Origin of the sequence: Pseudomonas sp. MUP55, from assembly GCF_034043515.1 — a bacterium.
GTDB lineage: Bacteria > Pseudomonadota > Gammaproteobacteria > Pseudomonadales > Pseudomonadaceae > Aquipseudomonas.
In genome coordinates, this window is record NZ_CP138214.1 from 4,967,501 (window position 1) to 5,025,171 (window position 57,671).

The window sequence follows — 57,671 nt, forward strand, 5'->3', positions numbered from 1 at the left end:
ATCGCCACGAACGGCACACGCCCCTTGAGGTCGAGCTCCTTGAAGCTGTTGTACTTGATGTTGCTGACCATCAGCATGCCGGCTGCCGCAACCATCAATGCCACCAGGAACGACATCTTCGAACCCTGGATGCCGTAGTCACTGAACGCCCAGACGATACCCGCCACCACGCCAGCCGCCGCCGGGCTGGCCAGGCCAATGAAGTAACGCTTGTCGGCAGTGCCGACTTGAGTGTTGAAGCGCGCAAGACGCAACGCTGCGCCCGCCACATAAATGAAGGCCACCATCCAGCCGACCTTACCCATATCACCCAGCGCCCAGGCGAACGCCAGTAACGCAGGGGCGACACCGAAGGCAACCATGTCCGACAACGAGTCGTACTCGGCACCGAAAGCGCTCTGGGTGTTGGTCATGCGTGCGACACGTCCATCCAGACCATCAAGCACCATGGCGACGAAGATAGCGATGGCGGCGAAACCAAAGTACTTGCTTGCGCTCGCAGCATCCCCCGCCGCCAATGCGCTCTGGGCACTCATGGAGTTGATGATGGAATAGAAGCCGGCAAACAGGTTCGCCGTGGTGAACAGGTTGGGCAGAAGATAGATGCCACGATGCCGGACCTTGCGGCCTTCCGCATCGTGCCCTTCTTCGACATGTTCATCGATCGGTAGCAGGCTTTCGGCGTCAGAAGCCTGGTTTGGCTCTTCGGGACGTTCGCTCATGGACTTTACCTTGCAACGGTGTGAAAAAAATTCGACAGATACTTGCCGCGAGTGTTCGCCGGCAAACGATGCAGCTTTATACCAGAACCGGCTTGCCCAAACGAAAAAACGCGGCCGAAGCCGCGTTTTCACTTGATACGTACGACTTAGTTTTTGGCTTTGTCGACGATCTTGTTGGCACCGATCCACGGCATCATGGAGCGCAGTTGCTCGCCGATGACTTCGATACCGTGAGCGGCGTTGTTACGACGCTTGGCGGTCATCGAAGGGTAGCCGGTTGCGCCTTCGCTGATGAACATCTTGGCGTATTCGCCGTCCTGAATACGTTTCAGAGCGTTGCGCATAGCCTGACGGGACTCGGCGTTGATCACTTCCGGGCCAGTCACGTACTCACCGTACTCGGCGTTGTTGGAGATCGAGTAGTTCATGTTGGCGATACCGCCTTCGTACATGAGGTCAACGATCAACTTCAGTTCGTGCAGGCACTCGAAGTAGGCCATTTCTGGCGCGTAGCCGGCTTCAACCAGGGTTTCGAAACCGGCTTTTACCAGTTCAACAGTACCGCCGCACAGTACGGCTTGTTCGCCGAACAGGTCGGTTTCAGTCTCGTCCTTGAAGGTGGTTTCGATGATACCGGTACGACCGCCGCCAACACCGGCAGCGTAGGACAGCGCAACGTTCTTGGCATTGCCCGAGGCGTCCTGATAGATCGCGATCAGGTCAGGGATACCGCCGCCCTTGACGAACTCGGAGCGCACAGTGTGACCCGGAGCCTTCGGCGCGATCATGATCACGTCGAGGTCAGCGCGTGGCACAACCTGGTTGTAGTGGATCGCGAAGCCGTGGGAGAAGGCCAGGGTGGCGCCCTTCTTGATGTTCGGCTCGATTTCGTTTTTGTACAGCGCGGACTGGAACTCGTCCGGGGTCAGGATCATGACCAGGTCGGCAGCCGCAACAGCGGAAGCAACGTCAGTCACTTTCAGGCCATGGGCTTCTGCCTTGGCAACGGTAGCCGAGCCTTTGCGCAGGCCAACGGTAACGTCAACGCCGGAATCTTTCAGGTTGCACGCTTGAGCGTGGCCCTGGGAACCGTAACCGATGATGGCGACTTTCTTGCCCTGGATGATCGACAGGTCACAATCTTTATCGTAATAAACTTTCATGAGGTTCCTCTATATATCCAGGCCGTAAGGCCATTCGCTAATTGGGTTAGATGCTGAGTACTTTGTCGCCACGGGCAATCCCGGTGACACCACTGCGTACGGTTTCCAGAATCGAGGCCGTCCCGATCGACTGGATGAAGCTGTCCAGCTTGTCGCTCGTACCGGTCAGTTGAACGGTATAAACGCTGGCGCTCACATCGACGATCTGCCCGCGATAAATATCGGTGGTGCGCTTGATCTCGGCACGCTGGGCGCCTGTGGCCTTGACCTTGACCAGCATCAGCTCGCGCTCGATGTGGGCACTTTCCGACAGGTCGACCAGCTTGACCACTTCGATCAGCTTGTTGAGGTTCTTGGTGATCTGCTCGATCACCTCATCGTGGCCCACGGTGGTCAACGTCAGGCGCGACAGGGTCGGGTCTTCGGTCGGGGCCACGGTCAGGCTTTCGATGTTGTAGTTGCGTTGCGAAAACAGGCCGACAACACGAGACAGAGCGCCGGGTTCGTTCTCCAGAAGCAGGGAGATAATGTGCCGCATGATTAAGTACGCTCCGTCTTGTTCAGCCACATGTCGCGCATAGAGCCGTCTTTGATCTGCATCGGATAGACGTGCTCGCTGGTATCGACCTGAATATCGATGAACACCAGGCGGTCCTTCATGGCGAACGCCTCTTCCATCTTCGGCTTCAGATCTTTCAAATCGGTGATGCGCATGCCGACGTGGCCATAGGCTTCAACCAACTTGACGAAATCCGGCAACGATTCCATGTAGGAATGGGAGTGACGGCTACCGTAGCTCATGTCCTGCCACTGACGAACCATGCCCAGCACGCCGTTGTTCAGGCAGACGATCTTCACGGGAAGGCCGTACTGCAGGCACGTCGACAGCTCCTGGATGTTCATCTGGATGCTGCCTTCACCGGTGACACAGGCAACGTCGGCATCCGGAAAGCTCAGTTTTACGCCCATGGCCGCCGGGAAACCAAAGCCCATCGTGCCCAGTCCACCGGAGTTGATCCAACGGTTAGGCTTGTCGAACTTGTAGTACTGCGCGGCGAACATCTGGTGCTGGCCCACGTCGGAGGTCACAAAGGCGTCGCCCTTGGTCACTTCGCACAGGGTCTCGATCACGGTTTGTGGCTTGATGATGCTGCCGTCGCCCTTGTCGTAAGGGAACAGGCCGCGATCACCGCGCCATTCGTCGATCTGCTTCCACCAGCTGGCAACGGATTCCTTGTTCGGCGTTTCGCCGATGTCCTTGAGCGCTGCGACCATTTCGGTCAGCACGCTTTCCACCGGACCTACAATCGGCACGTCGGCCTTGATGGTCTTGGAAATGGACGCCGGGTCGATGTCGATATGGATGATCTTGGCATTCGGGCAGAACTTGCTCGCACCGTTGATCACGCGGTCATCGAACCGTGCGCCAACCGCCAGGATCACGTCGGCGTGGTGCATGGCCAGGTTGGCGGTGTAGCTGCCGTGCATGCCGAGCATACCGACGAACTGACGGTCCGAGCCCGGGTAGGCACCGAGGCCCATCAAGGTATTGGTCACCGGCAGGTTGAGCAGCTTGGCCAATTCGGTCAGCGGTGCGGAACCGCCCCCCAGAATGACGCCACCGCCGGAGTACAGCACCGGGCGCTTGGCCGCCAGGAGCATTTCTGCGGCCTTGCGGATCTGCCCCGAGTGCCCACGCACGGCCGGGCTGTAGGAGCGCAGCTTGGCTTTCTTCGGAAAAATGTATTCGAATTTCTCGGCCGGGTTGGTCATGTCCTTGGGGATATCCACCACGACAGGACCCGGGCGACCGGATTGTGCGAGGTAGAACGCCTTCTTCATGACTTCCGGAATTTCCGACGCGTGCTTGATCATGAAGCTGTGCTTCACGATCGGCCGGGAGATACCGATCATGTCGGTTTCCTGGAACGCATCGGTACCCACCATGGTGCTGGCGACCTGGCCGGAAATGATCACCATCGGAATGGAGTCCATATAGGCAGTCGCGATGCCGGTGATGGCATTGGTTGCGCCTGGGCCGGATGTGACCAGTACCACGCCGGCTTTACCGGTGGCACGGGCGTAACCGTCAGCCATATGGGTTGCGGCCTGTTCGTGGCGAACCAGGATGTGGGTAACAGCCGGTTCCTTGAACAGTGCGTCGTAGACATGCAGCAGAGCACCACCTGGGTACCCGTAGATATAGTCGACGCCTTCGTCACGCAAAAAGCGGACGAGCATCTCACCACCAGATAAAAGCTCCACGTTGTTCACCTCTAAAACGCCAGAATACCGTCCGTTAAAAACCGACGGGTCTTAATAGGTTTACTTCTCAACAGAGCATGAGCGACGGTGGTCGCCGACTACGTCAGCACTGACTGAGCAAGTATTGGGATCGTCCCAAGTGTTGCGGGCTTTTCCCACCCAGCGCGAGGTAACGCGTTGCGGGTGTTACAGGTCGGCGCGGATGTGCGCCTCATGATCTGCTGAGCGGGCCTGCTTCTGGCAGTCCCGATACAGCGGACTTTGGATTCTTCTGTTTCAGGCCCTTCAAGTCAAGCAATAATTGCGCTTTTTTCCAACTAAGCGCATGAGAACGTAGAAGAAAGGCCTGTGAGGAGGGATAAAACTCGCCTGAATGTCGTCAGGCGGTAGAAATATGCGCAAGACTGCCGGAAAAGCCGACAGTCAGGCAATTAACGAGCGTCGACGATCAATTGGTCGAACTTTTTCAGCGCATTGCGCAAACCAAGGCTCTCGCGCGGACGGTCGGCATAGACCATCTCGGCCATTTCCAGAATTCCGGAGGCATTGGGCAGAGGCAGGTCCTGCTCGAGGATCTGCTTCATGCGCACCAGGAAAATCCATTGCAGCCACTGGTGGAAATCCAGGGTATCGACTGAAAACGGCTCGACGCTGCTGAGCGTTTCAGCGCTGGGGGACACCTCATCCCACCAGCCCTGCACGCGCAGCTCTCGCTCGATCAATAACAACTGTTCGGCAATCGCCGGGAACCGCGCATCCATCAGAGGCTGACCTTGGCTTTTGCCCGAGCCTGGGCAGCGCCGGCGGCGTCGCCTTGGGCGGCACGTGCATCGCCAATCAAGGCCCACAGACTGGCTTGCAGGTCCGGACGACCATTGGCCATGGTCAAACCACGGCGCGCGAACTGCTCGGCCTGCGGCGCATCACCCTGGGCCATGCGTACCTGGGCCAGGCGATATAACACTTGTGGTTCGCGCGGGGCAACGCGCTGGGCGCGCTCGAGGCTCGACGAAGCGCCATTGAGATCGCCACCGGCCTGCTGTTGCTGGGCGGTGGTGAGCAGCGCCAATACCGGGCCATCCAGTTGTTCGTCCGCCGACAGGCCGCCAGCATTGGACGACGAAGGGATGCCGCTTGGCGTCGACGGCATGGTGTAGGTGCCCTGATTGATCGGCGCCGCTTGCATTGGCGTCGAATCGATCGGCCCCGACGTGCTCGGCCCAGGGGTCCAGGGTTCGGCACTGATCGGCGCTGTGGTTGCAGCACCACTGCCCGGCACCATCACCACCACGCCCGAATCCTGCGGCATCGCCTGAGGCTTGGCCTGTGCCGGACGGTTCGTCACGGTTTGACGAAACCCGCCAGTGGCCGAAATACGGTCGTTACTGGAAACGTTCGTACTCGAATCCACAACCGGGATCGAGCCGCGCTGCACGCTGGAGCAACCGCCGAGCAGAGCCAGAACGGTAATCGCTGGAATCCACAACTTGTTCACTTGAAACCCTCTTTGCTTAATTCATCCAGCCCTTGACCCAATCCATCACCGAGTCCGCGTCAGCAGGGGCGCTACCCCCGCATGCGGCACCGGGTGGTGGCTCGCTGCCACGAATATACGGCATCTGCACCGCGCCCGGGCAGTTGGCATCTGAACCCTGGCCGGTGTGCGGATCAATCCAGGCCTGCACGATGTTGTCGGGCTGCGGCATGTTGAGCGGCAACGGGTCAGCCTTGCGCATGAAGCTGGTCCAGACCTGCAGCGCGCCGGTCGCACCGGTGAATGGCGTCTTGCCATTATCGTCACGGCCCAGCCACACCACGGCCAGTACGTCCTGGCCAAAACCTGCGAACCAACTGTCGCGCGAGTCGTTACTGGTGCCGGTCTTGCCCGCCAGCGTCAGGTTCGACGGCAGCACGCTGTAGACCGAACGCCCGGTACCCTCACGCATCACGCGCTGCATGGCGTTCTGGATCAGGTAGATGGAGCCCGCATCGAAACGCTGCTGGATCTGGAACGGGTATCGCTTGAGCGGTTCGCCCTCGGCCGTCAGCACGCTGCGAATGCCGCGCATCGGCGTATTGAAACCGCCGTTGGCCAAGGTCTGGTACATGGTGGCCACTTCCATCGGGCTCATCGCCGCAGCGCCCAGGAGCATCGACGGGAACGCCGGGAATTCTCGTTCGATCCCCAATCGTGCCAGCGTCTTCAGAACAGTCGGCACACCGACTTCGAGCCCCAGGCGCGACGTCGAGATGTTGTAGGAATGCGCCAGCCCCTGATACAGGAACACGGTGCCGTGGGAGCGACGGTCGAAGTTCTTCGGCGTCCACACCTGGCCATCGGCACCTTTGATCGACAGCGGGTCATCCGACAGCCAACTGGTCAGCGTGTACTTGCTCGGTTTTTCCAGGGCGGTCAGGTAAACCGCCGGCTTGACCAGCGAGCCGATCGGGCGAACGGCATCCAGGGCGCGGTTGAACCCGGCAAAACTGGCCTGACGGCTGCCGATCATGGCCTGCACCTCACCGGTTTCCGGGTTGGTCACGACCATGGCGGCTTCTACTTCATCGGAGCCTTTACGGCCCGTCAGGCGCTTGAAGGTGTCATTGACGGACGCTTCTGCCTTCATCTGCAGAATCGGGTCAAAGCTGGTGAAGATGCGCAGGCCCTCTTCGGTCAAGTCTTCGTCCCGGTAGTCTTCACGCAGTTGACGCTTGACCAGGTCGATAAAGCCCGGGAATGAGCTGTCCGCCAGCTTGCCGCGGGTGGTGACGCCGAGCGGCATTTTCTTCGCGGCGGCGACCTGTTCGGCCGTGGCAACGCCTTGCTGCTCGAGTACATCGAGCACCAGGTTGCGGCGTTCCAGCGCACGTTCAGGGTTGCGACGCGGGTTGTAGTAGGACGGCCCCTTGACCATGCCCACCAGCAACGCGACCTGGTGCAACTTCAATTCGGACAACGGCTGGCCGAAGAAGAACTGGCTGGCCAGGCCGAAACCGTGCACCGCGCGCTGACCATCCTGGCCAACGAACACTTCATTGAGGTAGGCCTCGAGGATTTCCTGCTTGCTGTAATGCAGCTCCAGCAGCATCGCCATCATGGCTTCGGTGAGCTTGCGGGTCAGGCTGCGCTCATTGGTCAGGTAAAAGTTTTTTACCAACTGCTGGGTAAGCGTACTGCCGCCCTGGGTCATCTTGCCGCCGGAGGTGTTGACCCAGACCGCACGGGCAATCGACTTCGGCGAGACGCCCCAGTGGCTGTAGAAGTCGCGGTCTTCCACCGCAACCAGGGTTTCCAGCAGGTATGGAGGCGCTTGATCGAGCTTGATCAGAATCCGGTCTTCAAGGTTCTTCGGGTAGATACCGCCAATCATCAACGGCTCGAGGCGCACCACCGGCAGCTTGGCGCCGTTGAGCGACGACAGCTCGGCCACGTAGTCGCCGGAAAAACGCACGCGTACCGGCTGGGCTTTTTCCAGGCCTTCATAGAACTGGAAGCCGCGGGTATTCAGGTCGACCGTATTGCCGCTGACGGCCGCCGCGCCCGGGCCGTTGCTGACGGGTTCGCGTCGATAGCCCAGCGCATCGAGCTCGGTGAGGAAGTCTTCCTTGCTCAGTTTCTGGCCGGCGAACAGTTCCAGCGGGCGTGCATACACCTTGGCCGGAATGGTCCAGCGCTTGCCGGAGAACTTCTCCTGGACCACGGCGTCGAGATACACCGCGACGCCGGCGAGCGCTACAAGGCCCACCAGGCCGAGCTTGAGCGCCCAGCCCAGCCAAGGGCGCAGGCTGCGCGAAGGAGGTTTTTTACGGGAACGGGGAGATCGGGTTCGAGTCATGGCGGCGGATTATACGCACTTTATTGATGATCAACATGAGCCGGACAGCGGTTTGCACGACCGCCCGTAGCGGCCATAATGCCCGTCATGATTTCTCCCAGACTTTGAAGGATCGCCCGTGAGCCAGTCCCTGATTGCCGCCCTGCAAAACCCGGCTTTGTACCCGCATCCGGTGCAAGCGTTTCAAGTCATCGAAACCCATATTTCCTGGGTGATTCTGACCGGTTCCTATGCCTATAAACTGAAGAAACCGATGAACTTCGGGTTCCTGGACTTCACCGATCTGGAAAAGCGCGGCCACTTCTGCAACGAAGAGCTGCGCCTGAACCAGCGTCTCACCGAAGATTTGTATCTCGAAGTGTTGCCAATTACCGGCACGGCCGACGCACCGCAATTGGCGGGTGACGGTCCGGTGATCGAATATGCGCTGAAAATGCGTCAATTCCCGCAAAGCCAAATGTTGAGCACCTTGCAAGCCAACGGTGAGCTCACCAGCGCGCACATTGATGAAATGGCCAGCCAGATCGCGCACTTTCACCTCAACGCCCCCAAGGTTGCGCAAGAGCACCCGGCCGGTACCCCGGAAGAAGTGATGGCACCGGTACGCCAGAACTTCGATCAGATCCGCCCGTTCCTCAGTGACAAGGCTGACCTCACTCAATTGGAAGCCCTGCAAGCCTGGGCCGAAAGTAGCTTCGAACGCCTCAAGCCGCTGCTGGAACAACGCAAGCTCCATGGTTTCACGCGCGAGTGCCACGGTGATATCCACCTGGGTAACGCCACCCTGATCGATGGTCACGTAGTGATCTTCGACTGCATCGAATTCAACGAGCCGTTCCGCTTCACCGACGTCTACGCCGATACCGCGTTCCTGGCGATGGATCTGGAAGACCGTGGCCTCAAATGCCTGGCGCGCCGCTTTATCAGCCAGTACCTGGAACTGACCGGCGACTATCAGGGCCTGGAGCTGTTGAATTTCTACAAGGCTTATCGCGCACTGGTGCGGGCGAAAGTGGCCCTGTTCAGCATGCCGAGCGAAGCCGACCCCGTGCAGCGGGCCACGACCCTGCGCCAGTACCGCAACTATGCCAACCTGGCTGAAAGCTACAGCACGATTCCGTCGCGTTTCCTGGCGATTACCCATGGTGTTTCGGCCGTGGGCAAAAGCCATGTCGCCATGCGCCTGGTCGAAGCCCTGGGCGCTGTTCGCCTGCGTTCGGACGTGGAGCGCAAGCGCCTGTTTGGCGAGCAGCAGGTGGAAAACACCCCGCAAGCCGGCATCTACAGCCATGACGCCAGTGCTGCGACATACACGCGCCTGAACGAAATTGCCGACACCGTGCTCCGCGCCGGTTTCCCGGTGGTACTGGACGCCACCTTCCTCAAACGCGAACAACGTGACGCGGCGGCCCGGGTTGCCGAAGCCACCGGCGCCCCGTTCCTGATCCTGGATTGCAATGCGCCCCAGGCCGTTATCGCCAGTTGGCTGGCACAACGTCAGGCAGATAAAAACGATCCGTCTGACGCAACGCTGGTCGTGATCGAAGAACAACAGGCCAGTCGTGACCCGCTGACAGCGCAGGAGTTGCTCCTGAGCAAGCGCGTCGAGACCAATGAAAGCGGGACCCTCGATGCGTTGGTTGCGCATATTCGTCAACGCTTGCCCGGCCTGTAAGAAATATTTCTTGGTCGTGTCGTCCACTTTGGCGCACGACCCTGCAATAGCGGCACTATAATGGCATTACAATACCAGCCGGAGTCGCCGTCATGAGTCAGCCCAAGCTTCTTGATACTCCGCTCTACGCACTCCTGCACAAGGACGACGTACGCGGCTTCAACCAACAGCGCCCCGACGACAGCATCATCGATATGCGCGGCGGCGACTTTCGAGGGCTGGATCTGCGCGAACTGAATGCTGCCGGCATCGACTTCACCGACGCGTACTTTCGCTCCGCCGACCTGCGCGGACTGGATTTACGCGATTGCTCACTGGAAGGCGCCAGCCTCGCCCATGCGCAGATTTCCGGTACTTACTTCCCACCCGACCTCACGGCTGACGAAATTCTGATGTCCGTGAATTTCGGCACCCGCCTGCGCTACCGCACCAAATAACCTCAAAGCTTCAGCCCCCCGGCGGCGTAACACGTGCCGGGCGCGCGCGCCTGCCTGACCATAGCGCCATTCTTATAAGCTTTTGAGTCGTTACCGACCAAAGAATCACGCTTTTCCTACTGAGCGCTACACTCATTTTCAGGCTTGCTGGTCACGATACCCACCGCACCATTCGGCCGTCGCAAGGAGGCTTGATGAACGATGAGCTGCAACACCTGAAGAATCTCGGCAAGACGTCGGCGCAGTGGCTGCATGCGGCGGGCATCCACAGCGCGTCCGACCTACGCCGGCTGGGGGCGGTCGATGCTTACCGCGCCGTGCGCACACGCGGATTCAGAGCGTCAAAAGTGCTGCTGTATGCGATTGAAGGCGCATTGATGGACGTGCATTGGAACGACATCCCCGCGGAGCGCAAGGAGGCGTTGAATCGTCAGTTGGATGCGCTCTCGACGCGCCAGAAGATCTAGCCCTGAAGATCAGCCAAAGACTCGTGGCGAAAAATCCGAAAACAGCGGTTGACTCTCAAATGAGAATCGTTATGATTATCACAGCTGGTCGCGAGATCAGCCGATAACTGAAAGACCATTGGTTCGGACTCTCAGATTATCTCCTCATCAGGCTAATCACGGTTATTTGACCCGGCTCTTGCCGGGTCTTTTTTTGGCCCGAGAAAACTGAACTCAGCGTGCGATGATCAACGGATGACCACGCTCCGGGTGCGAGTGCACCAACACATCCAGCCCAAACACCGCCTTGAGCGGCTCGGGCTGCAGCACCTGCGCCGGCGTGTCCAGAGCATGAGGGCGTCCGTTTTCCAGCAACAGGATACGATCACAGTAACGTGCGGCCAGATTGAGGTCATGCAGGATCACCAGCACCGCAGCGCCACGATCAGCAAAGCTGCGGATTGCCTGCAAGGTCGTATGCTGATGCAACGGATCGAGCATTGACGTCGGTTCATCCAGCAACAACGTCTGCCCCGCCTCGCCCGGCCATAATTGTGCCAGGACACGGGCCAGGTGCACCCTCTGACGCTCTCCGCCCGACAAGGCCAGGTAACTGCGACCACTCAGGTGCCCGACATCCGCCGCTCGAAGCGCCGCGTGGATGATTTCCTCATCGCGTACTCGCCCGGTCTGATGCGGCAGACGTCCCATGCCTACAACTTCCTCGACACGGAAAGCGAAATCCAGGGTTGAGCTCTGAGGCAGTACCGCCAGGCGCCGGGCTCGTTGCGCTCCGCTCAGATGCTTGAGCTCTTGCTGGTCGAGCCAGACCTTGCCCTGATCAGGGGTCAGCTCGCCGCACAGCGCACTCAGCAAGGTACTTTTTCCTGCACCATTGGGCCCCAGTACGCCCAGCACTTCGCCCGGCAGCAGTTCCAGGCCGATATCCGCCAATACGGTTTTGCCCCCGCGGCGGATCTGCAACGCTTCCACCCGCAGCATCAGGCGCGCCCTCGCAGCAACAGATACAGAAAAAACGGCGCGCCGATAAACGCGGTGACGATACCGATGGGCAGTTCCGCCGGCGCCAGCGCCAAGCGCGCCACGAGGTCCGCAAACAGCAGCAAGCTCGCGCCCGCCAGCACCGAAGCAGGCAACAGCACACGGTGATCCGGCCCTGCGAGCAACCGCACCAAGTGCGGCACCACCAACCCGACAAAGCCGATCATGCCCGCCGCAGCCACCGCCGCGCCAACGCCCAGTGCCGTACAGAACACCAGCTCACGCTTGAGCCTTTCAACATCAATGCCCAGATGGTTGGCCTCGGACTCGCCCAGCAACAGTGCATTCAAGGCCTTCGCTCGGCGCGGCAACCACAACGCCACACCCGCACTCACCAGCAGTAGCGGCCATAATCGCGAATAGCTGGCGCCATTGAGGCTGCCCAGGTTCCAGAATGTCAGCGTGCGCAAGGTGGCGTCGTCCGCCAGGTAGGTAAACAGCCCCACCGCAGAACCGGCGAGGGCTGTCAGCGCAATGCCGGCGAGTAACATCGTCGCGACGTTGGTCTGGCCATTGCGCAGTCCCAATCGATACACCAACGCCGTGACGCCCAGCCCTCCCAGAAACGCACAAATCGACAATAGATAGGGCCCGAATGCATCCGGCAGCCCGCCAAAAAACGAGCCCCCGACGATCGCCACCGCAGCGCCCAATGCCGCGCCACTGGACACGCCCACCAAGCCAGGGTCGGCCAGCGGGTTGCGAAACAACCCCTGCATCGCCACGCCCGACAACGCGAGCACACCACCGACGGCCAGGCCCAGCAGCGTGCGCGGTAAACGGATCTGCCCCAGGATCAGTTCGGCCTGCTCGAGCCCCTGGGGCTCAATCGGCGCGCCCATTAATCGTAACGCCGCCCTGAGTGTGTCGAACAGCGGCAGGCTGACCGGCCCCAAGGCCAATGAAAGCCAGATCGCCACCAGACATAACAGCGCCAGCCCGATAAACAGGGTTTTCGGTTTAACCAGCGTCGTCATGGGGCGGGTTCAGCCTGGGCTGGATAAAACACCGCGGATAACTGCGCCAGGCTTTGCGGCAAGCGAGGTCCGAGCCCGCCCACCAGCAGCGTCGGGTCCAATTCGATCACCCGCCCGTGTTTGGCCGCTGGGGTGGAAGCAAGGATTGGGTTTTCCTTGAACAGTGCCGCACGGGCCGCTTCACCGCTCAGCGCTCGATCAGCAAATACCAGCACTTGAGGACTCAACCCGGCCAGCGACTCCACCGAGAACGGCTTGTAACCCGTGTGGGTCGCCAGGTTCTGCCCGCCGGCCTGCTGCACTATCCAATCGGCGGCGGTGTCTCTGCCGGCGATCAGCGGCTTGCCCCCCGCGTGCCCGAGCAACAGCAACACACCGGGCGCCTTTTGCGTCAACCGGGCCTTGGCCACCGTGGCTTTCTGCTGATTCAGCGCCTGCTCATACTCGCTAAACAGTTCGCTGGCCCTGGCTTCGCTGCCCAGCAGCTTGCCCAGGCGCAACAGATTGGTTTTCAGGCTGGGTAAATCCGGCTGCGCCGAGAACATCTCCACCTGCACCCCGGCGCCGCGGATTTGCGCCAGCACCGGCGGTGGGCCCATCTCTTCGGTACCCACCAGCACCTGCGGGCGCAGGCTGAGAATGCCTTCGGCCGACAACTGGCGCTGATAACCGATACTGGGCAATGCCTTGAGTGACGCCGGATGCTGGCTGGTGGTGTCCACGCCGACCAGCTTCGACTCCCCTCCCAATGCCGTCACCCATTCCGATAACGCCCCACCGGCGCTGGCCCAGCGTTGCGGCAGTTCCAGGGCTTGGGCCGCGTGGTTCACCAGCAGTCCGGCAACAAGCGCAATAACGCTGGCACTCAGGCGCATAACAGGGTTTCCTTCCAGGGCAGTGCCGCTCAAGTACTCATTAATGTGACAGATAAATCTTACCTGGCATCGTATAGAGCACCCGTTCAGCTGACGGGCGAAGCAGGCATTTGATAATTGTTTGCATTTGCACGTCAAGGCACTTAAGGACTGATATGAAGTTTCTCTGCCCCTCCGCGGCCCTTGCGCCCGACAGCAGCCTCGGTTTTGATATCGACGGCTGCAAACTGTTGGCTGTGCGGCGCGCTGGCGTTGCCTACTTCTACATCAACCGCTGCCCCCATCGCGGCATTGCGCTGGAATGGCAACCGGACAGCTTCCTCGACTCCAGCGCCAGCCTGATTCAATGCGCCACCCATGGCGCGCTGTTCCTGATCGAAAGCGGCGAATGCATCGCCGGCCCCTGCGCAGGCCAAAGCCTCACCGCCCTGCCCGGCCGCGAAGACGAACAAGGCCTCTGGGTCGAACTCTAGTTGCCCAACAGCACCTTCAAGGCACGCTCGACGTAGATTTCTTCAGGCGTGACCCGCACACCGTACGCCAACACCTCGACACCCGCCGCCTTGGCCTCGCGTAAGGCAGCGGCATAACCCGCGTCGATCTCCACCGCCGGACGCACCGCATCGATCCCCGACAAGTTGACGCAATACAACTGCACCGCCCGAACGCCTTCACGTACCAGGTGTGCCAACTCCCGCAGGTGCTTGGCGCCACGCTGGGTCACTGCATCGGGAAACGCCGCCACAGAGGTGCCGTCAAAGCCCAAGGTGACACTTTTGACTTCGACGTACGCCGCGCCGTGCGGGTAATCCAGGCGGAAGTCGATCCGACTGTTTTCCTGGCCGTATGGCACTTCGCGTTTCAGCGCGGTAAAGCCGTTGAGCTCAGTGATCACCCCGGCGCGCAATGCCTCCTCGACCAATTGGTTGGCGCGTGCCGTGTTGACGCACGCCAGCCGACCCTGGGGCGTTTCGGCAATTTCCCAGGTGCCCGGCAATTTACGCTTGGGGTCGGTGGAGCGGCTGAACCACACCTGTCCACCCTCCACCATGCAATTGAGCATCGAACCGGTGTTCGGGCAGTGAATGGTGAGCAACTCGCCGGTAACGGTTTCGATATCGGTGAGAAAGCGCTTGTAGCGGCGGATTAGCCGACCTTCTTCAAGGGGAGGATGAAAACGCATCAGCCTTGCCAGCTCCGCAAGCCACGGGCAATTCGTTCCACCGCTTCTTGTAGCCGATCAAGGTTTTGCGTGTAGGCAAAACGTACGTGATGACCCGCCTGATGACGTCCGAAATCCAGCCCCGGGGTAAAGGCTACATGCTCGGTTTCCAGGAAATGGCGGCAGAATGCGAAGGCATCACCGCCAAATGCGCTGATATCCGCATAAAGATAGAACGCCCCTTCAGGCTCCACGGCGATGCCAAACCCCAATTCACGCAGAGCTGGCAGCAGGAAGTCACGGCGCCGGCCAAATTCGGCGCGGCGCTCTTCCAGAATGCTCAGGGTTTGCGGGGCAAAACAGGCCAAAGCGGCGTATTGGGCCATGCTCGGCGCGCTGATGTAGAGGTTTTGCGCCAGCTTCTCCAAATCACCGACCGCTGCAAGGGGCGCCACCAGCCAGCCCAGGCGCCAGCCGGTCATGCCGAAATACTTCGAAAAACTATTCAGAACAAATGCATCGTCGTCGACCTCCAGCACGCTGGCGGCGTCGGTGCCGTAGGTCAACCCGTGATAGATCTCGTCAACCACCAGGTGACCATCGCGCGCCTTGATGGCATTCGACAGCCCGCCCAATTCGTCCCGGGTGAGGATCGTCCCGGTAGGGTTGGCCGGGGACGCAACCAGCGCGCCGACGCTGTCTTGATTCCAGTGTTGAGCCACCAGGTCGGCGGTCAATTGGTAGCGCTGCTGCGGGCCAACCGGCACCAACTGCGCCGCGCCCTCGACCAAACGCAGGAAATGCCGGTTGCAGGGGTAGCCTGGATCCGCCAGCAGCCAGTGCTTGCCCGGATCCACCAGCAGGCTACTGGTCAACAGCAACGCGCCGGAGCCACCGGGCGTGACCAGAATGCGCTGCGGATCGACGTTCAACCCGTAGCGTTGCTGGTAGAAACCGCTGATCGCTTCGCGCAATTCGGGCAGCCCGCGGGCGGCGGTGTAGCGGGTCTTGCCGTTGGCCAACGCGGCCTGGCCAGCCTGGATAATCGGTTCGGCGGTGGTGAAATCCGGCTCGCCGATTTCCAGATGGATCACGTCGTGCCCCGCTGACTGCAGCTCATTGGCCCGCGCCAGCAACGCCATGACATGAAAAGGTTCGATGGCGCGACTGCGCGCACTGTAGGGCTGAGCCATTAGCCTTCCTTAGACGGTGAGGACAAACCTGGATTCTACCGAACCCTCGCATTAAAACATGCTCTATTGCCTATCCGGCCCACTTTACGGGCCGGGCAAGCGCCGGCAAAACGACTAAAATCAACATTCGAGACACCACATAGCCAGCCGCGACGGGGCCCTGCAGTTTGCAACCCCGGCGCGACAGGCTCGACAACCGGGAGTGGCGCACCCCGAATCTATCTGGTAAGTTCGCCCGCTTGCAGCCGCAGGGCCGGCAGGTGTCGGTGACGTTGCAATCCTGCGCAATGGATTAGAAGAGTGAGAGGCGGTCTATTCATGTCCACCCAAGCAAAGCAACAGCAGACTCAAGGCCTCGGCGGCTTCGAACCCTATGTGGAAAAAAAGGGCGAGGAGTACATGGGCGAGCCCATGCGCGAGCACTTCACCAAAATCCTGAACAAGTGGAAACAGGATTTGATGCAGGAGGTCGACCGCACGGTTGACCATATGAAGGACGAAGCAGCCAACTTCCCTGACCCGGCCGACCGTGCCAGCCAGGAAGAAGAGTTTGCCCTCGAACTGCGCGCCCGCGACCGCGAGCGCAAGTTGATCAAGAAGATCGACAAGACCCTGCAACTGATCAAAGACGAAGAATACGGCTGGTGCGAATCCTGCGGTGTCGAGATCGGTATTCGTCGCCTGGAAGCCCGCCCCACCGCGGACCTCTGTGTAGACTGCAAGACCTTGGCTGAAATCAAGGAAAAACAGGTCGGCAAGTAATAGCCGCCGAGCTGAACGAATGGGGCGTGCGAACGCCCCATTTTTGTTGCTGGCGTTTACCGATTTTCCAGTAGTATCCGGCCCATGACTGCCTCTACCTATATCGGGCGCTTCGCCCCCACGCCCAGCGGCCATCTGCACTTCGGCTCCCTGGTCGCCGCCCTCGCTTCCTACCTCGACGCCCGCGCCAATCAAGGCCGCTGGCTGATGCGCATGGAAGACCTCGACCCCCCCCGTGAAGAACCCGGCGCCCAGGCGGCAATCCTGCATGCCCTGGAAAGCTACGGGTTTGAATGGGATGGCGAACTGGTTCGCCAGAGCGAGCGACACGACGCCTACGCCAAGGTATTGAACGACCTGTTCAACCACGGCCTGGCCTACGCCTGCACCTGCTCGCGCAAACAGCTGGAACCCTACAACGGGATTTACCCCGGGCTGTGTCGCAATGCCGGTCACGAGCAGCAGGATGCCGCCATCCGTCTGCGCGTGCCCGAGCTTGAATACCATTTTACCGACCGTGTTCAGGGCCAATTCAGACAGCACCTGGGGCGCGATTCAGGCGACTTCATCATCCGCCGCCGCGATGGCCTGTACGCCTATCAATTGGCCGTGGTCGTGGATGACGCCTGGCAAGGCGTTACCGACATCGTGCGCGGCGCCGACCTGCTCGACTCCACGCCCCGCCAGCTCTACCTGCAGGAATTACTCGGCCTGCGCCAGCCGCGCTACCTGCATGTGCCGCTGATCGTCCAGCCGGACGGTCACAAACTGGGCAAGTCGTACCGTTCGCCACCGCTGACGGCGGACCAGGCCACACCGTTATTGCTCAGAGCGCTGCGCGCCCTCGGCCAGCCCGCCGGGGACGAGCTGCTTTACGCAAGCCCCAGGGAACTGCTGGATTGGGGCATCCAGCAGTGGGATGCCACACTGATCCCTCGCACACTCACGCTGGCCGAAGCGCAATTGAACTGAAGGCGCTTGCAGCTTGCCAGCCATCCGTTACCATCGCCGCAATTCTTCAATCAGAGGCCAACATGTACATCTATCGATTGGTCCTGCTGCTGGTCGTCGGGATCTACCTGTTTTCCCCCGCCATCATGGATTGGTGGATCGATGCCACAGGCGCCTGGTACCGCCCTTACCTGCTCTGGCTGATCCTGATCGTCGTGACTTTCATCCTGCAGAGCCAAAAAGATGCCGATGAGCTTTAGCCTCACCCAGATGCTGCTGATCAGCGCCGCCTACCTGGCTGCGCTGTTCGGCGTCGCCTGGATCAGTGAGCGCGGAATGATTCCGCGGGCGATCATTCGCCATCCCTTGACCTACACCTTGTCCCTGGGCGTGTACGCCAGCGCCTGGGCGTTCTACGGAACGGTGGGCCTGGCCTATCAATACGGTTATGGTTTCCTGTCCAGCTACCTGGGGGTATCCGGCGCGTTCCTGCTGGCGCCGGTGTTGCTGTACCCGATTCTGAAAATCACCCGTACCTATCAGTTGTCGTCGCTGGCGGACCTGTTTGCCTTCCGCTTTCGCAGTACCTGGGCCGGCGCGCTCACCACGATTTTCATGTTGATCGGCGTGCTGCCGCTGCTGGCCCTGCAGATTCAGGCAGTGGCCGACTCCATCAGCATCCTCACCCGCGAGCCCGTGCAGCATCGCGTCGCCCTGGCCTTCTGCGCCTTGATCAGCCTGTTCACCATTTTCTTTGGCTCGCGCCATATCGCCACCCGGGAAAAACACCAGGGCCTGGTATTTGCGATTGCCTTTGAATCGGTCATCAAGCTGATTGCCATCGGCGGCGTCGGCCTCTACGCGCTCTACGGCGTGTTCGACGGCCCGCAGCAGTTGGAATTGTGGCTGCTGCAAAACCAGACCGCCCTCGCCGCCTTGCACACGCCACTGCAGGAAGGCCCCTGGCGTACGCTGCTGCTGGTGTTCTTCGCCTCGGCGATCGTGATGCCGCACATGTACCACATGACCTTCACCGAAAACCTCAACCCACGCTCCCTGGTCAGCGCCAGCTGGGGCCTGCCATTGTTCCTGCTGTTGATGAGCCTGGCAGTGCCGCTGATTCTCTGGGCCGGACTGAAACTGGGGGCAACCACCAACCCCGAGTACTTCACCCTCGGCATCGGCATCGCCGCCAACAGCCCGGCCCTGGCGTTGCTGGCCTATGTCGGCGGGTTGTCGGCGGCCAGTGGCTTGATCATTGTCACCACGCTGGCACTGTCCGGGATGGCGCTTAACCACCTGGTGCTGCCGCTGTACCAACCGCCCGCCGAAGGCAACATCTACCGCTGGCTGAAATGGACACGCCGCGCGCTGATCGTCGCGATCATCATGGCCGGCTACGCCTTTTATCTGCTGCTGGGTCCCGGCCAGGACCTGGCCAACCTCGGCATCGTGGCATTTGTCGCCACCCTGCAGTTCCTGCCGGGCGTGTTGTCGGTGCTGTACTGGCCGACCGCCAACCGTCGGGGCTTTATCGCCGGCTTGCTGGCGGGCGTCCTCGTGTGGCTGGTGACCATGCTGCTACCGCTGGTCGGCAACCTGCAGGGGTTCTACATACCGCTGCTGAACATGATCTACGTGCTGGACGACACCAGCTGGCACATGGCCGCAATCGCCTCGCTGGCCGCCAACGTGCTGATGTTCACCCTGATCTCGCTGTTCACCAACGCCAGCCCTGAAGAAACCAGCGCCGCCGAGGCCTGTGCGGTGGACAATGTGCGCCGCCCGCAACGCCGCGAGCTGCATGCGGCCTCGCCTCAGGAATTCGCCACGCAGCTGGCCAAGCCGCTCGGCGCCAAGGCCGCGCAAAAGGAAGTGGAACAGGCCCTGCGCGATCTGTACCTGCCGTTCGACGAGCGCCGCCCCTATGCCCTGCGCCGCCTGCGTGACCGTATCGAAGCCAACCTGTCCGGGTTGATGGGCCCCAGCGTGTCCCAGGACATGGTGGAAACCTTCCTGCCCTACAAGGCCGGCGGCGAAAATTACGTGACCGAAGACATCCACTTCATCGAGAGCCGGCTGGAGGATTACCACTCACGCCTCACCGGCCTTGCCGCCGAGCTCGACGCCCTGCGCCGCTACCACCGCCAGACCCTGCAGGAGCTGCCGATGGGCGTGTGTTCCCTGGCCAAGGACCAGGAAATCCTGATGTGGAACAAGGCCATGGAAGAGCTGACCGGGATCGCCGCGCAACGCGTGGTGGGCTCTCGCCTCAATACCCTGGGCGAGCCCTGGAAAGAACTGCTGCAAGGCTTTATCAACCTGCCCGACGAGCATTTGCACAAGCAGCACCTGGCCCTCGACGGCCAGACCCGCTGGCTCAACCTGCACAAGGCCGCGATTGACGAGCCCCTGGCCCCTGGCAACAGCGGCCTGGTGTTACTGGTGGAGGACCTGACCGACACCCAGATGCTCGAAGACAAGCTGGTGCACTCCGAGCGCCTGGCCAGCATCGGTCGCCTGGCCGCCGGGGTGGCTCACGAGATCGGCAACCCGATCACCGGTATCGCCTGCCTGGCGCAGAACCTGCGCGAAGAGCGCGAGGAAGACGGCGAAATCACCGAGATCAGCGGGCAAATCCTCGAGCAGACCAAACGCGTGTCACGCATCGTGCAGTCGCTGATGAGCTTTGCCCACTCCGGCGCCCATCAGAATCAGGACGAAGCGGTATGCCTGGCCGAAGTGGCGCAGGATGCCATTGGGCTGCTGGCCTTGAACAGGCGCAATTTCGAAGTACAGTTCTTTAATCTGTGCGATCCGGACCATTGGGTCGACGGCGACTCACAACGCCTGGCGCAGGTGCTGATCAACCTGCTGTCCAACGCCCGTGACGCGTCCCCGCCGCACAGTGCGGTACGCGTCAAGAGCGAGGCTTTCGAGCACACGGTCGACCTGATCGTGGAAGACGAAGGCAGCGGCATTCCACAGAACATCATGGATCGATTGTTCGAACCTTTCTTCACCACCAAGGACCCAGGTGAAGGTACCGGTCTGGGCCTTGCACTGGTCTATTCCATCGTTGAAGAGCATTATGGACAAATCACCATCGACAGCCCGGCTGACACCGAAAGCCAACGCGGCACCCGTATTCGGGTGACCTTGCCGCGTCATGTCGAAGCGACGTCCGCTGTGAACTGAGACCGTCGAGAGAATTGAATCAATGCCGCACATTTTGATCGTCGAAGACGAAACCATTATCCGCTCTGCCTTGCGTCGCCTGCTTGAACGTAATCAGTACCAGGTCAGCGAAGCCGGCTCGGTGCAGGAAGCCCAGGAGCGGTTCAGCATTCCCACGTTCGACCTGATCGTCAGCGACCTGCGGTTGCCGGGCGCACCGGGTACCGAACTGATCAAGCTGGGCCAGGGCACTCCGGTGCTGATCATGACCAGCTACGCCAGCCTGCGCTCGGCGGTGGACTCGATGAAGATGGGCGCGGTGGACTACATCGCCAAGCCTTTCGACCATGACGAGATGCTTCAAGCCGTGGCCCGTATCCTGCGTGACCGCCAGTCGGCCAGCAGTGCGCCAGCCGAACCGCGTCCGGCAGGAAAAGCTGCCGACAAGCCGGGCGTCGACAACAGCAACGGCGAGATCGGCATCATTGGCTCCTGCCCGCCCATGCAGGACCTTTACAGCAAGATCCGCAAAGTGGCACCCACCGACTCCAATGTGTTGATCCAGGGTGAGTCGGGCACCGGCAAGGAGCTGGTGGCCCGTGCCCTGCACAACCTGTCCAGGCGCGCCAAGGCACCGATGATCTCGGTGAACTGCGCGGCGATTCCCGAATCCCTGATCGAGTCCGAACTGTTTGGTCACGAAAAAGGCGCATTCACCGGTGCCAGCGCCGGGCGTGCGGGCCTGGTCGAAGCCGCCGATGGCGGCACGCTGTTCCTCGACGAGATCGGCGAGTTGCCCCTGGAAGCACAGGCGCGCTTGCTGCGGGTGCTGCAGGAAGGCGAAATTCGCCGGGTCGGTTCGGTGCAATCGCAAAAAGTCGATGTGCGCCTGATCGCAGCGACGCACCGCGACCTCAAGAGCCTGGCCAAGATCGGCCAGTTCCGCGAAGACTTGTATTACCGCTTGCACGTGATTGCGCTCAAGCTGCCAGCACTGCGTGAGCGTGGCGCCGACGTCAACGAGATTGCCAATGCGTTCCTGCTGCGCCAGAGCGCGCGCATCAACCGAACCGACCTGAAGTTCGCGCCGGACGCCGAGCAGGCAATCCGGCATTACTCGTGGCCGGGTAACGTGCGGGAATTGGAGAACGCCGTTGAGCGTGCGGTCATTCTTTCGGAAAGCCCGGAAATTTCCGCCGAGCTGCTGGGCATCGATATCGAGCTCAGCGACCTGGACGACGACGACTTCATCGGCCTGGCGCCGCAACAGGGCACAGGCAGCAATACCAGCCATGAGCCGACGGAGGACTTGTCCCTGGAGGACTACTTCCAGCACTTCGTCCTCGAACACCAGGACCATATGACCGAGACCGAACTGGCGCGCAAGCTGGGCGTAAGCCGCAAATGCCTGTGGGAACGCCGCCAGCGCCTGGGTATTCCACGGCGTAAGACCGGTGTCGCCAGCGAGAGTTGAGGGCCCGCACCACAGGTAACACCTGCTAATGTGAAAAAACTGTTACCGCGGATATTGCGCGTAACAAAAGCCGGGGCTTACGGTAACGAAGCCCCGGCTTTTTTTCGTCCGCAAAAACCCGGGAATCGCCTCGAACCCCTGATTTTGCTGGGCGGCGCAAAAGTTGGCACGCACCCTGCTATATGCTTAGTACAAAAACAATAACAAGCTTTGTACAAGACAATAAAAATAAGACGAATCGACTCACGCATAACAAAAACAACACGGCGGAGGCGCAGCTAACTGATTCTTTTGGAGAGGCGTTGCATTGGGGCTTGCCCCGCAACCAGGCCGAGAACAACAAAAACTGCCCTAAGGCAGAGCCTGAACTGGTTGGATCGTAGATCAGCAACACAGCGACCAAAGCAATCCGTTTGCTCTTGACTCCCGATTGGGAGTGTCATGAAGGTGAAGCTTCATGGCGAGGGCGATCAACAAAAACAAGAAGCCCGAAAACCATAATAAAAATAGAGCACGCAACTACTTCTGGGGGAGCTTCGGCTCCCCTTGTAGTTTCCGATAGATTCCTCCGGATTGCCCTTCAAACGCTTATGGCGCAACGCCTGCAGCTTGTTCCTACACCATCCCCTGACTAAATGCTAGAATCCCGGCCCATCATGCGGTCATTCTTCGTTATGGCCGAACATTCCTTCAAACAGTGCATCCCATGCTGAAGAAGTTGTTCCAGTCATTCCGTTCTCCCTTGCGTCGTACGCAACACATTCGCAGCACGCCTGAAGTGCTTAATAGCAATCAGCATTCATTGCAGCGTGCTCAGTTCAGCCGTTACGCAGTGAACATCGTCGAACGTTTGCAGAACGCCGGTTACCAGGCCTACCTGGTGGGCGGTTGCGTACGCGACATGCTGCTCAATATCACGCCGAAGGATTTCGACGTCGCCACCAGCGCCACGCCTGAACAGGTGCGTGCCGAATTCCGCAATGCGCGGATCATCGGGCGCCGCTTCAAGCTGGTGCATATCCATTTCGGGCGCGAAATCATCGAAGTCGCGACCTTCCGCGCCGGCCATCCGCAAAACGATGAAGAGGAAGACACCAATCAGTCTTCCCGCAACGAGAGCGGACGCATCCTGCGCGACAATGTCTACGGCACGCTGGAAGAAGACGCGCAACGCCGCGACTTCACCATCAATGCCCTCTATTACGATCCGGTCAGCGAGCGCATCCTCGATTACGCCAACGGCGTGCACGATATTCGCAACAACCTGATCCGCCTGATCGGCGATCCGACGCAGCGCTACCAGGAAGACCCGGTGCGCATGCTGCGTGCCGTGCGGTTCGCCGCCAAGCTCAACTTCGGTATCGAGAAGCACACGGCCGCACCGATTCGCGAGTTGGCGCCCATGCTGCGGGAAATCCCGTCGGCGCGTCTGTTCGAAGAAGTGCTCAAGCTGTTCCTGTCGGGCTACGCCGCCGACACCTTTGAAATGCTCGTCGACCTGCAGCTGTTCGATCCGCTGTTCCCGGCCAGCGCCGAGGCGCTGGAATACAACCCGACGTACACCCACACCCTGATCAGCGAAGCGTTGGTCAACACTGACTTGCGCATCAAGCAGAACAAGCCGGTCACCCCGGCGTTCCTGTTTGCCGCCCTGTTGTGGCCGGCCTTGCCTAAACGCGTACTGCGCCTGCAGGACCGTGGCATGCCGCCAATCCCTGCGATGCAGGAAGCCGCCCACGAGTTGATCACCGAACAGTGCCAGCGCATTGCCATTCCGAAGCGCTTCACCCTGCCGATCCGCGAAATCTGGGACATGCAAGAGCGCCTCTCGCGCCGCAGTGGCAAACGCGCCGACCTGTTGCTGGAGAACCCGCGTTTCCGCGCCGGCTACGACTTCCTGTTGCTGCGTGAAAGCGCCGGTGAGCAGACCGACGGCCTGGGTGAATGGTGGACCGACTATCAGGATGCCAATGACAGCCAGCGCCGCGAGATGATTCGTGAACTGGGCAGCAAAGGCGACAGCACCGGTGAAGGGCCGAAAAAGCGCCGCCGCAGCACGAGCAAGCGCAAACGCAGCGCCGCCGAAGGCTCAGGCGCAGCAGGCGAATAAACGTGGAGCGTATCTACATCGGCATGGGCAGCAACCTGGCTGCCCCGGCGCAGCAACTGCGCAGCGCTATCGAAGCCTTGGCGCAACTGCCCGGCACTGCCCTTGCCGGTGTCTCCGCCTTCTACCAAAGCGACTCCCTGCTTCCCGGCCAACCGCGTTACACCAACGCGGTGGCGGCGCTGGACAGCACCCTTGCGCCGCTGGACCTGCTCGATGCGCTGCAAGCCATCGAAAACGATCAGGGCCGCGAGCGCGTTGAGCGCTGGGGGCCACGCACCCTCGATCTGGATATTCTGCTTTTTGGCGATCGCCTGATCGATGAGCCGCGCCTCAAGGTGCCGCACTACCAGATGCACCTGCGGCCGTTCGTGCTTTATCCACTGGCTGAGTTGGCGCCTGCCGACCTGCAACTGCCAGACGGGCAAAGCCTCAGCGGCTTGCTTGAAGCCTGCCCATTCGTCGGCCTGGAACGCTTACCTCTGTAGGAGCGAGCTTGCTCGCGAAAATCGTCAACGATCACGCGCCCAGCCTGATTAAACGCAGTGCCTGTGGGTTCTTCGCGAGCAAGCTCGCTCCTACAATCGCGTCAGTAACAGCGGTAACACCGCCATCGTAACAATGCGGTAACACATCCAATTGACTTCCCGTGTCCTCCTCACGACTATAGGCGTCCCGCTGCCGCCAAGCCGGCACTGAAGGGCGCAATCCAGGCCTTATAAGCACTGCTCTCAAGACGGTGCGCCTGTATAAACGAAGACTCACGCGCGTTACTCGCTGTTTCCAAGCGCCTGAACGAGGACCCTTTTCATGCCAGACATTACCCTGACCACCTTGCAGAGCCTCAAGCTCAAAGGTGAAAAAATCACCATGCTGACCTGCTACGACGCTACCTTCGCCCACGCCAGTTGCCAGGCCGGAGTCGAGGTGTTGCTGGTAGGCGACTCCCTGGGCATGGTTCTTCAAGGGAATGACAGCACGCTACCCGTTACCACCGATGAGCTCGCGTACCACACCGCCAGCGTCAAGCGTGGCAACGACGGTGCATTCATCATCGCCGACCTGCCGTTCATGGGTTACGCGACGCTCGAACAGACCTTCCAGAACGCCGGCAAACTGATGCAGGCAGGCGCGCACATGATCAAGGTCGAAGGTGCCGTCTGGCTCGCCGAGTCGATCCGACTGCTGGCTGAGCGCGGCGTACCGGTCTGCGCGCACATGGGCCTGACCCCGCAGTCGGTCAACCTGCTGGGCGGCTATAAGGTGCAGGGCCGCAATGAAGCCCAGGCCCGCCAGATGCGCGCCGATGCCATCGCCCTGGAGCAAGCCGGTGCCGCGATGATTCTGCTGGAGTGCGTCCCCAGTGAACTGGCCGCGGAAATCACCCAGGCCGTCAAGGTACCGGTGATCGGCATCGGCGCCGGCTCGGCCACCGACGGCCAGGTGCTGGTGCTGCACGACATGCTCGGCCTGTCGATCAGCGGCCACGTGCCCAAGTTCGTGAAAAACTTCATGGCCGGCCAGACCAGCATTCACGCCGCGCTGAGCGCTTACGTCAGCGAAGTCAAAGCCGTGACCTTCCCCGGCACTGAACATGGATTCTCTGCATGAACACCGTTAAAACCCTGCGCGAGCTGCGTTCCGCCGTGACCCACGCGCGCAATGCCGGCAAGCGCATCGGCTTCGTGCCGACCATGGGCAACCTGCACAACGGCCACGCCACCCTGGTGAGCAAAGCGGCGCAGCAATCGGATTTCGTGGTGACGAGCATTTTCGTCAACCCGCTGCAATTCGGCGCCGGCGAAGACCTGGACAAATACCCGCGCACCCTCGCCGCCGACCAGGAAATGCTGCTGCAAGCCGGTTGTAACCTGCTGTTCGCGCCAACGGTCGAAGAGATGTATCCCGACGGCATGACCGGACAAACCCGCGTCAGCGTGCCCCAGCTGTCCGAAGGCCTGTGTGGGGCCAGCCGTCCAGGGCATTTCGAAGGCGTCGCCACCGTGGTCAGCAAGCTGTTCAACATGGTGCAGCCGGATATGGCCGTCTTCGGCCAGAAGGACTATCAGCAATTGGCGGTGATTCGCGCCATGGTGCATGACCTGAACATGCCGATCCAGATCATCGGCGAGCCGACCGTACGCGCAGCCGATGGCTTGGCGCTGTCATCGCGCAACGGTTACCTCACCGAAGAGCAACGCGCGATCGCCCCCGTGCTGTACCGCAGCCTCAGCCAGATCGCGGCCGCCATCAAAAGCGGTGAGTCTGATTTCGCGAGATTGCGCGCCGAGCACATCCAGCAGATCGAAGCCGCTGGCTTGCGCATGGATTACCTGGAAGTGCGCCAGGGTGTGCACCTTCGCCCAGCCACGCCAGAAGATCGGGACATTGTGATCCTGGTCGCCGCCTATCTGGGCGCGACTCGCTTGATCGACAATCTGCATTTGAACCTCGACTGACCCCTCTCGACACCCCGCCGATTGCCCTGATCGCTGTGCCGGTATAAAAAAGTACCGGCCACAGCGCAGACAAAGCCAAGACATATCGACACGCTAGGTTTAATGTAATCGCCCTGCGCGTATGGTTAGCGCTGTCTGGAACTTGTGGCCAGTGAAAAGACTGGATGTTCCGGATTTTGAAGTGTCCTAAAAGGCAGTCCCCGTAATAAAAAGGAAACCCGCAGCGATGGCGTACTACCGCACCCCTCATGACGTTACCGCGCTGCCCGCCTGGCAAGCGCTCAATCAACATCGCCAAGCCATGCAGGATTTCAGCATGCGCGAGGCGTTCAATGCCGACCCCCAGCGTTTCTCAGAATTCACCCTGAGCAGCTGCGGGCTTTTCCTCGATTACTCGAAAAACCTGATCACCCGCGAAACCCGCGACCTGCTGGTGGGCCTGGCCAACGAAGTCGGCCTCAAAGATGCGATCAACTCGCTGTATGCCGGCGAGCCCGTCAACTCCTCCGAAGGCCGCCCGGCGCTGCATACCGCCCTGCGCCGCCCGGTGGGCGACAAGTTGTTGGTCAACGGCGTGAACATCATGCCGGACGTGCACAAGGTGTTGAACCAGATCACTGACCTGGTCGGCCGCATTCACGATGGCCTGTGGCGTGGTTACACCGAGAAGCCGATCACCGACGTGGTGAACATCGGCATCGGTGGTTCGTTCCTCGGCCCGGAGCTGGTCTCCGAAGCGCTGTTGTCCTACGCTCATAAAGGCGTGCGCTGCCATTACCTGGCGAACATCGACGGCAGCGAGTTCCACGAGCTGACCATGAAGCTGCGCGCCGAGACCACCCTGTTCATCGTCTCGTCCAAGTCCTTCAACACCCTTGAAACCCTGAAGAATGCCCAGGCCGCACGCGCCTGGTACTTGGCCCAGGGTGGCTCGGAAGCCGAGCTGTACCGCCACTTCATCGCCGTGTCGAGCAACAACGCAGCGGCCGTGGCGTTCGGTATCCGCGAAGAAAACATCTTCCCGATGTGGGACTGGGTCGGCGGGCGTTACTCGCTGTGGTCTGCGATTGGCTTGCCGATCGCGCTGGCAATCGGCATGTCCAACTTCAAGGAACTGCTGTCCGGTGCCTACACCATGGACCAGCATTTCCAGAACGCCCCGTTCGAAGACAACATGCCGGTGCTGCTGGGCTTGCTGGGCGTATGGTATGGCAACTTCTGGGGCTCGCAGAGCCACGCGATCCTGCCGTACGACCACTACCTGCGTAACATCACCAAGCATTTGCAGCAGCTGGACATGGAATCCAACGGCAAGAGCGTGCGCCAGGACGGCACACCGGTAGCCACCGACACCGGCCCGGTCATCTGGGGCGGCGTGGGCTGCAACGGGCAGCATGCTTACCACCAGTTGCTGCACCAAGGCACCCAGCTGATTCCGGCCGACTTCATCGTGCCGATCGTGAGCTTCAACCCAGTCTCCGACCACCACCAGTGGCTGTACGCCAACTGCCTGTCCCAGAGCCAGGCACTGATGCTCGGCAAGACGCGCGCCGAAGCCGAAGCGGAGCTGCGCGAAAAAGGCATTCCGGAGGCCGACGTACAGAAACTGGCACCTCACAAGGTGATCCCGGGCAACCGTCCGAGCAACACCCTGGTGGTCGAACGCATCAGCCCACGTCGCCTGGGCGCGCTGGTCGCCATGTATGAGCACAAGGTGTTCGTGCAGAGCGTAATCTGGGGCATCAACGCCTTCGACCAATGGGGTGTTGAGCTGGGCAAGGAACTGGGCAAAGGCGTCTACAACCGCCTGACCGGCGCCGAAGAAAGCTTGGCTGATGATGCTTCCACCCAGGGCCTGATCAACTACTTCCGCGGTCGTCACCGCGGCTGATCCAGGTAGTGAAAGGCCAATGTCCGTTCGGACATTGGCCTTGTACCCTCCCACCTCAAGGTGCATCTTTATGACTTGTCGCCAAAACAAGAATAAGGAGCGCTCATGTTCGATATCAGCCAATTCCCCTCCGCCGACGCCGTTCGTCGGGCTGCGCAACTCAGTCAAGAGGATTATCAGCGCCTCTACCGCCAATCCATCCAACAGCCTGACATTTTCTGGGCCGAACAGGCCAAGGGCTTCCTCGATTGGGTAACGCCGTGGCACACCGTTCATAGCGCCGACATCACCACCGGTGCCGCGCAATGGTTTGCAGGTGGTCAGCTCAACGTCAGCTACAACTGCATCGACCGCCATTTGACACAGCGTGCCGATCAGCCGGCCTTCATCTGGGAAGGCGATGATCCCGCAACATCCTCCACAATCACTTACCGCCAACTTCATCAACACGTCAGCCGACTGGCCAACGTGCTGAAGAGCCGTGGCGTAAGAAAAGGCGACCGGGTGTGCATCTATATGCCGATGATCCCGGAAGCGGCCTACGCCATGCTGGCCTGCACACGCATCGGCGCGGTGCACTCGGTGGTGTTTGGCGGGTTCTCGCCCGACGCCCTGCGTGATCGGATACTGGATGCCGACTGTCGTACTGTCATCACTGCCGACGAAGGCGTACGCGGCGGCAAGCCGGTGGCGCTCAAGCACAACGTGGATAAAGCACTGGCCAGTTGCCCGAACGTCAGCAGTGTACTGGTGGTACAACGCACCGGCGCAAGCGTGAACTGGAGCGAAGGCCGCGACCTCAAGTATCAACAGGCCGTGGATGCCGCGAGCGACGATTGCCCGCCCGAGCCAATGGACGCCGAGGCTCCGCTGTTCATCCTCTATACCTCCGGCAGCACAGGCAAACCCAAGGGCGTGCTGCACAGCACCGGCGGTTATCTGCTGCAAGCGGCAATGACCTTCAAGTACGTGCTGGACTACCAGGAGGGCGAGGTGTTCTGGTGCACCGCCGACGTGGGTTGGGTCACCGGCCACAGCTACATCGTTTATGGCCCGCTGGCCAATGGGGCGACTTCATTGATGTTCGAGGGCGTACCGAGTTACCCGGACAGCTCGCGCTTCTGGCAGGTCATCGATAAACATCAGGTGAATATTTTCTACACCGCGCCGACCGCATTGCGCGCATTGATGCGTGAAGGCAGCGGCCCGCTGCAGAGCTCTTCCCGTGCCAGCCTGCGCCTGCTGGGCAGTGTCGGTGAGCCGATCAACCCAGAGGCGTGGGACTGGTACTTCAATGCCGTCGGCGAACAGCGCTGCCCGATTGTCGATACCTGGTGGCAGACCGAAACCGGCGGCATCATGCTCAGCCCGCTGGCCAGCGCCCAGCGCATCAAGCCAGGTTGTGCCACCCAGCCGATGTTCGGCGTACAACCGGTGTTGCTGGATGAGCAAGGTAAAGAAATCAGCGGTGCCGGCAGCGGCGTGCTCGCGATCAAATCCAGCTGGCCGGGGCAGATCCGCAGCGTCTACGGCGATCCGCAGCGCATGATCGACACCTATTTCAAACCCTACCCCGGCTACTACTTCACGGGCGACGGCGCGCGGCGCGATGAGGACGGCGATTACTGGATTACCGGGCGGGTCGACGACGTCATCAACGTATCTGGACATCGCATCGGTACGGCCGAAGTCGAAAGCGCCCTGGTGCTGCACGACCAGATCGCCGAAGCCGCGGTGGTCGGTTATCCCCACGACGTCAAAGGCCAGGGCATCTATGCCTTCGTCACGCCAATGAACGGCGTCGAACCCAGCGATGCGCTGAAAAAGCACCTGCTGGAGTTGGTCAGCAAGGAAATCGGCAGCTTCGCCAAACCGGAATTGATCCAATGGGCGCCCGCCCTGCCGAAAACCCGCTCTGGCAAGATCATGCGCAGGATTCTGCGCAAGATTGCCTGCAACGAGCTGGACAGCCTGGGTGATACCTCAACGCTGGCCGACCCGAGCGTGGTGGACGGCTTGATCGATGAACGCCTGAACCGATAGCCTCGAAATAACCCCCGGCCTGTTCAGGCCGGGGCTGTTAAACTGCGCGACCGCAATTGTCCTCATTTACCTGCAAGCAAGGCGCGCTCCATGACTCCCTTGAACCAGGCGCTGCGCGCCGCCCTCGATCATCGCCAAGACCTGATCAGTGAACTGCATGCCCAGGGGACTGACTGCTACCGGTTGTTCCACGGCAGCCAGGAAGGCGCCGGCGGTCTGACGATCGATCGCTACGGCCCGCAATTATTGGTGCAAAGCTTTCACCAATCCCTGGAGCGCGCTGATCTGTTGGACCTGCACCAACTGATCAACCAGTACATGGGCCTGGAATTGCTGCTGGTGTACAACGACCGCTCACGTGGCAATTCGCGGATCGACCGCGAAGACACCGTCTACCGCGCCGAACCTGCCGCGCTGGAAGACCTGGTCGGTCACGAATGGGGCCTCAACTACCGTGTCCGCGGGCGCCATGCCGGGCAGGACCCGCTGCTGTTTCTTGATCTGCGCAACACCCGCGGCTGGGTCAAGGCGCACAGCGCCGGTAAAAGCGTACTCAACTTGTTCGCCTACACCTGCGGCGTCGGCTTGAGCGCGGCGGCGGGCGGCGCGCGTGAAGTCTGCAACCTGGACTTTGCCGAAGGCAACCTGGCGGTCGGTCGCGAGAACGGCCTGCTCAACCCGCAGTTGCCGACCATGGAATTTATACAGTCCGATTACTTCCCTGCCATTCGCCAACTGGCCGGCCTCGCCATCACTCAGCGCCGTGGCCAGAAATTGCCCAGCTACCCGCGCCTGGAACAGCGCCAATATGACCTGGTGCTGCTCGACCCTCCCGCCTGGGCCAAAAGCGCCTTCGGCACCGTCGACCTGTTGCGCGACTACCAAAGCCTGCTCAAACCCGCCTTGTTGGCCACCGCAGATAATGGCGTACTCATTTGCTGCAACAACCTGGCGAAAGTGAGCATGGATGACTGGCGCGAACAGGTGCTGCGTTGCGCAGAAAAAGCCGGTCGCCCCGTGCGCGATTGGCAGGTGATGGCGCCAGCAGCGGACTTTCCGTCGAAAGACCAGCAACCTCCGCTGAAGACCCTGATCCTGCAATTGTAGGAAGTTTCCCAAGGCCCGCTGTTCTTCGGAACCGAAATCACGTGCCATACTCCAAGGCACTCTCGTTCGACATAGATGGCGTCACCCATGCCCAAAGGATTGATCCGCGCCCTAGGCGCCTTGTTGACCGCCCTGGCGTTGTACAGCTTGCTGGGCTTTCTGATTCTTCCGGGCATCGCCCTTCGCATTGCCAACCAGCAGTTGGCCAACTACGCGACGGTACCGGCGCGTATCGAGCGTATCGAGCTCAACCCGTTCAGCCTGGAGCTGACGTTATGGGGCCTGAAAATAGGTGAGCCGGGTAAAGAACAGCTGGGTTTCGCGCGCCTCTATGCCAACCTGCAGATCGACAGCCTCTGGACCCGCGCCCTGCACCTGGCCGATGTGCAGTTGGAACAACCCAAGACCGAATTGCTCTTCGACAAATCCGGCCAACTGAACCTGGCGCAGCTGTTCAAGTTGCCTGCGAGCGAGCCCACCCCGACCGATCCCGACGCCAAGCCCTTCCCGCTGCGTATCGACAGCATCAAGCTGGCGGGTGGTTATGTGCACTTCGAGGACCTGCGTCCCAGCGAACCCATCGAATTTCTCTACGACAAACTCGACTTCGAGCTGAAGAACCTCAGCACCTTGCCGGAAGATAACGCCGACATGACATTGGTGGCCGCTGGCCCCGCAGGCGGGCAGATCGACTGGAAAGGCAATTTCAGCCTGGTGCCGATCACCTCCCAAGGATCACTGAAAGTCACCGACGGCAAAATGAAAGCCTGGTGGCCGTATGTGCGCGATGCCTTGCCGTTGGTGCTCGAGGACGGCGTGCTCAATTTCAGCACCGACTACACCTTCAGCCTGGCCAAAGAAACCGAACTGAACCTGACCAACACCACCGCCAGCATCGCGCCTTTTGCGATCAAGGCGCCGGACGGCCGACCATTGGCACGCCTGGAGCGGCTGGACGTCAGCGAGACCACGGTGGACCTCGCCAAGCAGAAGGTGGTGATCGGCAAGATACGCAGCAACAAACTGGAAACCTGGGCGGCCCGCGAAGCCGACGGGCAGCTGGACTGGCAGAAGCTGTTCGCCAGCCAACCCGCCAAGCCGGCCAAGGCGCCGGAGCCTGCCTCTGCCCCCGCAACCGCCGATTCGCCTGAAGCGAAACCGACCGCGCCGAACAAACCCTGGCAAGTACTGCTCAAGGACGTGCAACTGCGCAACTATCAGGTGCACCTGGCCGACCGCCAGGCCAATCCTGCGGTAGCGCTGGAGCTGGGCCCGCTGAACGTTGACGTGCAGAATTTCGACAGCCTCAACCAGAGCCCTTTTACCTTGAAGGCCGACACCGGCCTGGGCAAGCAAGGCAAGATCCAGGCAGCCGGCGAGGTCAACCTCAATCCGGTCAGCGCCAAGCTGAAAGTGAACACCCAGGACATTGACCTGCGTGTCGCCCAGTCCTACATCAGCCCGTTCATCCGCCTGGAACTGCGCAGCGGCATGCTGGGCAGCAACCTGGATGTAAACCTCAAAAGCACCGAACCGCTGGCCCTTCAGATCACAGGCCGTGCACAAGTGGATCAACTGCACACGCTCGACACCCTCAAGTCACGGGATTTCCTCAAGTGGCAGCGCCTGGTGCTGGAAGGCGTGAACTACCAGCACGGCGACAGCCTGTCGATCGACAAGGTCAACCTGCTGCAACCCTATGCGCGCTTCATGATCAACGATGACCGCACCACCAACATTGACGACCTGCTGATTCCGCAGCCCGCCGACAACGGTGCCAAGTCTTCCGCCAAGCCGGCAGCGAGCAAAGACAAGCCGCTGGGTATCCGCATCGGGCAGATCGCGATCAACGACGGCTCGGCCAATTTCGCCGACTTCAGCCTCACGCCCAACTTCGCCACCGCGATTCAACAGCTCAACGGCCAGATCGGCACCATCGACAGCCGCCAAGCCAAACCGGCCAGCGTCGACATCAAGGGCAAGGTGGATCGCTACGCGCCGGTGACCATCAAAGGCAGCGTGAACCCGTTTGACCCAATGGCGGCGCTGGACATCGCAACCAGCTTCAAACGTGTCGAGCTGACCACCCTGACGCCGTATTCGGGCAAATTCGCGGGCTTTCGCATCCGCAAAGGTCGCTTGAACCTGGACTTGCATTACATGATCACCAAAGGCCAGCTGAAGGCAGAGAACAAGGTGGTGGTCGAGCAATTGCAACTGGGTGAGAAGGTCGACAGCGCCGACGCCGTGGACTTGCCGATTCGCTTGGCCATTGCCCTGCTCAAGGACAGCGACGGCAAGATCTCCATCGAACTGCCGGTGACCGGTGATTTGAACAACCCCCAATTCAGCGTGATGCCCATTGTGTGGCAAACCTTGCGTAACCTGGTGGTGCGCGCAGCGACGGCGCCGTTCAAGTTTATTGGCGGGCTGGTGACCGGTGGAGGCTCGGAAGACCTGGGCAATGTCTCGTTTGCTGCAGGCTCGAGCGAACTGAACAAAGACGCCGAGGGCGCCCTCAACACGCTGGCCAAGGCGCTCAAGGAACGCCCCGCCCTGCGCCTGGAAATCGAAGGCACCGCCGCTGCCAGCAGTGACGGCCCATTCCTGGCTGCGCAACGGCTTGAGCGTGAGTACCAGTACAACTACTACAAGATCCTGCAGCGTCGCGGCGATAAAGTCCCGGCTCAGGCGTCATTGCTTGTCGTGCCGGAGAAAGAAAAGGCGCCGTTGCTGGAAGGCATCTACCGTACCCGCCTGAAACAGCAGCCACCGGCCGAATGGAAAGACCTGGGTAACGATGAGCGCACCGCCAAGCTCAAGGATGGCGTGATCAAGTTCTGGAGTGGCAGCGACGTGCTTCTGCGCCAACTGGGCCAGGACCGAGCCAGTACCATCAAGGACTACCTGGTGGATAAGGCCCAGCTGGAAGACGACCGCGTGTACTTCATTGATGCGCAGCTGGGGCAGGCTGAGAAGGATGGTCGGGTCGTTACGCCGATGCACTTGGATGCCGAGTAACCCCATGTGGGAGGGGGCTTGCTCCCGATAGCGGTAGGTCAGTCAATTATATTTTGACTGTGACACCGCCATCGGGAGCAAGCCCCCTCCCACATTTGTAATTGCTTGCCTGGCCGGCAACTTATGGCGCCCCAATAGAACAGGCCCCAACACAAAGTGCCGGGGCCTGTAATGACCACATCCGTGTGGTCGGTCGCATGAACTCCAGTGGTGCATCGGGTGGATATCTAACTCACCCTAAGCCGCCGCTATCCGGTTCAGACGAAACCTGTGCGTTACTCTGCTTTCAGGCCGTCAGCCGATACAGCTTTAACGCCTTTGATTTTCTTGGTGATCGCTACAGCAGTTTCTTTCTGCGCGGCGGTCACTGCGGTTGGGGACGACAGGGACACTACGCCCTTGTTGGTTTCAACCTTGATGTCGGTGCCAGGAATACCTTTCTCGGTAACCAGGTCAGCCTTCACTTTGGTGGTGATCCAGGTGTCGCTAGTCGCCTCTCCAGCGTTATGGGCTGCGCCTTTGGTTTTGTCGATGCCGTCAGCCTTGGTAGCGCCGCCAGCCAGCAGGCCGTCTGCAGAAACTGCAGTCACACCTTTGATTTTCTTGGTGATCGCTACAGCGGTGGCTTTCTGCGAATCAGAGATAGCGACATCGGAAGACAGGGAAACCACGCCTTTGTTGGTTTCAACCTTGATGTCCGAACCTGGGATGCCTTTTTCAGTCAGCAGGTCAGCTTTGACTTTGGTGGTGATCCAAGTATCCGAAACGCTTTCTTTAGCTTGGGTAGCTTCACCGGCCGCCAGAGTCATAGGGGCCTGGGAAGTCTGAGCAAAGGCTACGTTAGCACCCATGGCCAGAGTCAGAGCGGTAGCAGTAGCGAGAGCGAACTTCTTCATACGAGTAACTCCTGTTTTATTAAAAGTCTGCAGTTCATAAAAATCTTAGTGCTGCAGCGCTGACAGGGATATTGCAGGCAGTGTGCCAAGTCGGCAGGCTACAAAAAACCCTTATAAAACATAAACTTATAAAACAAGCCGATTTTCGGAATCGTGCAAGTTGCATGAAGCCCATCGTGCCTGCATGCAAGTTGCGGCTTTTGGGTTGGGCTAAACAGCTGATTCTGTTCCACTTTCTTGCGCGCATAAAAAAAGGACTCCGAAGAGTCCTTTTTTCAGCTTGACGCTTCAGGGGTGATTAAACGCCCGAAGCCTTGGCTGCTGCTACGTCCTTGATGGACAGTTTGATACGACCGCGGTTGTCCACGTCCAGTACCAGCACTTCCACTTCCTGGCCTTCTTTGAGAATGTCGGTCACTTTCTCAACGCGAGCGTCGCTCAGCATGGAGATATGAACCAGACCGTCTTTGCCCGGCAGGATGTTGACGAATGCGCCGAAGTCGACGATGCGCTCAACCTTACCGACATAGATCTTGCCGATCTCGGCCTCAGCGGTGATACCCAGGACGCGCTGGCGTGCAGCTTCAGCCGCTTCCTTGGTTTCGCCGAAGATCTTGATCGAACCGTCGTCTTCGATGTCGATCGAAGCCTTGGTTTCTTCACAGATCGCACGAATGGTCGCGCCACCTTTACCGATGACATCACGGATTTTGTCGGTGTCGATTTTCATCGCGATCATGGTCGGAGCATTTTCCGACAGCTCGGTACGCGACTGACCAATGATCTGGTTCATCTGGCCGAGGATGTTCAGGCGCGCTTCCAGGGCTTGGCCCAGGGCGATTTCCATGATCTCTTCGGTGATGCCCTTGATCTTGATGTCCATCTGCAGCGCGGTGACGCCTTTGGCGGTACCGGCTACTTTGAAGTCCATGTCGCCCAGGTGGTCTTCGTCACCCAGGATGTCGGTCAGGATGGCGAACTTCTCGCCTTCTTTAACCAGACCCATGGCGATACCGGCAACCGGCGCCTTCATCGGCACGCCAGCGTCCATCAGCGCCAGGGAAGCACCGCACACGGAAGCCATGGAGCTGGAACCGTTGGACTCGGTGATTTCCGACACCACACGGATGGTGTAAGGGAACACGTCGGCGGCCGGCAGCATCGCTGCAATCGAACGACGGGCCAGACGGCCGTGACCGATTTCGCGACGACCAGCGCCACCCATGCGACCACACTCGCCCACCGAGAACGGAGGGAAGTTGTAGTGCAGCATGAACGGGTCTTTCTTCTCGCCTTCCAGGGTGTCCAGCAGTTGTGCGTCACGGGCAGTACCCAGCGTCGCGACAACCAGTGCCTGAGTTTCACCACGGGTGAACAGCGCCGAACCGTGAGTCTTCGGCAGAACGCCGACTTCGATGTTCAGCGGGCGAACGGTGCGGGTGTCGCGACCGTCGATGCGAGGTTTGCCGTTAACGATGTTTTCGCGAACGGTGCGGTATTCGATTTCGCCGAAAGCCGCTTTGACTTCGCTGGAGGAAGGCTGGCCTTCTTCACCGGACAGCTTGGCCACGACCTGATCCTTCAGCTCGCCCAGGCGAGCGTAACGGTCGGCCTTGACGGTGATGGTGTAAGCGTCGGAGATGGCAGCGCCGAACTCGGAGCGGATGGCGCCCAGCAGTGCGGTGGCTTCTGGCTGTGGAGCCCAGGTCCAGGTTGGCTTGGCCGCTTCGGCGGCAAGTTCCTTGACGGCGTTGATCACAACCTGGAACTCGTCGTGAGCAAACAGTACGGCGCCCAGCATCTGGTCTTCGGTCAGCTCTTTGGCTTCCGATTCAACCATCAAGACGGCTTCGGAGGTACCGGCAACGACCATGTCCAGGCTCGAAGCTTTCTGCTGCTCGTAAGTCGGGTTCAGCAGGTAGCCGGTGCTTTCGTGGAAAGCCACGCGAGCTGCGCCGATCGGGCCATCGAAAGGAATGCCGGAGATGGCCAGGGCAGCCGAAGTACCGATCATTGCAGCGATGTCCGGATCGGTCTTTTTGCTGGTGGAGACGACGGTGCAGACAACCTGCACTTCGTTCATGAAGCCTTCTGGGAACAGCGGACGGATCGGACGGTCGATCAGTCGGGAAGTCAGGGTTTCTTTCTCGGAAGGACGGCCTTCGCGCTTGAAGAAACCGCCAGGGATCTTACCGGCAGCGTAAGTTTTTTCCTGGTAGTGAACGGACAGAGGGAAAAAGCCTTTGCTCGGGTCAGCGGTCTTGGCGCCAACCACGGTCACCAATACGGTAACGTCGTCGTCAACGGTAACCAGCACTGCGCCGGAGGCTTGACGGGCGATACGGCCTGTCTCGAGGGTAACGGTCGACTGACCGAACTGGAATTTTTTGATAACCGGGTTCACGGTGTCCTACCTTCTTTGTGGCTCTTGGGGAACTTGTTTTCTTGCGAAATTCTTGGGCAATGTCGGGAATCGGCCCAACCCTTGTCCAGGGGTAAAACGTGTATCCAGATAAAACTTGAGGCTGGGAGCCTGCCATGGGCCAGCGGGGATCCCACTGACACACGGCAGACAACCAACCTCTAGCGCAATCGCTGATTAGCGACGCAGACCCAGGCGACCGATCAGAGTCTGATAACGACCCAGATCCTTGCCTTTCAGGTAGTCCAGCAGCTTACGGCGCTGGTTTACCATGCGGATCAGACCACGACGGGAGTGGTGGTCTTTACCGTTGGCCTTGAAGTGACCTTGCAGTTTGTTGATGTTGTGGGTCAGCAGTGCAACTTGCACTTCTGGCGAACCAGTGTCACCAACAGCTTGCTGATAGTCAGCTACGATTTGTGCTTTTTCTTGAACGTCGAGAGCCATGAGGCAATCCTTTTTTCAGGAAACCACCCAAGGATGGTTTCAACAGGCCAGGGACAAATCCCTGTATCTAAAAATGAGTGTTGACCATGCCTGTTAACAGCCACACTCGTCCGGTCATTCTGACCGAATCAGTCTACGCGGCGCGATGCGCCCGTCTTCGCTCACTTCACCGATACCGATAAAGCGACCGTTATGATCCTGTACTCGCACCATGCCGAACTTCGGGGCATCCGGGGCGCGTACCGGCTGGCCGTTGAGCCAGTAGAACGCGCTGTGTTCCGAGAAGTGCAGCAATGGCCAATCCAGCAAACCGCTGTCCGATGGCATCAGGAAGCGATCAACCGCTTCGTTGCCGCCTTCGGCGTGCACCGCTTCGAGCTCTTCCAGCGTGACCGTCTGGGCCAGGGTGAAAGGTCCGGCTTGTGTACGTCGCAGTTCGGCAACATATGCGCCGCAGCCCAGTTGCTCACCAATATCCTCCACCAGGGTACGGATATAGGTGCCTTTGCTGCAGTCCACTGCCAATCGGGCAGTGTCGCCTTCACAGGCGAGCAATTCCAGCCGGGCAATAGTAACAGAACGCGGTTCACGCTCCACCACTTCACCCGCACGCGCCAGCTTGTAAAGAGGCTGCCCATCACGCTTGAGCGCCGAGTACATCGGCGGTATCTGGCTGATTTGACCACGAAAAGCGGGCAAGGCCGCTTCGATATCGGCACGACCAACGGTCACATCGCGAACCTGCAGAACATCACCTTCGGCGTCGGCCGTGGTGGTGGTCTTGCCCAGTTGCATCAGGGTTTCGTAACCCTTGTCGGAGTCGAGCAGGTATTGCGAGAACTTGGTGGCCTCGCCAAAGCACAACGGCAGCACGCCGGTGGCCAAGGGATCGAGGCTGCCGGTGTGCCCGGCCTTTTCGGCATTGAGCAGCCAGCGAACCTTCTGCAACGCGGCATTGGAGGTAAAGCCAATGGGCTTGTCGAGCAGAATGATGCCACTGACGTTACGGCGGATACGTTTGACCTGAGCCACCGCTTACTCCTTGGCGTCTTCAGGTGTGGAGGGATGCTGGCTGTCTTCAGCCACGGCGCGCTCGATCAGCGCCGACAGGTGCGCACCACGCACGACGCTTTCGTCGTAGTGGAAGTGCAACTGCGGAACGCTGCGCAACTTCATTTCGCGGGCCAACTGCATGCGCAGGAAACCTGCGGCGGAGTTGAGCACCTTGATGCTTTGCGCGATTTCTTCGCTATTGTCCTGCCCCATCACAGTGATGAAGATTTTGGCGTGACCCACGTCACGGCTCACTTCAACGGCAGTGATAGTGACCAGGCCAACGCGCGGGTCTTTGACTTCGCGACGGATCAGTTGGGCCAGTTCGCGCTGCATCTGATCGCCGATACGTTGGGTACGGCTGTATTCTTTTGCCATGTCTTGTTACCTGTTGCTGCCACACGGTGAAACCCGTGGGGTCTGAAAGCGGCAAACGCCCGGCCTGACAAAAGCCAGACCGGGCGTTGCGTTTAGAGTCCGTACGCTACGCGTGGCATCTGCATGCCCACACGTGGCGTGGCTCCGGAAGTGCGCGAGTTAGAGGCTGCGAGCAACCTGAACCTTCTCGTAGACTTCGATCTTGTCGCCAGGCTTGACGTCGTTGTAGCTCTTGACACCAATACCGCACTCCATGCCGGCACGTACTTCGGAAGCGTCATCCTTGAAGCGGCGCAGGGATTCCAGCTCGCCTTCGAAGATAACGATGTCTTCACGCAGCACACGGATAGGACGGTTGCGGTACACGGTACCTTCGATAACCATGCAGCCGGCAATCGCGCCGAATTTCGGCGAGCGGAACACGTCACGCACCTCGGCGATACCCAGGATGTTCTCCCGGACGTCGCTGCCAAGCATGCCGGTAAGGGCCTTCTTGACGTCTTCGATGATGTCGTAGATGACGTTGTAGTAACGCATGTCCAGGCCTTCCTGCTCGACGATCTTGCGAGCGCCAGCATCGGCACGCACGTTGAAGCCGAACAGTACAGCGTTGGAAGCCAGTGCCAGGTTGGCGTCGGATTCGGTGATACCACCGACACCGCCACCGACAACGCGCACTTGCACTTCGTCGTTACCCAGGCCGTTCAAGGCGCCGTTCAACGCTTCGAGGGAGCCACGTACGTCAGATTTGAGGACGATGTTAAGCGTCTTCTTCTCTGCCTGGCCCATGTTCTCGAAGATGTTTTCCAGCTTGCCGGCGTGAGCACGAGCCAGTTTGACTTCGCGGAACTTGCCTTGACGGAACAGAGCCACTTCACGGGCTTTCTTCTCGTCGGCAACCACGCTCATCTCGTCGCCAGCGTCCGGGGTACCGTCCAGGCCGAGGATCTCGACAGGGATGGAAGGACCGGCTTCCTTGATTGGCTTGCCGTTCTCGTCGAGCATGGCACGTACACGGCCATAGTTCGAACCGACCAGCACCATGTCGCCTTGGCGCAGGGTACCGTCTTGAACCAGTACGGTTGCTACCGGGCCGCGACCTTTGTCGAGACGCGATTCAACCACAACGCCACGACCTGGAGCCGATGGAGTGGCTTTCAGTTCGAGTACTTCAGCTTGCAGCAGGACCGCTTCGAGCAGCTCGTCCACGCCAGTACCGACTTTGGCCGAGACCGAAACGAACGGCGTATCACCGCCCCACTCTTCGGAAGTCACGCCGTGAACCGACAGCTCGCTACGGATGCGATCGAGATCGGCGCCCGGCTTGTCGATCTTGTTCACTGCAACAACCAGTGGAACACCAGCGGCCTTGGCGTGCTGGACAGCTTCAATGGTCTGCGGCATCACGCCATCGTCCGCTGCAACGACCAGGATCACGATGTCAGTTGCCTTGGCACCACGTGCACGCATTGCGGTAAACGCGGCGTGACCTGGGGTGTCGAGGAAAGTGACCATGCCGCGCTCGGTTTCAACGTGGTACGCACCGATGTGCTGGGTGATACCACCGGCTTCGCCAGCGGCTACCTTGGCACGACGGATGTAGTCGAGCAGGGATGTCTTACCGTGGTCAACGTGGCCCATTACGGTCACAACTGGCGCGCGGGAGAACGTTTCACCTTCAAACTTCAGGGACTCGGCCAGGGAATCTTCCAGGGCGGTGTCGCTGACCAGGGTCACTTTGTGGCCCAACTCTTCAGCCACGAGCTGAGCAGTTTCCTGATCAAGCACCTGGTTGATGGTCGCCGGGGTACCCAGTTTGAACATGAACTTGATGATTTCAGCAGCCTTGACCGACATCTGATTGGCAAGATCGCCAACGGTGATGGTCTCGCCGATCTGCACATCACGCACGACAGGGCCGGTTGGGCTCTGGAAACCGTGGGCGTTGCGTTTTTTCAGCTTGGCCTTGCCGCGACCACCACGACGGAAGCCATCGCTTTCTTCGTCGGTGGTACGTGGGGCAACGCGTGGAGCAGGCGCTTTTTCTTTGACCGAGGCACGATGTGGAGCGTTTTTACGCTCACCATCGCCACCACCACCGCGACGATTGTTATCGTCGGCACGTGGCTTGTCCGGGCGACGAGGCTCGTCGCGCTTGCGGGCATCTGCTGCCGGAGCAGGTGCGGCAGCCACCGGAGCGGCCTCACGCACAGCTTCAACAGAAGCGGCAACCGCTTCAGTGTTAGCAGGTTGCGCAGCAGCAGGCTGGCGACGCGCTTCTTCTTCGGCGCGACGCTTGGCTTCTTCTTCAGCCTTCTGACGAGCAGCATTTTCTACCGCGCGACGCTCTTCAAGTTCGCGTTTGCGCTCGGCTTCGATTTCTTCCGGGCTGCGCTGTACGAAGACTTTCTTCTTGCGTACTTCAACGCTGATGCTCTTGCTACCCGCAACACGCAGGGTGCTGGTGGTTTTGCGCTGCAATGTAATCTTGCGCGGTTCTTCCACTTTCGCCTTGTGGCTGCTCTTCAAGTGAGTCAGCAAAGACTGCTTCTCACTATCGCTCACACCTTCATCGGCGGCGGTGTGCGGCAGACCTGCCTCACGCATCTGCTGCAACAGGCGCTCTACCGGTGTTTTGACCTCATCGGCCAGTTGTTTCACCGTGACTTGCGTCATGCACTTCTCTCCTCAGGCCGCGCCTAATTACTCGAACCAATGGGCTCGGGCGGCCATGATCAACTTGCCGGCACGATCTTCGTCAATGCCGTCGATGTCGAGCAGATCGTCAATAGACTGCTCGGCCAGGTCTTCGCGGGTAATTACGCCGCGCACCGCCAGTTCCATCGCCAAATCCTTGTCCATACCCTCAAGCGAGAGCAGGTCTTCGGCCGGATGGGCGTCTGCCAGCTTTTCCTCAGTAGCGATGGCTTTAGTCAACAAACGATCCTTGGCCCGAGCGCGAAGCTCGTTGACGATGTCTTCGTCAAAGCCGTCGATGTTGAGCATTTCTTCCAACGGTACGTAGGCAATCTCTTCCAGGCTGGTGAAGCCTTCATCTACCAGCACCTGTGCCAGTTCTTCATCGACTTCCAGCTCTTCGATAAAGTTGCGCAGGATGTCACCGGTTTCAGCTTGCTGCTTAGCCTGGATGTCCGATTCGGTCATCACGTTCAGGGTCCAGCCGGTCAGTTGGCTGGCCAGACGCACGTTCTGACCACCACGACCAATGGCCTGAGCCAGATTGTCTGCGCCAACGGCGATGTCCATTGCATGGGCATCTTCGTCAACGATAATTGCCGCCACTTCAGCTGGCGACATGGCATTGATCACGAACTGCGCCGGGTTATCGTCCCAAAGAACGATGTCCACACGCTCACCGCCCAATTCGCCCGACACTGCCTGGACACGCGAACCGCGCATACCAATGCACGCGCCTTGCGGGTCGATGCGTTTGTCCTTGGAGCGGACCGCGATCTTGGCGCGCGAACCCGGGTCGCGGGACGCAGCCATGACTTCGATCAGGCCTTCGGCGATTTCCGGCACTTCAATGCGGAACAGCTCGATCAGCATTTCCGGCGCGGTACGCGACAGGATCAGCTGAGGGCCGCGGTTCTCGGTGCGGATTTCCTTGAGCAGCGCGCGCAGACGCACGCCGACACGGAAGGTTTCGCGAGAAATGATGTCTTCACGGGCCAACAGTGCCTCAGCATTGTTACCCAGGTCGACGATCACGTTGTCGCGGGTGACTTTCTTCACGGTGCCGGAGATGATTTCCCCCAGACGCTCGCGATAGGCGTCAACGACTTGAGCACGCTCGGCTTCGCGAACCTTCTGCACGATGACCTGCTTGGCGGTCTGTGCAGCGATACGGCCAAATTCGATCGATTCGATCTTTTCTTCGACGACATCACCGACCTTGGCGCCCGGATGCGTTTGCGCAACCTTGCTCGGCCAGGTTTCAATCGCCGGATCATCAAGATCGGCTTCTTCGACGACCGTCCAGCGACGGAAAGTCTCATAGGCACCGGTGTGGCGGTTGATTTCCACACGCAGATCAACTTCATCTTCAAAACGCTTTTTGGTAGCAGTGGCCAAGGCCAGCTCCAGCGCTTCAAAAATCACGTTTGCCGGTACGCCCTTTTCATTGGATACCGACTCAACAACCAGCAGTACTTCTTTGCTCATCGTACGCCTCGCCTTTCGCAAGCCATTGGATCCGCGGGATCCGCGTCTCAGTCAAAACTGGGAATAATGTTGGCCTTGTCGATCATATCGATCGGCAACAGGAACTCATGGTCTTCTACCTGCACCACGACATCCTGCTCTTCTACACCGCGCAGAAGGCCCTGAAAGTTGCGTCGCCCTTCAAAAGGCGATCGCAGCTTGATCTTCACTTGTTCACCGGCAAATTTTGCAAACTGATCAATAGTGAACAGTGGGCGTTCCATGCCTGGCGAGGAAACTTCGAGGGTGTATTCAACGGAAATCGGATCTTCAACATCCAGCACACCGCTGATCTGACGGCTGACGATGGCACAATCGTCCACCAGCACACCGCCCTCTTTATCGATATAAACGCGCAACATTGAGTGGCGACCTTGAGCCGAAAACTCAATACCCCAGCATTCATAGCCTAGGGCCACGACCACCGGGGCCAGCAAGGCCTGCAACTCTTCTAGCTTGCTCGACACCTGAACCCCCTCGTGCATGTATGTGCATGCTGTGCAAAATAAAAAAATGGGCGAAACGCCCATCCTTGAAACGCCGTCGAACAGCGGCGTTGAAAGTGTCCAGCTAACAAAAAGCCCCTTAAAAGGGGCTCCGCTAAAACTGGTTGCGGGGGCCGGATTTGAACCGACGACCTTCGGGTTATGAGCCCGACGAGCTACCAGACTGCTCCACCCCGCGACAAAGCTGGGGCGGAAGTATACGACCGATCCCTTGCAGGGTCAATGTAACCTTCCACCTACAAGAAAGCCCGCAACAGCGGGCTCTCCTGATAATTGGTACCGAGAAGGGGACTCGAACCCCTACACCCTATGGGCACAACCACCTCAAGGTTGCGTGTCTACCAATTCCACCACCTCGGCAATACAGCGTTTACAACCCTTCTTACTTCTGCTCTTGAGCTGGAGGCACGTCAGTCGCTGGAGTAGCCGACTTTTGCTCTTGAAGCACCGGTACATCATCAGAAGCCGGTTTTGCTTTTGGTACTTCCAACACTGCTGGGTTTGGCAAACCTACTTGAGTCAGCACATGAGCTTTCTCTTTAGCAAAGTAACCTAACCCTAAGCTGGTTATGAAGAAACCTGCGGCAAGTATAGCAGTAAACTTACTAAGAAAGGTAGAGGAACCTTGGCTTCCGAACACAGTATTTGAAGCACCTGCACCGAAAGACGCACCAGCATCCGCACCTTTACCCTGTTGCAACAAAACCAGGGCAACTACGCCCAGGGCAGCCAACAGATGAAAAACGACTACGACTGTTTCCAGCATTTTTTCAGTTTCCCGCGGCGCGACAGATCGCACCGAACTCATCTGCATTCAGGGAAGCTCCACCAATGAGCCCCCCATCGATATCCGGCATGCCGAACAGTTCGACCGCATTGGCCGCCTTCACGCTGCCGCCGTATAGAAGCCGCACACCTTGCGCGACCTCAGAATTCTCTGCCGCCAACTGCGCGCGAATGGCTGCATGCACATCCTGCGCCTGTTGCGGTGTAGCAGTCAGCCCGGTACCAATGGCCCAGACCGGCTCGTAAGCAATTACTGCCTTTGCAAATGCACCAACACCCAGCTCCTCGATGATGCTGCCCAGCTGACGCGAGACAACCTCAAGAGTCTTGCCTGATTCGCGCTGCTCAAGGGTTTCCCCTATGCACAACACTGGAATCAAGCCACAAGCCTGTGCCGCTGCGAACTTGCGGTTGAGGGTCCCATCACGCTCGCCCATCATCTGACGACGCTCGGAGTGCCCGACAAGCACGTAGGAACAACCCGCATCAACCAGCTGACTCGGCGAAATCTCACCGGTCAACGCACCTTGCATGGGTTCCACCGCAGAATTCTGCGCGCCGACCTGAATCGACTTGCCTTTCAAGCCATCAACCACTTGGTTGATATGCAAGCAAGGCGGGAACACCGCTACATCAACACCGCTAGGCAAGGCCAAGTGACGAAGGCCATTGATCAGCTCAGCGACACTGGCGCGGGTACCGTGCATCTTCCAGTTACCAGCTACCATAGTGCGACGCATGCTGTACCCCGTCGGTCAAAGTGGGCGCAGATGTTACCCAACCACATCACCACTGGCAAGCCGAATTCAGGCGCAAACTTCAGTTACCAGTTTTGCCAGGTCTTCGGCGTGACTGCGAACCTGTATCTCGTCCTCGCCCTCGACCATGACGCGCACTAGAGGCTCTGTGCCAGACTTGCGCAGTAACACACGCCCACGCCCAGCCATCGCCTGAGTCACGCGCTCACAAGCTTCTTTGACAGAAGGGTGCTCGATCGGATTTTCGCCGCCGGAAAACCGCACATTAAGCAGCACCTGCGGACACTTGCGCAGCGCCTGCCGCGCCTGTGCCAGGCTTTCGTCACGACGACGCAAGGCGAGGAGCACCTGCAGTGCAGCGATGATAGCGTCGCCCGTGGTGGTGTGCTGGAAGCACACGACATGCCCGGAGTTCTCGCCGCCCACCAGCCAGTTACGCTCCAGCAGCTCAGCAATCACATAACGGTCACCGACATTGGCGCGGATGAAGGGAATGCCCAGCTCTGCCAAGGCCAACTCAAGCCCGAGGTTACTCATCAAGGTGCCAACGACGCCGCCCTGCAGCTTGTTACGCTCATGCAAGTCTCGGGCAATGATGAACAGCAAATCATCGCCATCCACGATCATGCCGGTGTGATCCACCATCAGCACACGGTCGCCATCGCCATCAAATGCGATGCCCAGGTCCGCATGTTCAGCCAGAACCGCAGCCTGCAACTGCTCCATATGCGTGGAGCCGCAGTTGTCATTGATGTTCAAACCGTTAGGCTGAGCGGACAGCACGGTTACCTGTGCGCCAAGCTCTTTGAAGACACTCGGCGCCACCTTGTAGGTCGCACCGTGGGCGCAATCGACGACGATCTTCAGCCCGGCAAAATTGGTGCTGCTCGGAACGCTGCTCTTACAGAATTCGATGTAGCGACCGGAGGCATCATTGATACGCGAAACCTTACCCAGCTTGCTGGACTCGACCACTGTCATCGGCGCATCCAGCAGCTCTTCGATCATCAGCTCGATCTCGTCGGGCAACTTGGTGCCCTGCCCCGAGAAGAATTTGATGCCGTTGTCGTCATGCGGGTTGTGCGAGGCACTGATCACGATACCGGCCTCAGCGTGGAAGGTACGCGTCAGGTAGGCGATCGCCGGCGTCGGCATCGGGCCCAGCAGCATCACATCGGCGCCAGCAGCAGACAGCCCCGCCTCCAGCGCGGACTCGAACATGTAGCCCGAAATACGCGTGTCCTTGCCTACCAGGATGCGGCAAGCGCCCATGCTGCGGAACGCCATACCTGCCGCCCAACCCAGCTTGAGCATGAAATCAGGGGTAATTGGAAATTCGCCGACCCGACCACGGATACCGTCGGTGCCAAAATATTTCTTAGTCATGAGTGCTCCATCATTCTTATTCGGCTGATTCCACAGCGGCGATCATGCGCACCACGTCCACCGTTTCGGCGACGTCATGCACACGCAAAATACGAGCGCCCTTGGTGACGGCCAGCGCAGCAAGCGCAAGGCCACCAAACAGGCGCTCACCAACGGGGCGGTTCAAGGCCTGCCCTATCATGCTCTTGCGTGAAACACCGACCAACAGCGGTCGACCAAGGGCATGCAGGGCCTCCATATGCTTGAACAGGCTTAAATTATGTTGCAGGGTCTTGGCAAAGCCAAACCCCGGATCAAGGATGATCTTTTCCGCCGGGATACCCGCAGACACGCACTGGGCGACCCTGTCGGCAAGGAATCCACTCACTTCGCCGACAAGATCGCCGTAGTGCGGATTATCCTGCATATTGCCGGGCTCACCCAGCATATGCATCAGACAAACAGGTAGACCCGTTGCCGCAGCCGCGTCGAGAGCACCGTCACGCCGCAGTGAACGCACATCGTTGATCAGGCCCGCGCCCAAACGCGCGCTTTCACGCATCACCGCAGGCGTTGACGTATCCACCGAGATGATCACATCCAGCTCACGGGCAATGCGCTCGACAATCGGCGCCACTCGCTCCAGCTCTTCCACAGGAGAAACAACGCGAGCGCCAGGCCGGGTTGACTCGCCGCCGACATCGATCAACGTCGCGCCAGCAGCGACCATCGATTCCGCATGACGCAACGCAGCGTCCTGCCGACTGAAGCGGCCGCCATCGGAAAACGAGTCTGGAGTTACATTCAGAATGCCCATGACATGTGTATGGGCCAAATCAAGAACCCGGTTGCCGCAAGGCAACCGGGTGGAGGACGACGCAAGAATCATTTCAAACCTTAATGATCAGCTGCAGGGCCGCCAATCGGGGCTTCAGGGCGTTCATTCTGCACCACCGGCGGAGTGCCCGAGGTACCTGAACCGCCTTCCCAGTCGCGAGGTTCCCGAGGCGGACGACCCGACATGATGTCGTCGATCTGATCGGCATCAATGGTCTCGTACTTCATGAGCGCATCCGCCATCGCGTCCAGCTTGTCGCGATTGTCGGTGAGGATCTGCTTGGCCGTGCCGTAGCACTGGTCAATGATGCTGCGCACCTCGGAATCAATCAGCTTGGCTGTCTCCCCGGAGAAACTGGCGCTTTGACCGCCACCGCCACGCCCCAGGAATACTTCACCCTCTTCCTCGGCATACATCAAGGGACCAAGCTTTTCCGACAACCCCCACTTCGTCACCATGTTTCGTGCGATCTGGCTGGCACGCATGATGTCGTTGGAAGCGCCGGTGGTTACCCCGTCGAAGCCCAGCGTCATTTCTTCGGCAATCCGGCCGCCGTACAGAGAGCAGATCTGGCTGATCAGTGCACGCTTGGAGAGGCTGTAGCGATCCTCTTCCGGCAGGAACATGGTCACACCGAGCGCACGACCGCGAGGAATGATCGATACCTTATAGACCGGGTCGTGCTCAGGCACAACGCGACCAACAATGGCGTGACCAGCCTCGTGATAAGCGGTGTTCTGCTTCTCCTTCTCGGACATGACCATGGATTTGCGCTCGGCGCCCATCATGATCTTGTCCTTGGCCAACTCGAACTCTTTCATTTCAACGATGCGTTTGCCGGTACGGGCCGCGAACAGCGAAGCCTCGTTCACCAGGTTGGCAAGGTCTGCGCCGGAGAAACCGGGGGTCCCACGGGCAATCACGGCCGGAGCCACGTCGTCACCCATTGGCACTTTGCGCATGTGTACTTTGAGGATCTGCTCGCGACCACGGATGTCGGGCAGGCCGACCACGACCTGACGGTCGAAACGGCCTGGACGCAGCAGCGCAGGGTCCAACACGTCCGGACGGTTGGTCGCAGCGATGACGATAATGCCGTCATTCATCTCGAAACCATCCATCTCCACCAGCAACTGGTTGAGGGTCTGCTCACGCTCATCATGACCGCCACCCATGCCGGCGCCACGATGGCGACCAACGGCGTCAATCTCGTCAATGAAGATGATGCAAGGTGCGTGCTTCTTGGCCTGCTCGAACATATCGCGAACACGGCTGGCACCGACGCCGACGAACATCTCGACAAAGTCGGAACCGGAAATGGTGAAGAACGGCACCTTGGCTTCGCCGGCAATCGCCTTGGCCAGCAAGGTTTTACCGGTACCCGGCGGGCCGACCATCAGCACGCCGCGAGGAATACGCCCGCCCAGGCGCTGGAATTTGCCCGGATCGCGCAGGAACTCGACCAATTCGCCGACTTCTTCCTTGGCTTCGTCGCAACCGGCGACATCGGCCAGGGTCGTTTTCACCTGGTCCTCCGAAAGCAGGCGCGCCTTGCTCTTGCCGAAGCTCATCGGCCCGCCCTTGCCTCCCGCGCCACCTTGCATCTGGCGCATGAAGAACATGAACACGGCGATTATCACCAGGATCGGGAAGCTGGCCACAAGGAGCTGGGTCCAGATGCTCTGCTGTTCAGGCTGCTTGCCCTCCACAACGACCTTGTTGTCCACCAGGTCGCCGATCAGACCGTTGTCCTGAATGGCCGGACGAATGGTCTTGAAGCTGTCGCCATCAATACGCTTGCCGGTGATCACGTAGCCATCAACCGCTACGCGCTCGACCTTGCCATCCTTAACTTGCTGGATGAAGTCGGAATAGTTGAGGGTCTGCGGCTCGTTAGGGCTGGAGAAGTTGTTCATCACCGTCACCAGGACAGCCGCGATGATCAACCACAGGATCAGATTCTTTGCCATATCGTTCAATTAACTACCCTCTGAAGCAAGCTCCGCTACTGGCGCGCGCTTCGCATGATATTCACCGGCCTAACTTACTACATTACCTACAATACTGGCAGGCGCCGTCTGTAACCCTTTGTGAAACTTTGACTACGCAATATTCGTAAAGCTTCATGACGAAAGCGATATAAAAAAACCTATCGCCCTCCTCGAATTTCTCAAAAACGCTCTTCGCTCGCCGCGCCTTCCACACCGCGAAAGCCGCGGCACAGGAGGTATTGCTCACGGGACCTGTCCCGGGAAGAGTCAGGTTTACGCGTCTGGACCTTGTCAAACAGCTTGCGGATGTTCTTGTGGTACTCGTCAAAACCCTCGCCCTGGAAGACCTTGACCAGGAAATCACCCCCCGGACGCAATACCCGCCCTGCCAGATCCAGTGCCAACTCGCACAGGAACATGGCGCGCGGCATATCAACAGCCGGTAATCCACTCATATTGGGGGCCATGTCGGAAATCACAAGGTCTACCTGCGAATTTCCGACCGCCTCGAGAATCTGCGCGAGCACGGCGTCCTGAGTGAAGTCCCCATGAACAAAGGTCACATCCGGGATGCTGTCCATTTCCAGGATGTCGGAAGCGATCAAGCGGCCTTGACCGCCAATCAGACGACTGGTCACTTGAGACCAGCCCCCGGGGGCCGCGCCGAGGTCGATAACGCTCATGCCAGGCCGGATCAGTTTGTCCTTGTCCTGGATCTCCAGCAGCTTGTAACTGGCCCGGGAACGGTAGCCGTCCTTCTGCGCCTTTTTGACGTAAGGATCGTTGAAATGCTCTTGTAGCCACTTAAGGCTGGTTTTGGAACGGGCCACGGGCCACCTCGAAAATAAAACGGGTCGTGATTAACTGGGCGGTCCCGGACTCGCTCGGGTAAACTGGCCGCCGCTTTTTACAAGATCAGACGCAGGGGTCAGATTATGCCGCTCACTCAAGAGCAGAAGAAACAGTACAAATCCATTGGCCACCATCTGAAACCAGTTCTGATTGTGGCAGACAACGGTTTGACTGAAGGTGTGTTAGCCGAGTTCGAACGCGCACTCAATGATCATGAACTGATCAAAATCAAGGTCAATATCCTTGATCGTGAAGCGCGTCTGGCCGCCGTTGCAGAACTGTGCAAGGTTGGCAAAGCGGACCTGGTTCAGGTTATCGGCAAGATGGCGCTGCTGCATCGCAAGAACTTCAGCGTCAACAAGCAATTGTCGAACGTTCATCGCTTCAAGTGATGACAAGGGTCAAGGGCGTGCTTCGCGCGCCCCGCCACTCCATCCCGGAGCAGGCTGTATCGCCAGCACCAGGCCGGAGAACCCTAGCACAAGATAGCTGAACAACTGCCAGCGCAACGCTTGCGGTAGCCACACATGCACAACGCAATACATTGCGCACGCATACAGCGCCATCAACAGCAGTTGGCCGCGTATATCCCGCCACAAACTCCCCAAGCCTTCAGCCCTGACCAGCACCAATGCCTGGAGCGTCACGCACACCGCGGCAAAACTCACCAGCAACGTAGTCAGCAATCCGTCGATCTCATCGATCAACAGAGGTGCCAGGCCGATCAAACCCAGCGCCGGCAACACGCCAATGTGCAACAACCATAGACCACCGACCCAGAGCATCTGGGAGAGCTGCCAAAGCATGGCGCCCGCACGAAGCGGGCGCCGTCTTTCAGATATGACGAACTTCGACAATCTCGTACTCGATCACGCCGCTCGGCGTTTTCACGGCAACCACATCACCTTCTTCCTTGGCAATCAAGGCGCGGGCCAGTGGCGAACCAACGGAGATTTTTCCGAGTTTAAAGTCAGCCTCGTCTTCGCCCACGATTTGGTAGACAACGCGCTCATCCGTCTCGACGTTGGCAATTTCCACCGTGGTGCCGAAAATCACCTTACCAGTATGCGGGATAGTCGTGACGTCGATGATCACCGCATTCTGCATACGGCCTTCGATATCACGAATCCGCGCCTCGACCATACCCTGCTGCTCGCGAGCAGCATGGTATTCGGCGTTTTCCTTCAAGTCGCCCAGCTCGCGGGCCGTACCGATGTCCTGGCTCAGCTTTGGACGTACGACCTTAGTCAGATGGGCGTGCTCCTCTTCCAGGGCGCGAGCGCCCTGAACGGTCATCGGGTATTTGGTTATGCTCATGCCTTCAATCCTGCGTGTAGATCCTGCAAGCGGCGCACGGTTTTTTCCGGACCGAACTTGAGCGCTTCGCAGATAGCTTCGCCTGCAGCGATGGTAGTGGTGCAGTAGATCTTGTGCTGCAGGGCATTACGACGGATGGAGTAGGAGTCCGCGATCGACTGGCGACCTTCGGTGGTATTGATGATCAGCGTGACTTCGTCGTTCTTGATCATGTCGACCACATGCGGACGGCCTTCCGTCACCTTGTTCACGCGACGTACTTTCAGGCCGGCAGCCTCGATCAGCTTGGCGGTCCCGGCGGTAGCCACGACTTCAAAGCCCAAGTTGATCAGATCACGGGCCACACCCGCAACCAGTGGCTTGTCGTCATCACGCACACTGATGAACGCGGTACCGCCAGTCGGCAGCACTTCGCTGGCGCCCATCTGAGCCTTGGCAAATGCTTCGCCGAAGGTGTCGCCCACACCCATCACTTCACCGGTGGACTTCATCTCCGGGCCCAGGATCGGGTCCACACCAGGGAATTTGGCGAATGGGAACACCGCCTCTTTCACACTGTAGAAGTTCGGAATGATTTCCTTGGTGAAGCCGATTTCCTTCAGGGTCTTACCAGCCATTACGCGGGCAGCGATCATGGCCAGGGATACACCGATGCACTTGGACACGAAGGGTACGGTACGCGAAGCACGCGGGTTGACTTCGATGACGTAGATGTCTTCGCCTTGCAGCGCCAACTGGACGTTCATCAGGCCGACAACACCCAGCTCCAGGGCCATTTTCTTGACCTGCTCGCGCATCTCGTCCTGGATATGCGCAGGCAGCGAGTACGGCGGCAGCGAGCACGCGGAGTCACCGGAGTGAACGCCAGCCTGTTCGATGTGCTGCATGATAGCGCCGATGACCACGTCGGTACCGTCGCACACCGCGTCAACGTCCATTTCGATGGCGCAGTTGAGGAAGTGGTCGAGCAGCACAGGGCTGTCGTTGGACACTTTCACGGCATCACGCAGGTAGCGCTTGAGTTCCTCTTCTTCGTACACGATTTCCATCGCGCGACCGCCCAGTACGTAGGACGGACGCACCACCAGCGGGTAGCCGATCTTGCTGGCTGCGCGGATGGCTTCGTCTTCGCTGCGCACGGTGGCGTTCGGCGGCTGACGCAGGTTCAGGCGCTCAACCATTTGCTGGAAGCGCTCGCGGTCTTCGGCGCGGTCGATGGCGTCCGGGCTGGTACCGATGATCGGCACGCCAGCTGCTTCCAGGGCACGCGCCAGTTTCAGCGGGGTTTGACCGCCGTACTGGACGATCACGCCTTTTGGCTTCTCGACGCGACAGATTTCCAATACATCTTCCAGCGTCACCGGTTCGAAGTACAGACGGTCGGACGTGTCGTAGTCAGTGGAAACGGTTTCCGGGTTGCAGTTGACCATGATGGTCTCGTACCCGTCTTCGCGCAGTGCAAGGGCGGCGTGTACGCAGCAATAGTCGAACTCGATGCCCTGGCCGATACGGTTCGGACCGCCGCCCAGGATGATGATCTTGTCGCGGCCCGACGGCGCAGCTTCGCACTCTTCCTCATAGGTGGAGTACATGTACGCGGTGTCGGTGGCGAACTCGGCTGCGCAGGTATCAACGCGCTTGTAGACCGGGAAGATATCCAGCTTGTGACGATGGGTACGCAGGTTCTTCTCGGTCACACCCAGCAGCTTGGCCAAGCGTTGGTCGGAGAAACCTTTGCGCTTGAGGCGGAACATCAGGTCGCGGTCGATGGACGACAGACCCAGGGTCTTGACCTTCTCTTCTTCCTTGATCAGATCTTCGATCTGCACCAGGAACCACGGATCGATCATGTTCATGCCGAAGATATCTTCGACGCTCAGGCCGGCGCGGAAGGCGTCAGCCACATACCAGATACGCTCGGCGCCCGGCACGGTCAGTTCGCGCTTGAGGATGCTCATGCTTTCCGGGTTGCTCAGGTCGAGCTTCTCGTCCAGGCCGCAAACACCGACTTCCAGGCCGCGTAGGGCTTTCTGCAGGGACTCCTGGAAGGTCCGGCCGATTGCCATGACTTCACCGACCGACTTCATCTGTGTGGTCAGGCGCGCATCAGCCTTGGCGAATTTTTCAAAGGCAAAGCGCGGCAGCTTGGTCACGACATAGTCGATAGACGGCTCGAAAGACGCCGGCATGGCGCCGCCGGTGATTTCGTTTTGCAGCTCGTCCAGGGTGTAGCCGATCGCCAGCTTGGCAGCGATACGCGCAATCGGGAAGCCAGTCGCTTTCGATGCCAGCGCGGAAGAACGCGACACACGCGGGTTCATCTCGATCACGACCATGCGGCCCGTGTCTGGGCAGATGCCGAACTGAACGTTGGAGCCGCCAGTCTCAACCCCGATTTCACGCAATACCGCCAAGGAGGCGTTACGCATGATCTGGTATTCCTTGTCCGTCAGGGTTTGCGCTGGAGCAACGGTGATCGAGTCACCGGTGTGCACGCCCATCGGGTCAAAGTTTTCGATGGAGCAGACGATGATGCAGTTGTCCTTCTTATCGCGGACAACCTCCATCTCATATTCTTTCCAGCCGATCAGGGATTCGTCGATCAGCAGCTCTTTGGTCGGCGACAGGTCCAGGCCACGGGCGCAGATTTCTTCGAACTCTTCACGGTTGTAAGCAATGCCGCCACCGGTGCCGCCCATAGTGAAGGACGGACGGATAATGCAGGGGAAGCCCAGCTTTTCGAGAACGGCGTTGGCCTCTTCCATGCTATGGGCGATACCGGAGCGCGGGCAGTCAAGGCCGATGGACTTCATCGCCTTGTCGAAACGCGAACGGTCTTCAGCCTTGTCGATGGTGTCGGCATTGGCACCGATCATCTCTACGCCGAACTTTTCCAGGACGCCTTCGCGCTCCAGGTCCAGGGCGCAGTTCAGTGCGGTCTGGCCGCCCATGGTGGGCAACAGCGCATCCGGACGCTCTGTTTCGATGATCTTGGCGACGGTCTGCCATTTGATCGGTTCGATGTAGGTGGCGTCGGCCATGGCCGGGTCGGTCATGATGGTGGCGGGGTTGGAGTTCACCAGGATGACGCGGTAACCCTCCTCGCGCAGGGCTTTACAGGCCTGGGCGCCGGAGTAGTCGAATTCGCAGGCCTGGCCGATTACGATCGGGCCAGCGCCGAGAATCAGGATGCTTTTTATGTCTGTACGTTTTGGCATGGGTTTGTCACTCAAATCCGCAGGTCAGTCGGCAAGCCGTCTTGAACAATCTTTGAAGAGCCTGCGGGGGCCACCGAAATCAGGGCCGCCCGCAAGCCGCTCAGTCAGCGTCGCTTGGCCATCTCATTGATGAAACGGTCGAACAGCGGCGCTACGTCGTTCGGGCCCGGGCTGGCTTCAGGGTGGCCCTGGAAGCTGAACGCGCTCTTGTCGGTGCGCTCGATGCCTTGCAGGGAACCGTCGAACAGCGACTTGTGAATGGCGCGCACGTTAGCCGGCAGTGTCGCTTCATCCACCGCAAAACCGTGGTTCTGGCTGGTGATCATTACAACGCCGGTGTCCAGGTCTTGCACAGGGTGGTTGGCGCCGTGGTGGCCGTGACCCATTTTCAGGGTTTTAGCGCCGGAGGCCAGGGCCAGCAACTGGTGGCCCAGGCAGATACCGAATACCGGAATCTCGGTTTCCAGCACTTCCTTGATCGCCTGGATGGCGTAATCGCACGGCTCAGGGTCACCCGGGCCATTGGACAGGAACACACCGTCCGGCTGCAGGGCGAGCACTTCGCTGGCCGGGGTTTGTGCAGGCACCACGGTTACGCGGCAGCCACGCTCGACCAGCATGCGCAGAATGTTGTATTTGACGCCGTAGTCATAGGCAACCACGTGGTAGGGCAACTCGGCAGCGTCGATGGTCGCGTGACTGTCGGTCTTCAGATCCCAGACAGTGGAGCGCCACTCGTACTTCTCTTTGACGCTGACGACTTTCGCCAGATCCATGCCTTTGAGGCCAGGGAATCCTTGCGCTGCGGCAATCGCCGCCTCTTCGGAAATATTGTCACCGACCATGATGCAGCCGTTCTGCGAGCCTTTCTCACGCAGGATGCGTGTCAGGCGGCGCGTATCGATACCGGCAATCGCCACAACGTTGTTGGCTTTCAGGTAATCGGACAACGACATCGTGTTACGCCAGTTGCTCGCGACCAGCGGCAGATCGCGAATCACCAGACCGGCCGACCAGACACGATCAGACTCGACGTCTTCCGGTGTAGTACCGGTGTTGCCGATGTGCGGATAGGTCAGGGTAACGATCTGCTGGGCGTAGGAAGGATCAGTAAGGATTTCCTGATAGCCGGTCATGGCAGTGTTAAACACTACCTCTCCAACGGTTTGACCGTCGGCTCCAATGGCTTCGCCGCGAAAAATGCTGCCATCAGCAAGGGCGAGTATGGCTGGCTTAGTCAAGAAGACCTCCCGTAAATAAAGCCTGAAAGGGCGATCGCAGGTTGTAAAAAAGCGGAGTGACGTATGGACACGTCACCCCGCTTCTTCACTGAATTATTCTGCGCGCTTTTAGTGGACACACTAAAGCTGTAGCTTACAGAAAAAGGCTTTTTGGGTCCACCGCTAATGAGCCTTAAAGGCAGGAGAATGCGACAGGACGTCGCCTAGCGGGTAAAAACGAGGGCCAAGCATAAGCTTGACCCCCTGTTTTAGCTACTGATTAGTGCAGATCGAGCACATCACGCATGTCATAGAGGCCCGCCTCGCGGCCTTCCAGCCAGAGCGCAGCACGCACCGCCCCCTTGGCAAACGTCATGCGACTGGACGCCTTGTGCGTGATTTCCAAACGCTCGCCCTCGGAGGCGAACAATACGGTGTGATCACCCACCACATCGCCACCGCGCACGGTTGCAAAACCAATAGTGTCGCGCGCACGCGCACCGGTGTGGCCTTCGCGGCCGTACACCGCCACCTTCGACAAGTCGCGGCCCAGTGCATCGGCAATCGCCTCGCCCATGCGCAGCGCCGTGCCCGA

49 protein-coding genes and 2 tRNA genes (2 of these 51 running past the window's edge) are annotated in these 57,671 nt (G+C 59.5%); 18 read left to right on the plus strand and 33 right to left on the minus strand.

Annotated elements, in window-relative coordinates:
* The 7 genes from pssA to mrcB all read right to left on the minus strand — a co-directional run.
* Window positions 1-722: the 5' portion of a CDP-diacylglycerol--serine O-phosphatidyltransferase gene (gene pssA, locus SC318_RS22385; RefSeq protein ID WP_003176097.1), read on the minus strand. Its footprint begins 136 nt before the window's first position; the window shows 722 of its 858 coding nt (coding positions 1-722); the start codon lies at window positions 720-722; its stop codon lies off the left edge, out of view.
* A 146-nt stretch (window positions 723-868) separates the two neighbouring features.
* Entirely contained in the window at window positions 869-1,885 is a 1,017-nt protein-coding gene (gene ilvC, locus SC318_RS22390) for a ketol-acid reductoisomerase (RefSeq protein WP_003176099.1), read from the minus strand.
* A gap of 46 nt (window positions 1,886-1,931) precedes the next feature.
* Window positions 1,932-2,423, minus strand: coding sequence for an acetolactate synthase small subunit (gene ilvN, locus SC318_RS22395; RefSeq protein WP_003176102.1), 492 nt, complete (start codon window positions 2,421-2,423; stop codon window positions 1,932-1,934).
* A 2-nt stretch (window positions 2,424-2,425) separates the two neighbouring features.
* Complete coding sequence (locus SC318_RS22400; protein ID WP_306494623.1) at window positions 2,426-4,150, minus strand: acetolactate synthase 3 large subunit; 1,725 nt, start codon at window positions 4,148-4,150, stop codon at window positions 2,426-2,428.
* A gap of 431 nt (window positions 4,151-4,581) precedes the next feature.
* A complete protein-coding gene (locus SC318_RS22405) occupies window positions 4,582-4,911 on the minus strand; it encodes a YqcC family protein (RefSeq protein ID WP_320428501.1) in 330 nt (109 codons plus the stop codon).
* Window positions 4,911-5,645: a tetratricopeptide repeat protein gene (locus SC318_RS22410; RefSeq protein ID WP_320428502.1), complete on the minus strand. Its 735-nt coding sequence runs from the start codon at window positions 5,643-5,645 to the stop codon at window positions 4,911-4,913. Before SC318_RS22410 ends, SC318_RS22405 begins: the two co-directional genes overlap by 1 nt.
* A 16-nt stretch (window positions 5,646-5,661) precedes the next feature.
* A complete protein-coding gene (gene mrcB / locus SC318_RS22415; RefSeq protein ID WP_320428503.1) occupies window positions 5,662-7,986 on the minus strand; it encodes a penicillin-binding protein 1B in 2,325 nt (774 codons plus the stop codon).
* A 118-nt stretch (window positions 7,987-8,104) separates the two neighbouring features.
* On the opposite strand from mrcB, the gene SC318_RS22420 reads away from it, so the two are divergent.
* The 3 genes from SC318_RS22420 (at window position 8,105) to SC318_RS22430 (ending at window position 10,565) form a co-directional block, all read left to right on the plus strand.
* On the plus strand, window positions 8,105-9,661 hold the full coding sequence (locus tag SC318_RS22420) for a bifunctional aminoglycoside phosphotransferase/ATP-binding protein (protein WP_320428504.1): 1,557 nt from the start codon (window positions 8,105-8,107) through the stop codon (window positions 9,659-9,661).
* 92 nt (window positions 9,662-9,753) lie between these two features.
* Window positions 9,754-10,098: a pentapeptide repeat-containing protein gene (locus tag SC318_RS22425; RefSeq protein ID WP_320428505.1), complete on the plus strand. Its 345-nt coding sequence runs from the start codon at window positions 9,754-9,756 to the stop codon at window positions 10,096-10,098.
* Window positions 10,099-10,292: 194 nt separating this feature from the next.
* The gene (locus tag SC318_RS22430) at window positions 10,293-10,565 is read left to right on the plus strand and encodes a TfoX/Sxy family protein (protein ID WP_306494629.1); all 273 of its coding nucleotides are present in this window, start codon (window positions 10,293-10,295) and stop codon (window positions 10,563-10,565) included.
* A 213-nt stretch (window positions 10,566-10,778) separates the two neighbouring features.
* On the opposite strand, the gene SC318_RS22435 is transcribed toward SC318_RS22430, so the two are convergent.
* From SC318_RS22435 to SC318_RS22445, 3 genes are read right to left on the minus strand one after another with little or no spacing between them, the layout of a single operon-like run.
* On the minus strand, window positions 10,779-11,546 hold the full coding sequence (locus SC318_RS22435; RefSeq protein ID WP_320428506.1) for a heme ABC transporter ATP-binding protein: 768 nt from the start codon (window positions 11,544-11,546) through the stop codon (window positions 10,779-10,781).
* Entirely contained in the window at window positions 11,546-12,529 is a 984-nt protein-coding gene (locus SC318_RS22440) for a FecCD family ABC transporter permease (protein WP_320431280.1), read from the minus strand. Before SC318_RS22440 ends, SC318_RS22435 begins: the two co-directional genes overlap by 1 nt.
* A gap of 50 nt (window positions 12,530-12,579) precedes the next feature.
* Window positions 12,580-13,458: a heme/hemin ABC transporter substrate-binding protein gene (locus SC318_RS22445; protein ID WP_320428507.1), complete on the minus strand. Its 879-nt coding sequence runs from the start codon at window positions 13,456-13,458 to the stop codon at window positions 12,580-12,582.
* Between the two features lie 155 nt (window positions 13,459-13,613).
* Between SC318_RS22445 and SC318_RS22450 the strand changes: the two genes are divergently transcribed.
* Window positions 13,614-13,931 carry a Rieske (2Fe-2S) protein gene (locus SC318_RS22450; protein WP_320428508.1) on the plus strand — a complete coding sequence of 106 codons (318 nt, stop codon included), beginning with the start codon at window positions 13,614-13,616 and terminating at the stop codon, window positions 13,929-13,931.
* On the opposite strand, the gene sfsA is transcribed toward SC318_RS22450, so the two are convergent.
* Together sfsA and SC318_RS22460 are read right to left on the minus strand one after the other, a co-directional pair.
* Complete coding sequence (gene sfsA, locus SC318_RS22455) at window positions 13,928-14,641, minus strand: DNA/RNA nuclease SfsA (RefSeq protein ID WP_320428509.1); 714 nt, start codon at window positions 14,639-14,641, stop codon at window positions 13,928-13,930. The genes SC318_RS22450 and sfsA overlap by 4 nt on opposite strands.
* Window positions 14,641-15,813, minus strand: a complete 1,173-nt coding sequence (locus tag SC318_RS22460) for a pyridoxal phosphate-dependent aminotransferase (RefSeq protein ID WP_320428510.1) — start codon at window positions 15,811-15,813, stop codon at window positions 14,641-14,643. The genes sfsA and SC318_RS22460 overlap by 1 nt, the downstream gene beginning before the upstream one ends.
* A gap of 318 nt (window positions 15,814-16,131) precedes the next feature.
* On the opposite strand from SC318_RS22460, the gene dksA reads away from it, so the two are divergent.
* From dksA to SC318_RS22525, 13 genes are all read left to right on the plus strand, one after another.
* Window positions 16,132-16,575, plus strand: coding sequence for an RNA polymerase-binding protein DksA (gene dksA, locus SC318_RS22465; RefSeq protein ID WP_003194150.1), 444 nt, complete (start codon window positions 16,132-16,134; stop codon window positions 16,573-16,575).
* 84 nt (window positions 16,576-16,659) lie between these two features.
* Entirely contained in the window at window positions 16,660-17,547 is an 888-nt protein-coding gene (gene gluQRS / locus SC318_RS22470; RefSeq protein WP_320428511.1) for a tRNA glutamyl-Q(34) synthetase GluQRS, read from the plus strand.
* 62 nt (window positions 17,548-17,609) lie between these two features.
* Window positions 17,610-17,786 carry a hypothetical protein gene (locus SC318_RS22475; RefSeq protein ID WP_003176118.1) on the plus strand — a complete coding sequence of 59 codons (177 nt, stop codon included), beginning with the start codon at window positions 17,610-17,612 and terminating at the stop codon, window positions 17,784-17,786.
* Entirely contained in the window at window positions 17,770-20,724 is a 2,955-nt protein-coding gene (locus SC318_RS22480; RefSeq protein WP_306494636.1) for a sensor histidine kinase, read from the plus strand. Before SC318_RS22475 ends, SC318_RS22480 begins: the two co-directional genes overlap by 17 nt.
* 22 nt (window positions 20,725-20,746) lie before the next feature.
* Complete coding sequence (locus tag SC318_RS22485; RefSeq protein WP_320428512.1) at window positions 20,747-22,177, plus strand: sigma-54-dependent transcriptional regulator; 1,431 nt, start codon at window positions 20,747-20,749, stop codon at window positions 22,175-22,177.
* 706 nt (window positions 22,178-22,883) lie between these two features.
* Window positions 22,884-24,287 (plus strand): polynucleotide adenylyltransferase PcnB, encoded by a 1,404-nt coding sequence (locus SC318_RS22490; protein ID WP_320428513.1) that lies wholly within the window; start codon window positions 22,884-22,886, stop codon window positions 24,285-24,287.
* A gap of 2 nt (window positions 24,288-24,289) precedes the next feature.
* Window positions 24,290-24,772: a 2-amino-4-hydroxy-6-hydroxymethyldihydropteridine diphosphokinase gene (gene folK / locus SC318_RS22495; RefSeq protein WP_320428514.1), complete on the plus strand. Its 483-nt coding sequence runs from the start codon at window positions 24,290-24,292 to the stop codon at window positions 24,770-24,772.
* A gap of 322 nt (window positions 24,773-25,094) precedes the next feature.
* Entirely contained in the window at window positions 25,095-25,895 is an 801-nt protein-coding gene (panB, locus tag SC318_RS22500; protein ID WP_306494640.1) for a 3-methyl-2-oxobutanoate hydroxymethyltransferase, read from the plus strand.
* A complete protein-coding gene (gene panC / locus SC318_RS22505) occupies window positions 25,892-26,743 on the plus strand; it encodes a pantoate--beta-alanine ligase (protein ID WP_320428515.1) in 852 nt (283 codons plus the stop codon). The genes panB and panC overlap by 4 nt, the downstream gene beginning before the upstream one ends.
* A 226-nt stretch (window positions 26,744-26,969) precedes the next feature.
* Window positions 26,970-28,634, plus strand: a complete 1,665-nt coding sequence (gene pgi, locus SC318_RS22510) for a glucose-6-phosphate isomerase (protein ID WP_320428516.1) — start codon at window positions 26,970-26,972, stop codon at window positions 28,632-28,634.
* A gap of 105 nt (window positions 28,635-28,739) precedes the next feature.
* Entirely contained in the window at window positions 28,740-30,677 is a 1,938-nt protein-coding gene (acs, locus tag SC318_RS22515) for an acetate--CoA ligase (RefSeq protein ID WP_320428517.1), read from the plus strand.
* A gap of 90 nt (window positions 30,678-30,767) precedes the next feature.
* Window positions 30,768-31,784, plus strand: a complete 1,017-nt coding sequence (locus tag SC318_RS22520) for a class I SAM-dependent rRNA methyltransferase (protein ID WP_320428518.1) — start codon at window positions 30,768-30,770, stop codon at window positions 31,782-31,784.
* An 87-nt stretch (window positions 31,785-31,871) separates the two neighbouring features.
* Window positions 31,872-34,805 carry a DUF748 domain-containing protein gene (locus SC318_RS22525; protein WP_320428519.1) on the plus strand — a complete coding sequence of 978 codons (2,934 nt, stop codon included), beginning with the start codon at window positions 31,872-31,874 and terminating at the stop codon, window positions 34,803-34,805.
* 275 nt (window positions 34,806-35,080) lie between these two features.
* Here the strand turns inward: SC318_RS22525 and SC318_RS22530 are convergent, their stop codons facing one another.
* The 16 genes from SC318_RS22530 to rlmE form a co-directional block, all read right to left on the minus strand.
* Window positions 35,081-35,701 (minus strand): BON domain-containing protein, encoded by a 621-nt coding sequence (locus SC318_RS22530; protein WP_124368377.1) that lies wholly within the window; start codon window positions 35,699-35,701, stop codon window positions 35,081-35,083.
* 298 nt (window positions 35,702-35,999) lie between these two features.
* Window positions 36,000-38,105, minus strand: a complete 2,106-nt coding sequence (pnp, locus tag SC318_RS22535; RefSeq protein WP_320428520.1) for a polyribonucleotide nucleotidyltransferase — start codon at window positions 38,103-38,105, stop codon at window positions 36,000-36,002.
* A 195-nt stretch (window positions 38,106-38,300) separates the two neighbouring features.
* Window positions 38,301-38,570, minus strand: a complete 270-nt coding sequence (rpsO, locus tag SC318_RS22540) for a 30S ribosomal protein S15 (protein WP_003177875.1) — start codon at window positions 38,568-38,570, stop codon at window positions 38,301-38,303.
* A 114-nt stretch (window positions 38,571-38,684) separates the two neighbouring features.
* Window positions 38,685-39,602, minus strand: coding sequence for a tRNA pseudouridine(55) synthase TruB (gene truB / locus SC318_RS22545; protein WP_003176136.1), 918 nt, complete (start codon window positions 39,600-39,602; stop codon window positions 38,685-38,687).
* A gap of 3 nt (window positions 39,603-39,605) precedes the next feature.
* Entirely contained in the window at window positions 39,606-40,001 is a 396-nt protein-coding gene (rbfA, locus tag SC318_RS22550) for a 30S ribosome-binding factor RbfA (protein WP_003176137.1), read from the minus strand.
* Between the two features lie 159 nt (window positions 40,002-40,160).
* Entirely contained in the window at window positions 40,161-42,677 is a 2,517-nt protein-coding gene (infB, locus tag SC318_RS22555; protein WP_320428521.1) for a translation initiation factor IF-2, read from the minus strand.
* Between the two features lie 27 nt (window positions 42,678-42,704).
* On the minus strand, window positions 42,705-44,186 hold the full coding sequence (nusA, locus tag SC318_RS22560; protein ID WP_306494649.1) for a transcription termination factor NusA: 1,482 nt from the start codon (window positions 44,184-44,186) through the stop codon (window positions 42,705-42,707).
* A 47-nt stretch (window positions 44,187-44,233) separates the two neighbouring features.
* A complete protein-coding gene (gene rimP / locus SC318_RS22565) occupies window positions 44,234-44,692 on the minus strand; it encodes a ribosome maturation factor RimP (RefSeq protein WP_003235029.1) in 459 nt (152 codons plus the stop codon).
* A gap of 140 nt (window positions 44,693-44,832) precedes the next feature.
* A tRNA-Met gene (locus SC318_RS22570) sits at window positions 44,833-44,909 on the minus strand.
* A 96-nt stretch (window positions 44,910-45,005) separates the two neighbouring features.
* A tRNA-Leu gene (locus SC318_RS22575) sits at window positions 45,006-45,091 on the minus strand.
* Window positions 45,092-45,113: 22 nt separating this feature from the next.
* Complete coding sequence (gene secG / locus SC318_RS22580; RefSeq protein ID WP_010206600.1) at window positions 45,114-45,497, minus strand: preprotein translocase subunit SecG; 384 nt, start codon at window positions 45,495-45,497, stop codon at window positions 45,114-45,116.
* Window positions 45,498-45,501: 4 nt separating this feature from the next.
* Window positions 45,502-46,257: a triose-phosphate isomerase gene (tpiA, locus tag SC318_RS22585; RefSeq protein WP_003194193.1), complete on the minus strand. Its 756-nt coding sequence runs from the start codon at window positions 46,255-46,257 to the stop codon at window positions 45,502-45,504.
* A 66-nt stretch (window positions 46,258-46,323) separates the two neighbouring features.
* Window positions 46,324-47,661 carry a phosphoglucosamine mutase gene (glmM, locus tag SC318_RS22590; RefSeq protein ID WP_124388238.1) on the minus strand — a complete coding sequence of 446 codons (1,338 nt, stop codon included), beginning with the start codon at window positions 47,659-47,661 and terminating at the stop codon, window positions 46,324-46,326.
* Between the two features lie 16 nt (window positions 47,662-47,677).
* Window positions 47,678-48,529, minus strand: coding sequence for a dihydropteroate synthase (gene folP / locus SC318_RS22595; RefSeq protein WP_320428522.1), 852 nt, complete (start codon window positions 48,527-48,529; stop codon window positions 47,678-47,680).
* A gap of 8 nt (window positions 48,530-48,537) precedes the next feature.
* A complete protein-coding gene (gene ftsH, locus SC318_RS22600; protein WP_306494653.1) occupies window positions 48,538-50,448 on the minus strand; it encodes an ATP-dependent zinc metalloprotease FtsH in 1,911 nt (636 codons plus the stop codon).
* 200 nt (window positions 50,449-50,648) lie between these two features.
* Window positions 50,649-51,299 (minus strand): 23S rRNA (uridine(2552)-2'-O)-methyltransferase RlmE, encoded by a 651-nt coding sequence (gene rlmE / locus SC318_RS22605; protein WP_032862906.1) that lies wholly within the window; start codon window positions 51,297-51,299, stop codon window positions 50,649-50,651.
* Between the two features lie 105 nt (window positions 51,300-51,404).
* Here rlmE and SC318_RS22610 point away from each other — a divergent pair, with 105 nt between their 5' ends.
* Entirely contained in the window at window positions 51,405-51,713 is a 309-nt protein-coding gene (locus SC318_RS22610) for a YhbY family RNA-binding protein (protein WP_057725014.1), read from the plus strand.
* 9 nt (window positions 51,714-51,722) lie between these two features.
* Here SC318_RS22610 and SC318_RS22615 read toward each other — a convergent pair whose 3' ends face one another.
* From SC318_RS22615 to dapB, 5 genes are all read right to left on the minus strand, one after another.
* Window positions 51,723-52,127, minus strand: a complete 405-nt coding sequence (locus SC318_RS22615) for an MFS transporter (RefSeq protein WP_320428523.1) — start codon at window positions 52,125-52,127, stop codon at window positions 51,723-51,725.
* 28 nt (window positions 52,128-52,155) lie between these two features.
* Complete coding sequence (greA, locus tag SC318_RS22620; RefSeq protein ID WP_124389035.1) at window positions 52,156-52,632, minus strand: transcription elongation factor GreA; 477 nt, start codon at window positions 52,630-52,632, stop codon at window positions 52,156-52,158.
* A 2-nt stretch (window positions 52,633-52,634) separates the two neighbouring features.
* The gene (carB, locus tag SC318_RS22625) at window positions 52,635-55,856 is read right to left on the minus strand and encodes a carbamoyl-phosphate synthase large subunit (RefSeq protein WP_306494656.1); all 3,222 of its coding nucleotides are present in this window, start codon (window positions 55,854-55,856) and stop codon (window positions 52,635-52,637) included.
* Between the two features lie 104 nt (window positions 55,857-55,960).
* Window positions 55,961-57,097 carry a glutamine-hydrolyzing carbamoyl-phosphate synthase small subunit gene (gene carA / locus SC318_RS22630; protein ID WP_124388244.1) on the minus strand — a complete coding sequence of 379 codons (1,137 nt, stop codon included), beginning with the start codon at window positions 57,095-57,097 and terminating at the stop codon, window positions 55,961-55,963.
* 259 nt (window positions 57,098-57,356) lie between these two features.
* Window positions 57,357-57,671 carry the end of a 4-hydroxy-tetrahydrodipicolinate reductase gene (dapB, locus tag SC318_RS22635; protein WP_320428524.1) on the minus strand. It continues 492 nt past the right edge of the window, so 315 of the gene's 807 nt are visible here — the last part of the coding sequence; its start codon lies beyond the right edge, outside the window; its stop codon occupies window positions 57,357-57,359.

What these genes read in the sequence shown, in the direction of transcription:
- ilvC (WP_003176099.1), bottom strand. Translation starts at nt 1,885, where the DNA reads ATGAAAGTTTATTACGATAAAGATTGTGACCTGTCGATCATCCAGGGC.
- ilvN (WP_003176102.1), bottom strand. Translation starts at nt 2,423, where the DNA reads ATGCGGCACATTATCTCCCTGCTTCTGGAGAACGAACCCGGCGCTCTG.
- SC318_RS22405 (WP_320428501.1), bottom strand. Translation starts at nt 4,911, where the DNA reads ATGGATGCGCGGTTCCCGGCGATTGCCGAACAGTTGTTATTGATCGAG.
- mrcB (WP_320428503.1), bottom strand. Translation starts at nt 7,986, where the DNA reads ATGACTCGAACCCGATCTCCCCGTTCCCGTAAAAAACCTCCTTCGCGC.
- SC318_RS22425 (WP_320428505.1), top strand. Translation starts at nt 9,754, where the DNA reads ATGAGTCAGCCCAAGCTTCTTGATACTCCGCTCTACGCACTCCTGCAC.
- SC318_RS22430 (WP_306494629.1), top strand. Translation starts at nt 10,293, where the DNA reads ATGAACGATGAGCTGCAACACCTGAAGAATCTCGGCAAGACGTCGGCG.
- SC318_RS22435 (WP_320428506.1), bottom strand. Translation starts at nt 11,546, where the DNA reads ATGCTGCGGGTGGAAGCGTTGCAGATCCGCCGCGGGGGCAAAACCGTA.
- SC318_RS22445 (WP_320428507.1), bottom strand. Translation starts at nt 13,458, where the DNA reads ATGCGCCTGAGTGCCAGCGTTATTGCGCTTGTTGCCGGACTGCTGGTG.
- SC318_RS22450 (WP_320428508.1), top strand. Translation starts at nt 13,614, where the DNA reads ATGAAGTTTCTCTGCCCCTCCGCGGCCCTTGCGCCCGACAGCAGCCTC.
- sfsA (WP_320428509.1), bottom strand. Translation starts at nt 14,641, where the DNA reads ATGCGTTTTCATCCTCCCCTTGAAGAAGGTCGGCTAATCCGCCGCTAC.
- SC318_RS22460 (WP_320428510.1), bottom strand. Translation starts at nt 15,813, where the DNA reads ATGGCTCAGCCCTACAGTGCGCGCAGTCGCGCCATCGAACCTTTTCAT.
- dksA (WP_003194150.1), top strand. Translation starts at nt 16,132, where the DNA reads ATGTCCACCCAAGCAAAGCAACAGCAGACTCAAGGCCTCGGCGGCTTC.
- gluQRS (WP_320428511.1), top strand. Translation starts at nt 16,660, where the DNA reads ATGACTGCCTCTACCTATATCGGGCGCTTCGCCCCCACGCCCAGCGGC.
- SC318_RS22475 (WP_003176118.1), top strand. Translation starts at nt 17,610, where the DNA reads ATGTACATCTATCGATTGGTCCTGCTGCTGGTCGTCGGGATCTACCTG.
- SC318_RS22480 (WP_306494636.1), top strand. Translation starts at nt 17,770, where the DNA reads ATGCCGATGAGCTTTAGCCTCACCCAGATGCTGCTGATCAGCGCCGCC.
- SC318_RS22485 (WP_320428512.1), top strand. Translation starts at nt 20,747, where the DNA reads ATGCCGCACATTTTGATCGTCGAAGACGAAACCATTATCCGCTCTGCC.
- SC318_RS22490 (WP_320428513.1), top strand. Translation starts at nt 22,884, where the DNA reads ATGCTGAAGAAGTTGTTCCAGTCATTCCGTTCTCCCTTGCGTCGTACG.
- panB (WP_306494640.1), top strand. Translation starts at nt 25,095, where the DNA reads ATGCCAGACATTACCCTGACCACCTTGCAGAGCCTCAAGCTCAAAGGT.
- panC (WP_320428515.1), top strand. Translation starts at nt 25,892, where the DNA reads ATGAACACCGTTAAAACCCTGCGCGAGCTGCGTTCCGCCGTGACCCAC.
- pgi (WP_320428516.1), top strand. Translation starts at nt 26,970, where the DNA reads ATGGCGTACTACCGCACCCCTCATGACGTTACCGCGCTGCCCGCCTGG.
- acs (WP_320428517.1), top strand. Translation starts at nt 28,740, where the DNA reads ATGTTCGATATCAGCCAATTCCCCTCCGCCGACGCCGTTCGTCGGGCT.
- SC318_RS22520 (WP_320428518.1), top strand. Translation starts at nt 30,768, where the DNA reads ATGACTCCCTTGAACCAGGCGCTGCGCGCCGCCCTCGATCATCGCCAA.
- SC318_RS22525 (WP_320428519.1), top strand. Translation starts at nt 31,872, where the DNA reads ATGCCCAAAGGATTGATCCGCGCCCTAGGCGCCTTGTTGACCGCCCTG.
- SC318_RS22530 (WP_124368377.1), bottom strand. Translation starts at nt 35,701, where the DNA reads ATGAAGAAGTTCGCTCTCGCTACTGCTACCGCTCTGACTCTGGCCATG.
- rpsO (WP_003177875.1), bottom strand. Translation starts at nt 38,570, where the DNA reads ATGGCTCTCGACGTTCAAGAAAAAGCACAAATCGTAGCTGACTATCAG.
- rbfA (WP_003176137.1), bottom strand. Translation starts at nt 40,001, where the DNA reads ATGGCAAAAGAATACAGCCGTACCCAACGTATCGGCGATCAGATGCAG.
- infB (WP_320428521.1), bottom strand. Translation starts at nt 42,677, where the DNA reads ATGACGCAAGTCACGGTGAAACAACTGGCCGATGAGGTCAAAACACCG.
- nusA (WP_306494649.1), bottom strand. Translation starts at nt 44,186, where the DNA reads ATGAGCAAAGAAGTACTGCTGGTTGTTGAGTCGGTATCCAATGAAAAG.
- secG (WP_010206600.1), bottom strand. Translation starts at nt 45,497, where the DNA reads ATGCTGGAAACAGTCGTAGTCGTTTTTCATCTGTTGGCTGCCCTGGGC.
- tpiA (WP_003194193.1), bottom strand. Translation starts at nt 46,257, where the DNA reads ATGCGTCGCACTATGGTAGCTGGTAACTGGAAGATGCACGGTACCCGC.
- glmM (WP_124388238.1), bottom strand. Translation starts at nt 47,661, where the DNA reads ATGACTAAGAAATATTTTGGCACCGACGGTATCCGTGGTCGGGTCGGC.
- folP (WP_320428522.1), bottom strand. Translation starts at nt 48,529, where the DNA reads ATGATTCTTGCGTCGTCCTCCACCCGGTTGCCTTGCGGCAACCGGGTT.
- ftsH (WP_306494653.1), bottom strand. Translation starts at nt 50,448, where the DNA reads ATGGCAAAGAATCTGATCCTGTGGTTGATCATCGCGGCTGTCCTGGTG.
- SC318_RS22610 (WP_057725014.1), top strand. Translation starts at nt 51,405, where the DNA reads ATGCCGCTCACTCAAGAGCAGAAGAAACAGTACAAATCCATTGGCCAC.
- SC318_RS22615 (WP_320428523.1), bottom strand. Translation starts at nt 52,127, where the DNA reads ATGCTTTGGCAGCTCTCCCAGATGCTCTGGGTCGGTGGTCTATGGTTG.
- carB (WP_306494656.1), bottom strand. Translation starts at nt 55,856, where the DNA reads ATGCCAAAACGTACAGACATAAAAAGCATCCTGATTCTCGGCGCTGGC.